General features: G+C 70.1%; 41 protein-coding genes and 2 tRNA genes. 25 read left to right on the plus strand and 18 right to left on the minus strand.

The window, feature by feature from the left end:
• Positions 1-235: 235 nt before the first annotated feature.
• The 4 genes from AB0C12_RS11700 (at position 236) to AB0C12_RS11715 (ending at position 6,993) form a co-directional block, all read left to right on the plus strand.
• A complete protein-coding gene (locus AB0C12_RS11700; RefSeq protein ID WP_360546742.1) occupies positions 236-1,507 on the plus strand; it encodes a chaplin family protein in 1,272 nt (423 codons plus the stop codon).
• Positions 1,508-1,723: 216 nt separating this feature from the next.
• Complete coding sequence (locus tag AB0C12_RS11705; protein ID WP_360546744.1) at positions 1,724-3,250, plus strand: acyl-CoA carboxylase subunit beta; 1,527 nt, start codon at positions 1,724-1,726, stop codon at positions 3,248-3,250.
• 12 nt (positions 3,251-3,262) lie between these two features.
• Positions 3,263-4,420 carry an acyl-CoA dehydrogenase family protein gene (locus AB0C12_RS11710; RefSeq protein WP_360546746.1) on the plus strand — a complete coding sequence of 386 codons (1,158 nt, stop codon included), beginning with the start codon at positions 3,263-3,265 and terminating at the stop codon, positions 4,418-4,420.
• A gap of 113 nt (positions 4,421-4,533) precedes the next feature.
• Positions 4,534-6,993 carry a helix-turn-helix domain-containing protein gene (locus AB0C12_RS11715; protein WP_360546748.1) on the plus strand — a complete coding sequence of 820 codons (2,460 nt, stop codon included), beginning with the start codon at positions 4,534-4,536 and terminating at the stop codon, positions 6,991-6,993.
• Positions 6,994-7,252: 259 nt separating this feature from the next.
• Here the strand turns inward: AB0C12_RS11715 and AB0C12_RS11720 are convergent, their stop codons facing one another.
• Positions 7,253-7,753 (minus strand): MarR family transcriptional regulator, encoded by a 501-nt coding sequence (locus AB0C12_RS11720; protein ID WP_360546750.1) that lies wholly within the window; start codon positions 7,751-7,753, stop codon positions 7,253-7,255.
• 101 nt (positions 7,754-7,854) lie between these two features.
• On the opposite strand from AB0C12_RS11720, the gene AB0C12_RS11725 reads away from it, so the two are divergent.
• Positions 7,855-8,430, plus strand: a complete 576-nt coding sequence (locus AB0C12_RS11725) for a YceI family protein (RefSeq protein ID WP_212992285.1) — start codon at positions 7,855-7,857, stop codon at positions 8,428-8,430.
• A gap of 210 nt (positions 8,431-8,640) precedes the next feature.
• Entirely contained in the window at positions 8,641-10,119 is a 1,479-nt protein-coding gene (locus tag AB0C12_RS11730) for a glutamate--cysteine ligase (protein WP_360546752.1), read from the plus strand.
• 1 nt (position 10,120) lies between these two features.
• On the opposite strand, the gene AB0C12_RS11735 is transcribed toward AB0C12_RS11730, so the two are convergent.
• Positions 10,121-12,193, minus strand: coding sequence for a Hansenula MRAKII killer toxin-resistant protein 1 (locus AB0C12_RS11735; protein ID WP_360546754.1), 2,073 nt, complete (start codon positions 12,191-12,193; stop codon positions 10,121-10,123).
• A gap of 106 nt (positions 12,194-12,299) precedes the next feature.
• Between AB0C12_RS11735 and AB0C12_RS11740 the strand changes: the two genes are divergently transcribed.
• Positions 12,300-13,199, plus strand: coding sequence for a PASTA domain-containing protein (locus AB0C12_RS11740; RefSeq protein WP_360546756.1), 900 nt, complete (start codon positions 12,300-12,302; stop codon positions 13,197-13,199).
• Between the two features lie 13 nt (positions 13,200-13,212).
• On the opposite strand, the gene AB0C12_RS11745 is transcribed toward AB0C12_RS11740, so the two are convergent.
• Entirely contained in the window at positions 13,213-13,512 is a 300-nt protein-coding gene (locus AB0C12_RS11745) for a hypothetical protein (RefSeq protein ID WP_360546758.1), read from the minus strand.
• Between the two features lie 474 nt (positions 13,513-13,986).
• Between AB0C12_RS11745 and AB0C12_RS11750 the strand changes: the two genes are divergently transcribed.
• The 3 genes from AB0C12_RS11750 (at position 13,987) to AB0C12_RS11760 (ending at position 15,723) form a co-directional block, all read left to right on the plus strand.
• Entirely contained in the window at positions 13,987-14,868 is an 882-nt protein-coding gene (locus AB0C12_RS11750; RefSeq protein ID WP_360547132.1) for a helix-turn-helix transcriptional regulator, read from the plus strand.
• A complete protein-coding gene (locus tag AB0C12_RS11755) occupies positions 14,832-15,056 on the plus strand; it encodes a DUF397 domain-containing protein (protein WP_360546760.1) in 225 nt (74 codons plus the stop codon). The genes AB0C12_RS11750 and AB0C12_RS11755 overlap by 37 nt, the downstream gene beginning before the upstream one ends.
• 217 nt (positions 15,057-15,273) lie before the next feature.
• On the plus strand, positions 15,274-15,723 hold the full coding sequence (locus AB0C12_RS11760; protein WP_360546762.1) for a hypothetical protein: 450 nt from the start codon (positions 15,274-15,276) through the stop codon (positions 15,721-15,723).
• A 59-nt stretch (positions 15,724-15,782) separates the two neighbouring features.
• Here AB0C12_RS11760 and AB0C12_RS11765 read toward each other — a convergent pair whose 3' ends face one another.
• The 4 genes from AB0C12_RS11765 to AB0C12_RS11780 all read right to left on the minus strand — a co-directional run bounded on the left by AB0C12_RS11765 (position 15,783) and on the right by AB0C12_RS11780 (position 19,018).
• Positions 15,783-16,460: a hypothetical protein gene (locus tag AB0C12_RS11765; protein ID WP_360546764.1), complete on the minus strand. Its 678-nt coding sequence runs from the start codon at positions 16,458-16,460 to the stop codon at positions 15,783-15,785.
• Positions 16,461-16,763: 303 nt separating this feature from the next.
• Positions 16,764-17,585 (minus strand): WecB/TagA/CpsF family glycosyltransferase, encoded by an 822-nt coding sequence (locus AB0C12_RS11770; RefSeq protein ID WP_360546766.1) that lies wholly within the window; start codon positions 17,583-17,585, stop codon positions 16,764-16,766.
• The gene (locus AB0C12_RS11775; protein ID WP_360546768.1) at positions 17,567-18,640 is read right to left on the minus strand and encodes an NAD-dependent epimerase/dehydratase family protein; all 1,074 of its coding nucleotides are present in this window, start codon (positions 18,638-18,640) and stop codon (positions 17,567-17,569) included. The genes AB0C12_RS11770 and AB0C12_RS11775 overlap by 19 nt, the downstream gene beginning before the upstream one ends.
• Positions 18,641-18,935: 295 nt before the next feature.
• Positions 18,936-19,018, minus strand: a tRNA-Leu gene (locus AB0C12_RS11780).
• Positions 19,019-19,186: 168 nt separating this feature from the next.
• Between AB0C12_RS11780 and AB0C12_RS11785 the strand changes: the two genes are divergently transcribed.
• The 7 genes from AB0C12_RS11785 (at position 19,187) to pknB (ending at position 28,104) form a co-directional block, all read left to right on the plus strand.
• Complete coding sequence (locus AB0C12_RS11785) at positions 19,187-19,972, plus strand: DUF3662 and FHA domain-containing protein (RefSeq protein WP_203769381.1); 786 nt, start codon at positions 19,187-19,189, stop codon at positions 19,970-19,972.
• Positions 19,973-19,977: 5 nt separating this feature from the next.
• On the plus strand, positions 19,978-20,460 hold the full coding sequence (locus tag AB0C12_RS11790) for an FHA domain-containing protein (protein WP_203769348.1): 483 nt from the start codon (positions 19,978-19,980) through the stop codon (positions 20,458-20,460).
• Positions 20,457-21,887 carry a PP2C family serine/threonine-protein phosphatase gene (locus tag AB0C12_RS11795; RefSeq protein ID WP_360546770.1) on the plus strand — a complete coding sequence of 477 codons (1,431 nt, stop codon included), beginning with the start codon at positions 20,457-20,459 and terminating at the stop codon, positions 21,885-21,887. Before AB0C12_RS11790 ends, AB0C12_RS11795 begins: the two co-directional genes overlap by 4 nt.
• Before the next feature lie 80 nt (positions 21,888-21,967).
• A complete protein-coding gene (locus AB0C12_RS11800; protein WP_360546772.1) occupies positions 21,968-23,422 on the plus strand; it encodes an FtsW/RodA/SpoVE family cell cycle protein in 1,455 nt (484 codons plus the stop codon).
• Complete coding sequence (locus tag AB0C12_RS11805; RefSeq protein WP_360546774.1) at positions 23,419-24,921, plus strand: penicillin-binding protein 2; 1,503 nt, start codon at positions 23,419-23,421, stop codon at positions 24,919-24,921. Before AB0C12_RS11800 ends, AB0C12_RS11805 begins: the two co-directional genes overlap by 4 nt.
• A 1-nt stretch (position 24,922) precedes the next feature.
• Positions 24,923-26,305, plus strand: a complete 1,383-nt coding sequence (locus AB0C12_RS11810) for a protein kinase (RefSeq protein WP_360546776.1) — start codon at positions 24,923-24,925, stop codon at positions 26,303-26,305.
• The gene (pknB, locus tag AB0C12_RS11815; RefSeq protein ID WP_360546778.1) at positions 26,302-28,104 is read left to right on the plus strand and encodes a Stk1 family PASTA domain-containing Ser/Thr kinase; all 1,803 of its coding nucleotides are present in this window, start codon (positions 26,302-26,304) and stop codon (positions 28,102-28,104) included. The genes AB0C12_RS11810 and pknB overlap by 4 nt, the downstream gene beginning before the upstream one ends.
• 60 nt (positions 28,105-28,164) lie before the next feature.
• Here the strand turns inward: pknB and AB0C12_RS11820 are convergent, their stop codons facing one another.
• The 4 genes from AB0C12_RS11820 to AB0C12_RS11835 all read right to left on the minus strand — a co-directional run bounded on the left by AB0C12_RS11820 (position 28,165) and on the right by AB0C12_RS11835 (position 32,602).
• Positions 28,165-28,815, minus strand: a complete 651-nt coding sequence (locus AB0C12_RS11820; protein ID WP_360546780.1) for an aminodeoxychorismate/anthranilate synthase component II — start codon at positions 28,813-28,815, stop codon at positions 28,165-28,167.
• Between the two features lie 8 nt (positions 28,816-28,823).
• Positions 28,824-29,105 carry a hypothetical protein gene (locus AB0C12_RS11825; protein WP_360546782.1) on the minus strand — a complete coding sequence of 94 codons (282 nt, stop codon included), beginning with the start codon at positions 29,103-29,105 and terminating at the stop codon, positions 28,824-28,826.
• A gap of 9 nt (positions 29,106-29,114) precedes the next feature.
• The gene (locus AB0C12_RS11830; RefSeq protein ID WP_360546784.1) at positions 29,115-30,503 is read right to left on the minus strand and encodes a class E sortase; all 1,389 of its coding nucleotides are present in this window, start codon (positions 30,501-30,503) and stop codon (positions 29,115-29,117) included.
• A gap of 1,289 nt (positions 30,504-31,792) precedes the next feature.
• Positions 31,793-32,602: a DUF881 domain-containing protein gene (locus AB0C12_RS11835; protein WP_360546786.1), complete on the minus strand. Its 810-nt coding sequence runs from the start codon at positions 32,600-32,602 to the stop codon at positions 31,793-31,795.
• Positions 32,603-32,770: 168 nt separating this feature from the next.
• On the opposite strand from AB0C12_RS11835, the gene AB0C12_RS11840 reads away from it, so the two are divergent.
• A complete protein-coding gene (locus tag AB0C12_RS11840) occupies positions 32,771-33,034 on the plus strand; it encodes a cell division protein CrgA (RefSeq protein WP_360546788.1) in 264 nt (87 codons plus the stop codon).
• Positions 33,035-33,245: 211 nt separating this feature from the next.
• Positions 33,246-35,384 carry a (Fe-S)-binding protein gene (locus tag AB0C12_RS11845; protein ID WP_360546790.1) on the plus strand — a complete coding sequence of 713 codons (2,139 nt, stop codon included), beginning with the start codon at positions 33,246-33,248 and terminating at the stop codon, positions 35,382-35,384.
• A 5-nt stretch (positions 35,385-35,389) separates the two neighbouring features.
• On the opposite strand, the gene AB0C12_RS11850 is transcribed toward AB0C12_RS11845, so the two are convergent.
• Positions 35,390-36,049 carry a GPP34 family phosphoprotein gene (locus AB0C12_RS11850; RefSeq protein ID WP_360546792.1) on the minus strand — a complete coding sequence of 220 codons (660 nt, stop codon included), beginning with the start codon at positions 36,047-36,049 and terminating at the stop codon, positions 35,390-35,392.
• 108 nt (positions 36,050-36,157) lie between these two features.
• On the opposite strand from AB0C12_RS11850, the gene AB0C12_RS11855 reads away from it, so the two are divergent.
• The 3 genes from AB0C12_RS11855 (at position 36,158) to AB0C12_RS11865 (ending at position 39,477) form a co-directional block, all read left to right on the plus strand.
• Complete coding sequence (locus AB0C12_RS11855) at positions 36,158-37,492, plus strand: hemolysin family protein (RefSeq protein WP_360546794.1); 1,335 nt, start codon at positions 36,158-36,160, stop codon at positions 37,490-37,492.
• Positions 37,485-38,510, plus strand: coding sequence for a hemolysin family protein (locus tag AB0C12_RS11860; RefSeq protein ID WP_360546796.1), 1,026 nt, complete (start codon positions 37,485-37,487; stop codon positions 38,508-38,510). Before AB0C12_RS11855 ends, AB0C12_RS11860 begins: the two co-directional genes overlap by 8 nt.
• Before the next feature lie 76 nt (positions 38,511-38,586).
• A complete protein-coding gene (locus tag AB0C12_RS11865) occupies positions 38,587-39,477 on the plus strand; it encodes a LamG domain-containing protein (RefSeq protein ID WP_360546798.1) in 891 nt (296 codons plus the stop codon).
• Positions 39,478-39,488: 11 nt separating this feature from the next.
• Here AB0C12_RS11865 and AB0C12_RS11870 read toward each other — a convergent pair whose 3' ends face one another.
• From AB0C12_RS11870 to AB0C12_RS11895, 6 genes are all read right to left on the minus strand, one after another.
• Positions 39,489-39,905 carry a hypothetical protein gene (locus AB0C12_RS11870; protein ID WP_360546800.1) on the minus strand — a complete coding sequence of 139 codons (417 nt, stop codon included), beginning with the start codon at positions 39,903-39,905 and terminating at the stop codon, positions 39,489-39,491.
• Between the two features lie 61 nt (positions 39,906-39,966).
• Entirely contained in the window at positions 39,967-40,353 is a 387-nt protein-coding gene (locus AB0C12_RS11875) for a hypothetical protein (RefSeq protein ID WP_360546802.1), read from the minus strand.
• A 141-nt stretch (positions 40,354-40,494) separates the two neighbouring features.
• Positions 40,495-41,049: an NUDIX hydrolase gene (locus AB0C12_RS11880; protein ID WP_360546804.1), complete on the minus strand. Its 555-nt coding sequence runs from the start codon at positions 41,047-41,049 to the stop codon at positions 40,495-40,497.
• A gap of 43 nt (positions 41,050-41,092) precedes the next feature.
• On the minus strand, positions 41,093-41,584 hold the full coding sequence (locus AB0C12_RS11885; RefSeq protein WP_360546806.1) for a hypothetical protein: 492 nt from the start codon (positions 41,582-41,584) through the stop codon (positions 41,093-41,095).
• 97 nt (positions 41,585-41,681) lie between these two features.
• A tRNA-Gly gene (locus AB0C12_RS11890) sits at positions 41,682-41,755 on the minus strand.
• A gap of 136 nt (positions 41,756-41,891) precedes the next feature.
• A complete protein-coding gene (locus AB0C12_RS11895) occupies positions 41,892-42,407 on the minus strand; it encodes a pyridoxamine 5'-phosphate oxidase family protein (protein WP_360546808.1) in 516 nt (171 codons plus the stop codon).
• A 75-nt stretch (positions 42,408-42,482) separates the two neighbouring features.
• On the opposite strand from AB0C12_RS11895, the gene dcd reads away from it, so the two are divergent.
• The 3 genes from dcd to AB0C12_RS11910 all read left to right on the plus strand — a co-directional run bounded on the left by dcd (position 42,483) and on the right by AB0C12_RS11910 (position 44,752).
• Positions 42,483-43,061, plus strand: coding sequence for a dCTP deaminase (dcd, locus tag AB0C12_RS11900; protein WP_360546810.1), 579 nt, complete (start codon positions 42,483-42,485; stop codon positions 43,059-43,061).
• A 550-nt stretch (positions 43,062-43,611) separates the two neighbouring features.
• Positions 43,612-44,355 (plus strand): hypothetical protein, encoded by a 744-nt coding sequence (locus AB0C12_RS11905; RefSeq protein ID WP_360546812.1) that lies wholly within the window; start codon positions 43,612-43,614, stop codon positions 44,353-44,355.
• Positions 44,356-44,470: 115 nt separating this feature from the next.
• Entirely contained in the window at positions 44,471-44,752 is a 282-nt protein-coding gene (locus AB0C12_RS11910; RefSeq protein WP_360546814.1) for a YciI family protein, read from the plus strand.
• Positions 44,753-44,884 lie beyond the last annotated feature (132 nt).

Below are 44,884 nucleotides of genomic sequence, written 5' to 3' on the forward strand. Positions count from 1 at the left end.
GCCCGCACCACGGGCCTGATTCCCCAACCGCTTGCGAACAGGCGGCGAATCACCTCGGGGCCCATCACCGGTACGCCACCGCTCTGCAATGCGTCACTCGTAACGGGCGCACGTCGACAGGCGGGGTCAGGGCGGTCCATGAAAAACGCTCGTGGCACCGCTGCGCCCGAAAGCACCGATCAATTGAATACGCGTCTCACCATTCTCTGACAATTCCGAAAGGCATCTTCTTTCCATGAAGACTTGGGTTCGTAAGACTCTCAGCGTCGGTGTTCTGGCGGCCGGCGCCCTGCTGTTCGCCCCCGGCGCCGCGCAGGCCGACGTCTCGCAGGACAGCTCCGGCAACGTCGGCATCCTCAACGGCACGCAGGTGTTCGCCCCGATCGCCGTGCCGCTGAACGTGGTCGGCAACTCGATCGGCGTGGCCGGCGAGGCCAACTCGGCCGGCTCGGGCATCAACTTCGTCGAGAGCGGCCAGCACCGCAAGCGCGGTGGCAAGGGCGGCGTCTCGCAGAACACCTCCGGCAACTTCGGCATCGCCAACGGGACCCAGGCGTACCTGCCGATCTCCGTGCCGGTGAACGTGGTCGGCAACTCCGCCGCGGTGCTGGGCCTGGCCAACGCTTCCGGCGCCGGTGTGAACCACGTCGAGAGCACCAAGGTCGAGCACGGCAAGGGCAACCGGGGTGGCCGCGGCGGCCGCGGCGCCGACCAGGACTCCTCCGGCAACTTCGGGGTTCTGAACGGCACGCAGGTCTACGCGCCGATCGACGTCCCGATCAACCTGTGCGGCAACGCGCTCAGCATCCTGGGCCTGGCCCAGTCGCAGGCGGCCTGCGTCAACGGTGACGGTGGCGGCCACCGCCGCGAGTCCACCTCGCAGGACACCTCGGGCAACTACGGGATCGCCAACGGCACCCAGGTCTACGCCCCGATCTCCGCGCCGCTGAACATCGCCGGCAACTCGATCGGTGTCGCCGGCGAGGCCAACTCGGCCGCCGTCGCGAAGAACGAGTCGGCCCGTGGCCACGACTTCTCGCAGGACTCGTCCCGCAACGTGGGCATCCTGAACGGCACGCAGCTCGCGGCGCCGATCAGCATCCCGATCAACGTCTGCGGCAACTCGCTCGCCGTTCTCGGCCTGGCCAACTCGGCGGCGGCGTGCGCCAACGACGTCGACGTCGACGGTGACCGCGGTCACGGCCACGGCCACAAGGGCAACGGCGGCGACAACGGCCACGGCCACAACGGCAACGGTGGCGACAACGGTGGCAAGGACGACGACGACTACGTGGCCGGCGACGACGGCGTCAAGGGCGACGGTTACGGCGACAAGGACGACGACGACATCGCCGGCGACGCTGGCAACCAGGACGACAAGTACGGCAAGCCGGCTCGCAAGAGCACCCAGGAGGCGGGCGCCGTGGACGGCCTCACCCAGAACCTGAGCAACGCGGGTGGCCTGAACGTCGGTGGCCTGAACGTCCTCGACACGCTCGGCAAGTAAGTAGTTGCGATGAGGCCCGGGTCACGCCGGTCCCGGGCGTGACCCGAGCGACGCCCCTGGGCGTCGAGCAGTAAACCGGCGCTCCTCCACAGCGCCGGTCGTACGAAACGGACGGGAGTCCCCGCTACCTGCGGGGGCTCCCGTTCGGCGTGTCTGGTCTCCGTCCCCGGAATGGGTTAGCCTAACGATCGTTCAGGGACGGACGAAGGGAACCAGGTGGCACTCGACCAAGACGCGCTCGCACAGGCGCGCAAGCGGGCGATGGCCGGCGGCGCCGAGCGCTATCACGCCGCCAACGCCGCGAAGGGCAAGCTCTTCGCCCGCGAGCGGATCGCGCTGCTCGTGGACGACGGCTCCTTCGTCGAGGACGGGCTCTACGCCAACAGCCTGGCCGACGGACTGCCCGCGGACGGCGTGATCACCGGAAACGCCCGGATCGACGGGCGCGAGGTGTGCGTGATGGCCAACGACTCGACCGTCAAGGCGGGCTCCTGGGGCGCCCGTACGGTCGAGAAGATCATCCGGATCATCGAGCGGGCGTACGAGTACGGCGTACCCATGGTCTATCTGGTGGATTCCGCGGGCGCGCGGATCACCGACCAGGTCGACCTGTTCCCCGGCCCCCGCGGGGCCGGCAAGATCTTCCACACCCAGGTCCGGGCGTCCGGCTCGATCCCGCAGATCTGCGCGCTGTTCGGGCCCTCGGCCGCGGGCGGCGCCTACATCCCCGCCTTCTGCGACGTGGTCGCCATGGTCGAGGGCAACGCGAGCATGTACCTCGGCTCCGACCGGATGGTCGAGATGGTCACCGGGGAGAAGACGACGCTCGAGGCGATGGGCGGCGCGCGGGTGCACTGCGCCGAGTCCGGGGTCGGGCACTTCCTCTGCAAGACCGAGCAGGACGCGCTCGACGTGGTCCGCTCGTATCTCTCCTACCTGCCGGCTAACTGGACGCAGCAGCCGCCGGCGGCCGAGGCCCAGGAGCCTGCCGCTGTCGATCTCGCCGCGCTGGTCCCGGTCAGTGAGCGCCAGGCCTTCGACATGCGCCGGTACGTGAAGGGCATCGTCGACAAAGGCTCCTTCTTCGAGATCCACGCGCTGTGGGCCCGCGAGCTGACGGTCGGCTTCGCCCGGCTCGACGGCCAGGTCGTCGGCGTGGTCGGCAACAACTCGATGTTCAAGGGCGGCGTGCTGTTCGTCGACTCGGCCGACAAGGCCAGCCGTTTCGTCCAGCTCTGCGACGCCTTCAACGTGCCGCTGCTGTTCCTGTCGGACGTTCCCGGCTTCATGGTCGGCAGCGCGGTCGAGAAGCAGGGCATCATCCGGCACGGCGCCAAGATGATCAGTGCGATCTCCGAGGCCACCGTGCCCAAGATCTGCGTCGTGGTGCGCAAAGCCTACGGCGCCGGCCTGTACGCGATGGCCGGTCCCGGCTTCGACCCCGAGGCGACCATCGCCCTGCCCACCGCCAAGATCGCGGTGATGGGCGCGGAAGCGGCCGTGAACGCCGTCTACGCCAACAAGATCGCGGCCTTGCCCGAGGACGAGCGGGCGGCTTTCGTGGCCGAGCGCCGGGCCGAGTACGAGCGCGACATCGACATCCTGCGGCTGGCCAGCGAGCTGGTCATCGACACCATCGTGGAGCCCGCCGACCTGCGCGGCGAGCTCGTCCGCCGGTTCGCCGCCGCGCGCGGCAAGGACCGCGGATTCTCCCGGCGCCGGCACGGCGTCACCCCGGTCTAGAAAGGACCCGTCATGGTTGACTTCCGGCTCAGCGACGAGCAGGAGGCACTGGTCATCAGCGTGCGGGAGTTCGCCCGCGAGCAGGTGGCGCCGGTCATCGCCGAGCACTACGAGAAGAAGACGTTCCCCTACGAAGTGATCCGGCAGATGGGCAAGATGGGCCTCTTCGGCCTGCCCTTCGCCGAGGAGCACGGCGGCATGGGCGGCGACTACTTCGCGCTCTGCCTGGCCCTGGAGGAACTGGCCCGGGTCGACAGCAGCGTGGCGATCACCCTGGAGGCGGGCGTCTCGCTGGGTGCGATGCCGATCTACCGCTTCGGTACGGACGCGCAGAAGGCCGAGTGGCTGCCCCGGCTGACCAGCGGTGAGGCGCTCGCCGCGTTCGGGCTGACCGAGCCGGGTACGGGCTCCGACGCCGGCGCCACCACCACCCGCGCGGTGCTGGACGAGCGGACCGGCGAGTGGGTGATCAACGGTTCCAAGGCGTTCATCACCAACTCCGGCACCGACATCACCTGCCTGGTCACGGTGATGGCCGCGACCGGCACGAAGGCGGACGGCAGCAAGGAACTGTCCACCATCATGGTGCCGTCGGGCACTCCCGGCTTCACCGTCGCGCCCGGCTACTCCAAGGTCGGCTGGTGCGCCTCCGACACCCACGAGCTGGCCTTCGACGACGTGCGCGTGCCGGCGGCCAACCTGCTCGGCGAGCGGGGCCGCGGCTTCGCCCAGTTCCTGCGCATCCTGGACGAGGGCCGGATCGCCATCGCGGCGCTCTCGGTCGGCCTGGCCCAGGGCTGCGTCGACGAGTCGGTCAAGTACGCCAAGGAACGCCAGGCGTTCGGCCGGCCGATCGGCAACTACCAGGCCGTCCAGTTCATGATCGCGGACATGGAGATGCGCGCGCACACGGCGCGGATCGCGTACTACGAGGCCGCGGCCCGGATGCTGGCCGGCGAGGACTTCAAGCACCAGGCGGCGCTGGCCAAGCTGTACGCGAGCGAGGCCGCGATGGACAACGCCCGGTACGCGACCCAGGTGCACGGCGGCTACGGCTTCATGAACGAGTCCGCGGTGGGCCGCTTCTACCGCGACGCGAAGATCCTGGAGATCGGTGAGGGTACGTCCGAAGTGCAACGCATGATCATCGCGCGCGGCCTCGGATTGTAGATCTTGGACTCCCGGTCGGTTTCTGCGGCAAATCCGACGGCAGGAGCGTCGGTTACTCGACAAATTGCATGCTGAAGTCGGCATCCATCGATCCGGGTGCCTAGGTTCGAGACATGACGTCCGATCACGGGGCGGACCAGGATGGTCCGGGATTCGACGCCGTGCTGCGCAGTTACCGGCTGCGAGCGAAGCTGACCCAGGAAGAGCTGGCCGCTCGGGCCGGGGTCGGTGTGCGGACGGTGCGTGACCTCGAACGGGGTCGCGCCTCCCGACCGCAGCGGACCACGGTGGAACTGCTCGCGGCCGCACTCGGCCTGGCCGGCGCGGACAGGATCGCGTTCCTGGCCGCCGCACGCGGTCAACCGGCCGGTGCGTCGGCGCCGCCGCGCTACGTACGCCTCCCGCCGGCCGGTGATCTGATCGGCCGCGACGGTGATGTCGCCGAGCTGGTCACCCGCCTCGCCCCGGCGCGGGACGACGGACCGCGCGGCGTCACGCTGGTCGGCCTGGCCGGGGTGGGCAAGACCAGCCTCGCACTCACCGTGGCGCACCGGGTCGCCCCCGCGCATCCGGGAGGGGTCGCCGGCATCGTCGTCACCGACGGATCCACCACCGGTGAGGTGCTCGGTGGCGTCGCCGCGGTCTTCGGGGTGGGCCGGCCCGACGATCTCGCGCCCCGGTTCGCCGGCCGGTCCGCGCTGCTGCTCGTCGACGCGGTCGACCGCGCGTCCGAGGCCGTCGCCGAGGCTCTCAGCCGGCTGCTGCGCCAGCACCCGACGCTGCGTTTCCTGGCCACCGGCCGGCACCCGGTCGGCCTGCCCACCGAGCGGGTCTGGCCGGTCGCGCCGCTGGTCGCGCCGCCGGAGGAAGCCGGCCCCGAGCTCGCCGACGTGGCCGGCTATCCGGCGGTCGCACTCTTTCTGGACCGGCTGGCCCGGGTCCGCGGCGGCCCGGTCGAGCCGGACGACGTGGCGCCACTGTCCGCGCTGGTCCGCCGGCTGGGCGGGCTGCCGATCGCGCTGGAGCTGGCCGCCGCCCGCGGCCGGGTGCTCACCGTCGCGGAGATCCTCGACCGGTACGGCGACCGCGTCCTGGACCTGTCCGGCCGGCCCGCACCCGGTGCCGTGGTCTCCGTCCGCGAGGCCGTCGCGGCCAGCTACCGCCTGCTCGCGCCGGACGAGCAGCGGGCCCTGCACCGCCTCGCGACGTTCCGTAACCGCTGGTCACTGGACCTGGCCGAGGCCGTGATCGCGGACGGCTCGGCCACCGACGCGGTGCACCTGCTGGACCGGCTGCTGGAGCTGGGCCTGCTCAGCGCCCGCGGCGCCCGCGCCTTCCGGTTCCGCCTGCTGGACGTCGTCGGCGACTTCGCCCTGGAACGTGCCGCCGCCGACGGTGACCTGCCCGCGGCGCGGCACCGGCACGCCGAGGTGATGGCCGACCTGGCTCAGGGCATCGCGCCCGACCTCAAGGGTGGCCGGCTCGCCGAGGCCGCCGCCCGGCTGGATGACGTGGCCGGCGACCTGGGCGCCGCGCTGACCTTCGCGGCCCGCGAGCATCCGCACATCGCGCTGCGGCTCGCGGCCGCGCTGCCCCGGTGGTGGCGCTTCCGCGGGCGTGATGTCACCGGCCGGCAGTGGCTGCGCCGGCTGCTGGCCGACCCCCGTACGGCGGACGCCGATCCACTGGTCCGGGCCTGGGCCAAGGTCGGACTGGCTCAGCTGGCGCTCGAGCACGGCTCGGGCACCGAGGAGATCGGCTCCGCGGAGGCCGCCCTGGCCGACTTCGCGGCCCTGGGTGACGTGCCGGGGCAGCTCACCGCGCACACCCAGCTGGCGGCCCTGTGGATGACGGCCGGCGGATACGAGCGGGCCCGCGGGCACGGCGCCGCCGCTCTGGAGCTCGCGCGCAGCAGCGGCCACATCCGCGACATGGCGGTGGCGGAGAACAACCTCACCTGGCATGAGATCCGCGAAGGCGACCTCGGTGCGGCCCGGGACCGGCTCGCGGAGGTGGACAGGCTGGCCGGCCGGTGCGGCGAGCACCGGCTGCGGGCGGTGGCGGCGGCCAACCTCGCCGAGGTCGAACGGCTGGACGGCCGGTTCGAACAGGCCGCCCGGCTGGGCCGGGACGCCATGGCCGAGCTGGAGGACGTCGGTGATCCGGGGCACCGGCGCCGGGTGCTCGCGACGGTCGGCTTGGCGCTGGCCGAGAGCGGCCGGGTCGCCGAGGCGCTCGACGTGCTGGCCGAGCTGCGCGGGCCCGAACCGCAAGCGCCGGCCGACGGGCCGGCGGCGATCGTGGAGGCGGCGATTGCCCTGCGGCAGGGCGAGGAGAAGCGGGCGGCGGAGAGCTTCGCGGCTGCCGCCGAGGCGTACGCCGGTGGCCACGATCCCCGTGACACGGTGGAGGCGCTGGTCGGCGTGGTGCGGAGCAGTCCGGACGCGGAACGGCGGCAGGAGGCGGTGGCCCGGCTGGCCGAGCTCTGCCGTACGGGTGGGATCACGCTGCTGCCCCGGGAGCGGGAACTGCTCGGACCGGAAGCGTTGCGCGAGCTGGAGCAGCAGCCCTGAGCGGGCCGGGACGGGATGTGCCAGGGCGTGGACGACCGGCGCTTGTGTGCCCCCCACACGCCGGCCGTCCCAACGCCCCGGTCACGCGGCGTGAACGAAGGCACCCCCGTTTGCCCAGCCTTCGGCCTCGGCCGCGCCGCGTCCCCCTGCGGAGATCACCTTAACCGGCACCCTCAGGGGATTTGCGGATTTAAGCGGCTTTTGCCCAGGCGCTGCGGCGCTTCTGCCGGTACTTCTGCCGGTTACTGCCCCGTTCGGCTCAATGGCCCGGCACGGCCGGTAAGGCGTCCTCTTCCGAGCTGCCCGCCGTCGCGCACGGGTTGACGGCGTCGCGGATGGTCCGCAGCGACTCCAGCATCTGCGCCAGCTGGTCGGGCGTGAGCTGGTCGATGAACCACCGCTGCACCAGCTCCAGGTGTCCCGGCAGGATCTCGTCGAGCCGGGCCAGGCCGGCGTCGGTGATCACCGCGAAAGAGCTGCGGCGGTCGCTCGGGCAGGCCTCGCGGCGGATCAGGCCGCCGCGGTCCATCCGGTCGACGACCCGGGTCACCCCGCTGGTGGACAGGGAGGTCTGGCCGGCGAGGTCGGTCATCCGCAAGCGGTTCTGCGGCGAGCGGGCAAGGCGCATCAGCACCTCGAACTCGACCGGGGACACCCGGTGCTGCTCGAACTGCGCGGCGAAACGGCTGCTCAACCCGGTGAACGCCTCGGCGAAGAGGCCGACGGCGGTGAACCGGGGGTCATCAAAATCGGTACCCACGTGAGCCAGCTTACCAGCGGTCTCTTGACACGGGGAATATTGCTTGGCATATAGTTGCTCCGTCAGACAACAACCTGGCTCTGCCTTCGAGAGGAAATGTCATGACCGACGTCGCCAGCACCCGCGAGTTCGAGGGTCTGCAGATCCCGGCCGCCGGCACCTACCAGCTGGACGCCGCGCACAAGCGGGTCGGCTTCGTGGTGCGTCACCTGATGGTCAGCAAGGTCCGCGGCAACTTCGCCGAGGCGGACGCGACCATCACCATCGCCGAGGACCCGCTGCAGTCCTCCGTCACCGCTTCGATCGTCACCGCGAGCGTGCAGACCGGCAATGTCGACCGGGACAACCACCTGCGCACCGGCGACTTCTTCGAGGCCGAGAAGTACCCGGCGATCACTTTCCGCAGCACCGGCATCAAGTCGCACGCCGGCGCCGAGTTCGTCCTCGATGGTGAGCTCACCATCAAGGACGTCACCAAGCCCGTCGAGCTCGTCGTCGAGTTCGAGGGTGCGACCACCAGCCCGTACGGTCAGCAGGTCTTCGGCTTCAGCGCGACGACCGAGATCGACCGCGAGGACTGGGGCCTGACCTACAACATGGCGCTCGAGTCCGGCGGCGTCATGATCGGCAAGAAGGTCAAGATCGAGATCGAGGGCGAGGCCATCCGCCAGGCCTGATCTCCACCGATCCGCAGCGAAGCGCCGTCCGTTCGGGCGGCGCTTCGCCGTGTCCGGCCATCCGACTGGCGGCATCACCGGCCGAGTGCGAGGGTAAACGTTGCGCTGCCGCGTGCTTACCCAGAGCTGATGTGTGTCCGATTCGTCCCTGGCCTTGGTTAGCGGGTGCACATACCGTGAGAGCGTCACGCGAACGTGCCAGGAGGAACGATGGGTAAGGACCTCTCAGGGGTCGTCGTCTCGCAGGACGACCGGGTCCACTATCGGCAGAAGGTCCGGCGCTGCCTCGACGTGCTGGCTCTGATGCTGGACGACTTCGCCTTCGACGCGGAGAGCCCGATGACGGGCCTCGAGATCGAGCTCAACCTCATGGACGCGGACGCCGAACCGGCCATGCGCAACGCCGAGATCCTGGCCAACCTGGCCGACCCGACCTTCCAGACCGAACTCGGCCAGTTCAACCTCGAGCTCAACGCCCGCCCCCGGCTGATCACCGGCAACGGCTTCGCCGACTACGAGGAAGACCTCGTCGAAAGCCTGAGCCGCGCCGAGGACCGGGCGAAGAAGGCGGACAGCACCATCGTGCTCATCGGCAGCCTGCCGACCCTGCAACCCCGGCACCTGGTGCTGGCGAACCTTTCGGCCAACGAACGGTACCGCGCCCTCAACGACCAGATCGTCGGCGCCCGCGGCGAGCACTTCAGCGTCGACATCCGCGGCGTCGAACGCCTCCAGACGGCGAACGACTCCATCGCGCCCGAGGCGGCGTGCACCAGTGTGCAGTTCCACCTGCAGGTGCCCCCGGACCAGTTCGCGGCGTACTGGAACGCGGCCCAGGCGGTGGCCGGGATCCAGGTGGCGGTGGGGGCGAACTCGCCGTACCTGCACGGCCGGCAGCTCTGGGCCGAGACCCGGATCGCGCTGTTCGAGCAGGCCACCGATACCCGGCCGGACGAGCTCAAAGCCCAAGGGGTACGCCCCAGAGTGTGGTTCGGCGAACGCTGGATCACCTCGGTGTTCGACCTGTTCGAGGAGAACGTCCGGTACTTCCCGCCGCTGCTGCCGATCATGGACGAGGAGGACCCGGTAGCGGTCCTGGAAGCCGGCGGAGTTCCGTGCCTCGGCGAGTTACGCCTGCACAACGGCACTGTCTACCGCTGGAACCGCCCGGTCTACGACGTGATGAACGGCCGGCCCCACCTGCGGGTGGAGAACCGGGTGCTGCCGGCCGGTCCGACGGTGGTCGACATGCTGGCGAACGCGGCCTTCTACTTCGGCCTGGCCCGGCAACTGGCCGAGGAGGACCGGCCGATCTGGTCACAACTCTCCTTCGGCGCGGCGGAGGACAACTTCCACGCCGCGGCCAGGCGCGGCATCGAAGCGACGATGTACTGGCCGGGCGCCGGTGAGACCCAGGTGACGGAGCTGGTGCTGGACACTCTGCTGGCCAAGGCCCACGCCGGCCTCGACCTGTTCGGTGTGCACCGGGTGCACCGCGACCGGCTGCTCGGCATCATCGAGGCCCGCTGCCGCACCGGCCGCAACGGCGCGACGTGGCAGACGGAAGCGGTGTGGTCCGCGGAACACCGTCGCGGGCTGGACCGACAGGGGGCTTTGCACGACATGTTGCTTCGATACAGCTCACTGCAGCAGACGAACGAGCCGGTGCACACCTGGCCGGTCGACTAGCTCAGCGAGCCTCGTCCTCGCCGGCGCGACGGCCCGGCCGCCGCCGGGAATCCTGCACGGGCAGCTCCGCGGTGTCGTCCTCGTCGATCAGCCCGGCGCCTCCCGAGGGCGCGCCTTTCGCGTCAGCGTCCTTCGAGCCGGTGTTCTTCGGGACAGCGTCCTTCGGCGGGACCGGCCTGGTGGCCGCTGCCGGCTTGGTGGGCGTTGCGGCTCGGCTGCCGGTTGCTCGTGCTTGCCGAGGAGCCGACGGTTGCGAGGTGGCGCGCGCGGGAGTCGCCTTTGTGGACTTCGCGGGGTTCTTCTGCGCAGGGGGCGTTTTATCGGAACTCGCGGCATCCGCTGGTCCAGCCTGCAAATCCGGTGCGGATGAGGCGGCGGTCTTGGGGGCTGCGGGGCGGTTTTCACCCGATCGAGCGTCGTTGATCTTCGCGATCGGGGGAGAGGCGGGCGGTGGGGCGACCGTCGAGCGAGTGTCGGACCGGCCCGAGGCGGACGAGGAGGCCGGCCGTGCGTTGCCATCGACCGAGGGGACTCCGGACCTGGCGGGCCGCGATCGTCCGCTGACGGGGGCACTTGCCAACGACGAGCCGGCCTGAGCCGGTGCCGCGGCCGAACGTGGCGCCTCTCCCGAACGCGGTGCCTCTGCCGAACGAGGCACCGCGGCCGGACGAGGCGCCGTAGGGGCCGCGGCGGTCGCAGCCCGGGGGGCCGCGGCGGTCGCAGAAGTGGGAGCTGAAGCGGTCGCGGAAGCGGGGGCTTTGGCGCGGCCGGTAGCGATCGCCGAGGGGTCGACGGCCGACCCGGTGTCACGCTGCGTTGCCTTGCCGCGCCGGAACCGATCCATGAGGGACCGCCGTTGGCGGGGCTCCGCATCGGCCGGCGGAGGGGTGGCTTCGGCCACCGGAGTGTCTGTCGCGTCCGATTTGGCCGGTTCCTTCGAGCGCCCCTTCGGCGCGGGCCTGGGCGACGGCACGACTGCGGCTCCGGCCGCGGCGGATTCGGAACGGGCGGCGCGGGCTCGCGGGACTCCAGCCTCAGGGTCGGACGTTGTTCCGGCGCCCGCTGCTCCCGCGGCGGGTTCGGCACTTGTGGGCGCGGAATCGGCCGCCTTGGCGCTGACCGCGCCGGCTTTGCGGGATCTTGAGCCGCGAGCTTCTGAGCTGCGAGAACTCACCGATGCCGGCAAGACTGCATCTCCCGACGTGGATCCGGCCCTGCGGCGCGCAGCACCGCGCTGGCCCAGGGCCACCGTCAGCGCCGACCCCGCCAACCCGGCCAGCACCGCGTAGGGCGCGATCAGATAAGCCGACTGCAACGGACCAGGAGTGCCGGTCAGCTGCGGAGCCAGCACGAAGAAAGCCGCCGCCACCAGCAGCGGCCCGACCGCCCCGGACGACGCGGCGCCCACCCCCAGGTCACCGCGCCGAACCGCCGGCAGCGCGCCGATGATCCCGATCACCAGCGCCGCGAGCAAGGTCAGCAGCGCGCTCGGCCAGTAGATCGTCCCGTACTGGTCGTCGGGGGAGTCCGGGGAGAAGAACTGCCAGCTCGACAGGTACGTCGCCGAGGGGCGGTGCCAGAAGATGGTGGCCACGACCGCCGCCACGGCCAGGGACCAGAGCCAGGCCGCCGTCGCGATCAGGTTGGCCGCCACCGGTCTGGACACCACGGCCCAGTACGCGATGGCCAGGCCCAGGAGGACGCCGATCACCGCGTACCCGCCGGCGATGGTCTGGGGTGAGAAAGTGTCTGTCCGTACCGCTGCTCGGGCCGGGAGCGCGATCAGCGCGACCGTCAGCAGGGCGCCGACCGCCGCGGACGCCGCCAGGGCGAAGCGCCAGGGCCCGCCGGTGCCGCGGCCGAGCCGGCCCGCGATGACCGCGCCGAACACGGTCGCGCTCGCCGCGATCCAGGTCGCCCAGCCGAGGCTGCCCAGCCAGACGCTGTCGTCGGCCGGCACCGCCGGCCACACCACCACGCCCAGGCCGTAGCCGAGGCCGAGCTGGGCGGCGCCCGTCCCCGCGGCCACTCCGGCCGCGGCTGCCACTCGCGCTGTCCAGCCCTTGTCGGCCATGCCGGGCACTGTAGCCGTCGGTGACGATGCCTGCGAATCAATGAGTTGATGCGCCAAGATTGGTTAGGTTGGCGGCAGAGGACGCCCGAACGGAGAGGAACCGGCGATGTCCGACGACGACGAGCGCCGCCGCCTTGACGAGACAGGTGAGTACTTTCCGTTCGCCGAGGATGAGAAAGTTCCCCCGATCGGTGGTCCCCTGAAGGATGACCGGACGGCGCAGTTGCCCCCCGCCGCCGGGGACGCGGACCGCACGCAGCTCTTCCCGCCGGCGGCGGAAGACGCGACGCAAGTGACTCCGCAGGCGCCGCGGAGCGACGCGACGTCGGTGATTCCGGCCGCCGCGACCGACGGTACGCGCACAGAGCGTGACCCCCGCAGCACCGACAACTGGGCCGACGACGGCGATGCGGTGTGGTCCGCCCGGGCCGGGGTACGGTCCCCACGCCCCGGCTACGGCGACGAATACGCCCCCGCAGACTGGGCGGCAGCGCCGGCCGACGAGCCGCGCGGCCGCTGGTGGACGCCGATCGCGGTGGGCATCGTGGCGTTGCTGCTGCTGGCTCTGCTGGGCTGGGGCATCTACCTGATCGTGCAGTCCACCAGCGACGATGCCACCCCGGGCGGGACTGCCTCTCCCGCGCCGCCGGCCACCACGGCGGTGACGACCGCGCCCACCTCCACGCCGCCGTCCACGGAGCCGGCGACGACGCAGCCGACCACCTCGGCGCCCGCCACCCCGAGCGACATCACCGTGCCCGCGTTGAAGGGACTGTCCTCGGACGAGGCGCGGGGGGCTCTCGATCGCAAGGGCCTGAACTACCGCCTGCGCTATGTGACCAGCGATTCTCCGGCCGGGACCGTGATCGACAGCGATCCGGCCGAGGGCCAGCAGGTGCCGGCGGACACGGTGATCACCCTGATCATCGCGGCGGGGCCGACGACGTCGCCGACCCCCACGCAGACGCAGACCACCGGGCCGACGAGCCAGCCGGGGGAGGATTGACCCAGGTTGGAGATCAGCGGTTGGCGCGCAGGGCGCGGGCCTGGATGGCGCCCGTGGTCATGCCCGGCTGGCGGCCGTTGCGGGTGCGCGGGTCCGGAGCCTTGCCGACCTGTCGCAGGCCGCCGACCTGCACAAAGATCGACCGGCGCTCGACCGCGTCACCGGACGCGTTGAGCTCGTAGCCGTCCAGCCAGATCCAGCCTTCGTACGTCGGCCAGTCGTGCACCCGGATGACCCGGAAAAGCATGGGCGCCGCGAATTGGACGCTGGCCGCCTTCGTCACGTGTATGACATCGCCGGACCGAGGAAGCACGTCATCTCCTGTCCTGAACCCAGTAGGGGCAAATTGCACTTTGCCGCACGGTGAACACGGATGGTCCAGTGTGCCCGGCTGATGCATCTTTGCACCATAACGATTGTGCCAATCATCGCAACGGTGCGGTTTAGCCGCTCCCGGCGCGGTCGCTGCTCGCGGACTTCTTCGAGTCCAGCGAGGACAGTCGGCTACGGTCGGTCCCCCAGTGCACGGCGTCGCTTTTTGGTGCATTGCTGCGTACCCGGCGCGTGTATCTCAGGCTCCCACAAGAACACTAAGTGACGTGCGCCATACGGAAAGATTGCACCACGAGGCGAATCGATGCAAGTTGCAGGTCAGCCGAAAGTGACTAAACGATCACTGTGGACGCTTGAGGGATCAAGAGACCACCAGACAGACTGAGGGCGACAACGCCGTACGGTGGAGCTCGCGCCGTCCGGTCGCATGATGCCACGCAGCCCGGAGGTGAGCGTGAATCCGCGCCGCAGCCCCACCATCCGCCGCCGCCGACTCGGTGCTGAGCTACGCAGATACCGCGATGCGGCCGGCGTGACCATCGACGTGGTGGCCGAGCGTCTCGGCTGTTCACCCTCCAAGGTGTCCAGAATCGAGACCGGCCACACGAGCGCCACTCCTCGCGACGTAAAGGACATGCTGGACATTTATGGCGTCAATGGCGCCGAATCGGACGAATTAGTACAGATATCCCGGGAAGCCCGGCAAAAGGGATGGTGGCATCCGTTCAGCCCGGTGCTGACCGGTGCCTATGTCGGGCTCGAAGCGGCGGCCCGGTCGATCAGGGCGTACGAGCAGCAGGTGGTTCCCGGTCTGCTTCAGACCGATAAGTACGCAATAGCGATGATCAGGGCCGCCCGATCGGATGACAGCGATCGAGAAATAGAGCAACGGGTACGCGTCCGGATGGCTCGCCAAGCGTTATTGATTCAGGACGATCCGATCGATCTTCAGGTGGTGCTCGATGAAGCGGTGGTGAGTCGCCCCGTCGGCGGCGACCAGGTCATGCGGGACCAATTGCTCCGATTGGTCGAGGCGAGCCGGCTGCCGAACGTCACTCTGCAGATCCTGCCGTTCGCGGCAGGGGCCCACGCCGGCATGGACGGCACATTCGCGATCCTCGACTTCCCCGATGCCGAGGACCCCAATGTGGTGTTCGCCGAGAACGCGACCGGCGGGCTGTTTCTGGAGAAGAGCGACGAACTGCGCAAGTACAACTCCATCTTCGACACCGTCCGATCGTCGGCCCTCTCTCCCGAGGAGTCCAGAGACATGATCGTTAGGCTGGCAGAGGAGCCATTGTGGAAAGTGAGACCAAGGGTTTGCGGATCGACCTGAGCCGCGCGCAGTGGTTCAAGAGCACACGCAGTGGCCCGAACTGTGACAACTGCGTGGAGGTGGCCTTCGTCGAGCAGGCCATCGCCGTCCGCGACTCCAAGAACCCGATGGGACCCGCGTTGATCTTCACCGCCGCCGAGTGGGACGCCTTCGTGGGCGGGGCCAAGGGCGGCGAGTTCGACCTGTAGAGCAGGTGACCCTCGACCGCCCCCGCCGCGAGCGTGGGGGCGGTCGCTGCATTTTGCCCCATTTGCGCCGTCGCCCGTTCGGGTCGGCCTCGTTGAACGCTCTAAGCGCGGACCGGACCGCGCGCCCGGAGAACCGCCGTCGGCCCGTACGGCTGACCGTCCCCCTCGCGTGACGGTGCGGGCAGGCGATCCATACGAGCGAGGCAAGGCGAAACAGATGACGATGGGTTCCGACAACCTCAGCAACGGATCCGTGACCGCGCAGGACCGCTTCAGCGGAGGCGTGAGCGCGTACCGGCAGACCCGCCGCGACGCGGCCCTGGCCGCTGACAACGGCGACGAACTGGTCTCGCGCGGCAGCGGCGGAACCGGTCTGTCCGGCCTGCCGACCCGTACCCCGATCGAACCGACCAGCGCGCTGGACCGGGCGGCCAAGCTGCCCTCGCTGGACCTGCAGGGTCTGACCGAGCCGGTCTTCCCGACCAGCGGCGGCTGGGTCGACGCGGGCAGCTCCCAGTCGATGGCCGACCACCCGCTGCTGCGCGGGCTGCTGCTGGAGCTGCCGGTGCGCGGCACGATGCCGGACTCGGGCTGGCTGGACCGCTGGTTCGAGGCGGCCCGCTCGATCCTCGAGCTGCTCTACGTCCAGGAAGCCAAGCGCAAGTAACTCCCCGCGACGCCGTTCAAGGGCAGGCCCGGCGCCCACGGCCGGGCGGCGTGGAGGCGCTATGCCGCCCGGTGCGCCGAGGATGCGTAGTTCTCGGCCGGGCCGGTTTCCAGGGGCAGCGCGGTGTAGGTCTCCGCCGAGGTCTGACGCGTCGGCACAGCCCGTAGCCGGACCTTGCCGATCGGTGCGAAGACCTTCACGTTGAGTCGGCTGTGCCGGATCGCGTGCCGGATGCCCAGCGCGAGCACCGCGACTCCCACCACGGTCAGCACGATCCCGGCGACCTGCGCGCCGGGCACCTCGATCACGCCGGCGGCGATCGGCACGCCGGCCAGCGCGGCCAGTCCGGTGATCTGCAGCGGCGTCGCCACCAGCGGATGAGCGGCAGCGGCCAGCAGTGCCGGCGGCGCCGGCGTCAGCGGCGCGGTGGCGAACGCGCCCGCGCCGCGCCGGACCTGAGCGAGGCGCCGCGCGGTCACCAGCACCACGACCAGCGCGGGTACGGCGGGCAGCACAGCAGCCGCCGGAGCCGCGGAGTCACCCGACAGCACACCGGTGACCAGCGGTACGGCGATGAACACCGCGACCCCGCCACCGACCAGCATGGACAGTGTGCGAGCGCGCCGACGCAGCTCGCGAGCCGTGCGAGCGCTCGGCAGGGCGTCCGCGAGCAGTCCGGCGGTGAGCCAGACCCCGGCGAGTACGCCGATCAGGATGAGGTCCGTCGTGGTGTTCACATCGACAGCCTTCACCCGTCACGCAAGCGGCAAAACCGGGATATGCCCGGACGGTCAACCCGTAGGGGTGTGATCGTGACTTTGCGTGAGCGCTGTTTTACGAAGCGAACTCATCCCAATGGGCGAAGGGGACAATGCCCCCTGTTGCGGCCGTGATCGGTGTCCTAGTGTCGGGTGCCAGACGGCACCGATGCATCGGTGCCGGCCACGGGTTCGACCTGGGGAGGTCGGCCGGGGTTTCCGGCGGCGACGCCGTGAGACCCCGGTACCGCCCGGCCGACCGCTTCGGAGCCTCCGGACAGCTCAGACCGCGAAGGTCTGGACCGGTTCGGTGGCCGGTGCGGGCGGCGTCGCCTTCCACAGGCCGAGCTTCTGTACGGCGAGCCGGGACAGGTAGGCCGGGTTCAGCAGGATGTAGCGCTTCCACAGCCGCTTGGGCTCCAGCCCGAGGCGCCACAGCCACTCGAGGGCGTACTTCTGCATCCACGCGGGCGGGTTCTTCAACAGCCCGGCGTGGTAGTCGAAGGCCGCCCCGACGGCGAGCAGCGGCATGTCGAGCAGCGGGCGCATCGCGTACGTGAAGATCTCCTGGCGGGGGCAGCCGAGCCCGACCAGCACGATCCGCGCGCCCGACGCCTTGATCCGGTCCGCGATCTCCACGTCCTCGCCGGGCTGAACGGTGCGGAACTTCGACGCCTCGACCCCGGCGATCTTCAGCGCCGGGAACATCCGCTCCAGCGCCGGTACGAGCTTGCTGAGGGTCGGTTCCGTGGAGCCGTACAGGTAGACCGGCAGGCCCTCGGCCGCGGCCTGGCGCAGCACGCGCAGGGTGAGCTCGGGGCCGTAGACCCGGTCGGTCAGGCCGGCGTGGTGCAGCAGGTTGAGCGCGCCGCGGACCGGCTGCCCGTCCGGCGTGACCAGGTCGAACGAGTTGAGCCGGGCGTTGTGCGCCTTGTCCTGCACGCCGGTCATCACCCCGTGCACGGCGAGCGCGGTGACGGCGTAGTGACGGCGTTCGCGGGCGGCGTCGAGGATCTGGGCGACGGCGGCGTCGTAGTCCACCGCGTCGACCAGCACGCCGAGGACATTCTTCTTGCCCTGGGCGATCACGGCTGGGGCACCCACTTGCCGACGTTGGCCTCGTAGATCTCCTGGAGGATCATCGGGACGTCGTAGACCTGCTTCCACTGCGGGTAGTCCGCCTGGAAGGCCGCCATCGAGCCGATCCACCACTGGTGGTCGCCGATCCGGTTGTCGTCGACGTACTCGGTGACCATCTCGGTGCCGCTGATCTTCTCGGCCATGGCGAAGGCCTCGAGGTTGGAGCAGTTGGAGTGCCGGCCGCCGCCGAGGTTGTAGACCGCCGCCGAGCGCGGGTTGCGGAAGAAGGCCTCGAAGGCGCTGAGCACGTCGTGGCTGTGGATGGCGTCGCGGACCTGCTTGCCCTTGTAGCCGAAGATCCGGTAGAGCCGGCGTTCCATGTTGGCCCGCATCACGTAGCCGAGGAAGCCGTGCAGCTCGGTCGCCGAGTGGGCCGGCCCGGTCAGGGTGCCGCCGCGGAAGATCGCCGTCTTCATGCCGAAGTAGCGGCCGTACTCCTGGGCCATCACGTCGGCGGCGACCTTCGAGGCGCCGAAGACCGAGTGCAGGCACTGGTCGATCGACATGTCCTCGGTGATGCCGTCGGCGTACGGGTGGGCCGGGTCGATCTCCCAGCGGGTCTCCTGCTCGATCAGCGGAAGCCGGTTCGGGGTGTCGCCGTACACCTTGTTGGTGGAGCAGTGGATGAAGGCGGCGTCGATGCAGTGCTCGCGGGTGTTCTGCAGCAGGTTGAGGGTGCCGCCGGCGTTCACGTCGAAGTCGGTGAACGGGTCCCGCACGGCCCAGTCGTGCGACGGTTGCGCCGCGGTGTGGATGACGACCGCGATGTCCTTGCCGTACCGCTGGAAGATTCGCGACAGTGCGTCGCGGTCCCGGATGTCGACCCCGTGGTGCGAGTACGCCGTCCCGAGGTCCGCGGTGAGCTGCTGCACGTTCCAGGCCGTCGACGCCTCCGCGCCGAAGAACTCCTGCCGCATGTCGTTGTCGATCCCGACGACATCAAGGCCCAGCCCGGCAAAGTGCCGAACCGCCTCAGAGCCGATGAGACCACCTGATCCAGTTACCAGGGCGACGGCCACGAGCAAACTCTCCCAGAGGTCTCGGGGGCAAAACCAGTCGAGAGCATAACGCCACCCCTCTCACGCTCCGCTGTCACCCAACAGAGCAGGGCACGAACCCAGGAGAAGAAGCAAACCCGGGAGGAGGGGGAGAAGGAGGCCCCCGATGCCGAAGGCGAGCCACCCACAAGCGCGACAAGATCACCCACCGCGCCCACCGCAACGCGGGGCTTCCGGGGGCTCGGCCCCCGGAGCAGATATGCCGATCGCCCCCGGTCCGCGCTTTCCGCGGACAGAGGGCGACCAGGTGATCGGGTGGGGATGGGGGGAGTTGAACCCCCACGTCCTTTCGGACACACGGACCTGAACCGTGCGCGTCTGCCATTCCGCCACATCCCCGTGGCATTCAGTTAGCCGGAACAGACTACGCTGTCCCTCGTTACACCGCGAGCAGATACTGCCCTTGGCGCCAGGGAAGACTAGCACGGCGTCAGGGGCCGCAATACGAGGGTCAGGAGCGACCGGTTGCTCTTCGCAGAGATGCGGAAGCGGCGGCCGGATACCATCATGTCCTCGGAACCCGAGGAGGAGCCGGTGAGCGTGCTGCAGCGCTTTGAGAAGCGGTTGGAAGGCCTGGTCGAGGGTGCCTTCGCGAAGGTGTTCAAGGGTGTCGTGCACCCGGTGGAGATTCTTAATGCCATGCAGCGGGAGGCCGAGGCGCACAAGGCTATCCTCGCTGGTGGTCGCACCTTGGTGCCCAACCGCTACGTGATCGATCTCTCGCCGTACGACCACAGCAGGCTGGCACCGTATGCCGCCGCACTGGCCCAGGAGCTGGCCCAGTCGCAGGCGGAGTTCATCGGTGAGCAGGCCTGGACGGTCTACGGCGACGTCATCGTCGAGATCGAGCGCGGGGACGGGCTCGATACCGGCATGTTCCGTGTCACAGCGGAGGTGTACACCGGCGGCGAGGTCGCGCCGGTGCAACAGCCCGCCTACGACGCTGCGCCGGCGTATTCGCCGTACGACCAGCAGCAGGGTGGGTATCCGCCGCACGGGGGGCACAACGGCCGCAACGTCGGCCTGGTCTCCGGTGACGGCCGCACTTATCCGTTGCAGATGGGCTCGACGGTCATCGGCCGTGGGGACCAGGCGAATCTGCGTCTGCCGGATGTCGGGATCTCCCGGCGCCACGCCCGGCTGGACTACGACGGCAGCCAGGTCGTGCTGACCGACCTGGGCTCGACGAACGGCACGATGGTCAACGGCCAGCGCGTGTCGGCCGTGGCGCTCAACCCGGGCGACATGATCCAGTTGGGGACGACCACCCTCACGTTCCGAGTGGACGGCTAGGCACCTTGCCAGAATTTGTCCTCACCGTCGCCCGCTTCGGCTTCCTGATACTGCTGTGGATCTTCGTATTCACGGTGGTGGGAGTCATCCGTAAGGATCTCTTCGCCGGGGTCCGGTCCAAGAGTCTCGTCGCCTCACCCCGAGGGGTGGGTGGCGTGGTGCCGCAGGGCCGGCCGGCGAAGGCGAAGCGGGGCAAGGCTGCCCGGCAGCTCGTGGTGACAGCCGGTCAGCTGGCCGGCACCAGGATCACTCTGGGTGAGGCTCAGATCACTATCGGACGTGCGGAGGACTCGACGCTGGTCATCACGGACGACTTCGCGTCGGCCCGGCACGCCCGGCTCGTGCCGCGGGACGGTCAGTGGTTCGTCGAGGACCTCGGCTCGACGAACGGCACCTATCTCGATCGCGGTAAGGTCTCCGGACCTACTCCCGTCCCCCTTGGCGTGCCGATCCGGATCGGCCGCACTTCACTCGAGTTACGGCCATGACCCTGACCCTGCGCTACGCCGCCCAGAGCGACCGCGGTCTGATCCGAGACGGAAATCAAGACTCCGTCTACGCCGGACCGCGGCTCCTTGCCGTCGCCGACGGCATGGGCGGCATGGCCGCCGGTGACGTCGCCAGCAACATCGTCATCGCGGCCATGGCTCCGCTGGACGAGGACGTACCCGGCGATGCGCTGGTCGACGCCCTCCGGCATGCCGTGGGCACGGCCAACCAGACCCTGCGCGACACCGTCGACGCCAATCCGCATCTGGAGGGGATGGGCACCACGCTGACCGCGGTGCTCTTCTCCGGCAGCAAGATCGGCATGGTGCACATCGGCGACTCGCGCGCCTACATGCTGCGCCAGGGTGAGTTCGCCCAGATCACCAAGGACGACACCTACGTCCAGATGCTGGTGGACGAGGGCCGGATCAGCCCCGAGGAGGCGAGCAGCCACCCGCAGCGGTCGCTGCTGACCCGGGCGCTCGACGGCCGGGACATCGATCCGGAATATTCGGTCCGCCAGGTCCTCAAGGGCGACCGCTATCTCATCTGCAGTGACGGGCTCTCCGGCGTGGTCAGTGCCGAGACCATCGGCGAGAGCATGCGTGACATCCAGGATCCGCAGGCGTGCGTCGAGCGGCTCGTGCAGCTCGCGTTGCGCGGCGGCGGTCCGGACAACATCACCGTGGTGGTCGCCGACGCGACCGACGCGGACATCGTCGAGCAGGCACCCATCGTCGGCGGCGCGGCCGCCCGCGACCGCGGCAACTCCACCGTCGCGGACGCTTCCAGTGCTGCTGCCCGCGCGGCGGCTCTGCAGGCGCCCCCGCGGCCCGCGCAGCCTTCCGGCCCGCCGTACGACCGGGACGAGCCGGAGCCGCAGCCGAAGAGGCACCCGGTCCGTACGAGCCTGTTGCTGCTCGTGCTGCTCGGCATCCTCGGCGGCGGCCTCTATCTGGGCTGGCAGTACACCCAGAAGCAGTATTACGTCGGCGCCACCGAGCAGGGCCAGCTCGCGATCTTCCGCGGCGTGCCCGGCCAGATCGCCGGCCTCGACCTCTCCAGTGTCAACGAGACCAGTCCGGCTCGCCTGGACGACCTCACCTCGGTCGCCCAGGACCGGGTCAAGCAGGGCATCCACGCGGACAATCAGCCTGACGCCCGGCGGATGCTGCAGGAGCTGACCAGCGACGAGCCGTCCAACCCCAACCTGAAGCCGATCTGCGTGGCCGGCAGCGCCGCGCCGACGGTGTCGGAGCCGGTGACCCCGTCCGGCACGCCGTCCGCGGCCGGGAAGACGTCGTCTCCCGGCCGGCCCACCTCCTCGTCGGCGCCGGCCCTCGCGCCCACCATCACGCCGGACGCCCTGCCTTCGGAGTCTGCCCCGCCGGTCGTCGACCCGGTCGGGTGCCGGCCCGTCGACTGAGCGTCCGCTCACCGAAGTCTGGGGACTCTTTCTTGACCGCGCCCGCCCTTCCGGCTCCCACACCCGCGACCACGGGTGAGATGCCCCGTGTCCCGGGCACGAAGACCGGGCGCAACGCGGAGCTGGGACTGCTCGCGCTGGCGATGAGCATCGTGGCCGCGTACGGCGCCATCGTCGAGTCCAACCAGTTCGACAAGATCACGCCGACGTTCTGGGTGCCGGCCGCGTTGCTGAGTGTCCTGTTCGTCGCCCTGCACCTGGTGGTCCGCTTCACCGCGCTGTACGCCGACCCGGTGCTGATCCCCACGGTGGCGCTGATCAACGGCCTCGGTGTCGGCTTCCTGCGCCGGCTCGACCTGGCCCGGTCGATCGCGCAGAAGCAGCCCGAGCCGGGCATCTTCGCCGGGGTCGGTGGCCGTCAGCTCGCCTGGACGCTGGCCGCCCTGGTGCTGGCCGCGGTGCTGCTGATCGTGATCCGCGACCACAAGACGGTCTCCCGGTACGCGTACACGCTGGGCCTGGTCGGCATCGTGCTGGTGATGATCCCGGCGGTGCTGCCGGCCAGCATCTCGGAGATCAACGGGGCCCGGCTGTGGATCCGGATCGGGTCGTTCTCGATCCAGCCCGGTGAGTTCGCCAAGCTGGCCCTGGTCTCCTTCTTCGCGTACTACCTGGTCCGCAAGCGTGAGGTGCTCTCGCTGGCCAGCCGGCGGGTGCTCGGCATCGACTTCCCCCGCGGCCGCGACCTCGGTCCGGTCATCACGGTGTGGATGCTTTCCCTGCTCGTGCTCGTGTTCGAGAAGGACCTCGGCACGGCGCTGCTCTACTTCGGCCTGTTCGTGGTCACGCTCTACGTCGCCACCGAACGGGTCAGCTGGCTGATCATCGGCCTGGTGATGTTCTTCGGCGGCGTCTACGTGGCGTACCTGCTCGGCGCGTCGGTCGGCGGTCCGTTCGCCAACTTCTACGACCGCGCCACGGTCTGGCTCGACCCGTTCGCCGCCGAGAACTACAACCGCCTCGGCGGCAGCTACCAGCTCGTGCAGAGTCTGCTCGGCCTGGGCACCGGCGGCCTGTTCGGCACCGGCCCGGGAGCCGGCTCGCCGAGCAAGGTGCCCGAGGTCCGCACCGACTTCATCTTCGCCGGCATGGGCGAGGAGATCGGCCTGTTCGGCCTCTCCGCGCTGCTGATCTGCTACCTGCTGATCGTCGAGCGCGGCCTGCGCGCGGCCCTGGGCGTACGCGACTCGTTCGGCAAGCTGGTCGCCGGTGGTCTGGCGTTCACCCTGGGTTTGCAGGTCTTCGTCATCCTTGGTGGCATCACCGGGTTGATCCCGCTGACCGGTCAGACGACGCCCTTCCTGTCCGCCGGTGGTTCGTCGCTCATGGCGAACTGGCTGCTCATCGCGATGTTGCTGCGGATCTCCGACGCCGGCCGCAGACCCGCGAGCGGTGGCCCGGCGCCCGCGTCCGGTGGACCGAAGCAACCGCCCGCCCAGCTGCACGGCGCCATGACGGAGGTGATCAAGCCGTGAACGCACCCCTGCGCAAGGCCGGCGTGGTCATCCTCGTCCTGTTCGGCCTGCTTTTCGCCAATCTGAACTGGGTTCAGGGTTACAAGGCCGACGCGTACCGCACCAGCGACTACAACGGCCGGGTCCAGGTCGCGGAGTACGAGGTGCCGCGCGGGGTCATCGAGGCGGACGGCCAGGCGCTCGCCCAGAACAAACTGACCGACGACGAGCTGAAGTATCTCCGGCAGTATCCGGAGAAGCAGGTCTACGCCCCGATCGTCGGCTACAAGCCGGTGAACATCGCCGAGGTCGGCATCGAGCGCACCGAGGACGAGTTCCTCTCCGGTGCCAGCGACAAGCTCTTCGCCGACCGGGTCAGCGCCATGTTCACCGGGGACAAGAGCGGCGGCGGCAACGTGGTGCTGTCGATCAAGACCAAGGCTCAGGAAACGGCCTGGAAGCAGCTCACCAACAACCAGGGTGGTGCCAAGAAGGGGTCGGCGGTCGCGATCGACCCGCGCACCGGTGCCATCCAGGCGCTCGCCTCGTTCCCCAGCTTTGATCCGAATCCGCTGGCCAGCCACGATATCGAGGCGGCCGCCGCGGCGTACAAGAAGCTGAACGGGGACAAGGACAAGCCGCTGCTCAATCGCGCGCTGTCCGAGACCTACCCGCCCGGGTCCACCTTCAAGGTGATCATCTCGGCCGCCGCCCTGCAGAACGGCTACGACCAGAGCACCGAGATCCCGGCCGGGCAGAGCTACACCGCGCCCGGCTCCGGCGCTCCGATCCGCAACTCCGAGGACCAGACCTGCCCCGGCGCGCAGGTCACCCTCAAGGAGGCGCTGACCGACAGCTGCAACACCGGCTATGCCCAGCTGGGCGTCAAGCTCGGCGGTGACAAGGTCAAGAAGGCGGCCCGGGACTGGGGCTTCGAGCAGGACGACCTGACGGTCGGCAACCTCAAGGGCTCGGGGCTGCCGGTCGCGGCCAGCCGCACCGGTGAGATCAAGAACCCGGACGGCAGCATCGACCAGGCCGGGCTGGCCCAGTCGTCGATCGGGCAGAAGGATGTCCGGATGACCACCCTGCAGGGCGCGATGATCGCCGCCGCGGTGGCCAACGACGGCCGGCAGATGCGGCCGTACCTGGTCCAGCAGCTGCTCAGCCCCGACCGGCGGCCGATCTACAACGCCGCCCCGGAGACGCTGCGCACACCGGTCAGCGGGGACGTCGCCAAGGACCTACGCGAGATGATGGTCAGTGTCGTCGAGAACGGCACCGGCCGGCGGGCCAAGATCAGCGGCTTCGAGGTCGGCGGCAAGACCGGTACCGCGCAGAACGCGACCGGCGCCGACAACCACGGCTGGTTCATCGGATTCGCCTTCAACGACAAGGGTGAGGCAGTCTCAGCTGTCTGCGTCATGCTGGAGAACGTGCCTGGCGATCACCCGAGCGCCGAGGCGGCCCGGATCGCCGGGCTCATCATGAAGGCCGCGGCGGGCCGGGGAGGGGACTGACATGATCAGCCCTGGGGTCACCCTCGGCGGCCGGTACCGCTTGGACGAGCGGATCGCCGGCGGTGGCATGGGTGATGTGTGGCGTGGCACCGACGAGGTGCTGGGCCGGACCGTCGCCGTCAAGATCCTGCTTCCGGCCCTGCTGGACGAGCCCGGCTTCGCCGAGCGGTTCCGCGGCGAGGCCCGGACCATGGCCACGATCAACCACCCCGGCGTGGTCGACGTCTACGACTACGGCAGCGACCAGCAGCTCGCGTTCCTGGTCATGGAATACGTGGAGGGCGACGCTCTGTCGCGCACCCTGAGCCGGGTCGGCCGGCTGACGCCGGCGCGGACCATGGCGCTGGTCGCGCAGGCCGCCGACGCCCTGCAGGCCGCGCACGCGAACGGCATCGTGCACCGCGACGTCAAGCCCGGCAACCTTCTGGTACGCCCGAACGGCACGCTGGTGCTCACCGACTTCGGCATCGCCCGGTCCGCCCTGGTCGGGCAGCTCACCGTGGCCGGCTCGGTGCTCGGCACGGCGTCCTACATCTCTCCGGAGCAGGCCTCGGGCGCGGTCGCCACGGCCGCCTCCGACGTGTACGCCCTCGGCGTGGTCGCCTACCAGTGCCTCTCCGGCCACCGGCCGTTCGACGGCGCCACCCCGATCGAGATCGCCATGAAGCACGTCCGGGACACCCCGCGACCGCTGCCGGCCGACATCCCGCCGGCCGTACGCGCCATCGTGGACCGCGCCCTGGCCAAGGATCCGGGGGCGCGCTGGCCCACCGCCTCGGCGATGGCCGCGGTGGCCCGGCAGGCCGCCTCGTCGCTCACCACCCAGGTGCAGCAGCCGGCGGTGAACGGCTCCGCGCCCGCCGGCCGCCCGCAGTCGGGTGGCCCGGCGATGAACAGGCCGCAGTCCGGTGGCCCGGTGGTGGCCAACCGGCCGCACTCCGGCGCACCCGCTTCCGGCCCGCCCGGACATCCGGTCTCCGGGCAGGGCCGCCCGCCTTATCCGCCGGTCCCGCGGCCGGTCTCCGGGGCTCAGGCGCGTGGTGCGGCCTCGGTGCCGTCCGGGCAGCCCCCGTACAGGCATCCCTCGGCCCCGCCGATGCAGCAGCCGATGCAGGGCGGCAAGCAGCCGGAGGGTTCCGGCGGACGGCAGGTACTGATCGTCCTCGCCGTCGTTCTCGCCCTGCTTGTCCTGCTCTGTGCCGGTGTGATCTCGTTCCTGCTCAAGCAGGGAAACACCGCGATGGGTGGGAGCGGTCCGCGGGCCACGGTCGTGCAGGCGGGCTCGGCTGACCCACGGGCGCCGGCGGCGTCGTACCGTCTTACGAAGCAGGCTGCGGCTCCCCTCAGCCTGAACCATGCGACCGAAGGACGACAGACGCTATGACGGCGCAGGCCCGCCTGCTCGGTGGCAGGTATCAGGTCGGCGAGCTGCTCGGCTACGGCGGCATGGCCGAGGTGCACAAGGGCCGTGACCTCCGCCTCGGCCGGGACGTCGCGATCAAGATGCTGCGCACCGACCTGGCCCGCGATGCCACTTTCCAGGAGCGGTTCCGCCGGGAGGCGCAGAATTCCGCCGCCCTCAACCACCCGGCGATCGTGGCCGTCTACGACACCGGTGAAGAGGTGTCGTCGGCCGGTGAGAAGCAGCCGTTCATCGTCATGGAGTTCGTCAACGGCCGGACCCTCAAGGAGGTCCTGGCGGCCGAGCAGCGGCTCCAGCCGCGCCGGGCCCTGGAGACCATCGCCGACATCTGCGCCGCGCTGGAGTTCAGCCACCGGCACGGGATCATCCACCGGGACATCAAGCCCGGCAATGTGATGATCACCCAGGGCGGCCAGGTCAAGGTCATGGACTTCGGCATCGCCCGGGCCCTGGCCAGCGGGGCCACCACGATGACCCAGACCAGCGCGGTCATCGGTACGGCGCAGTACCTCTCCCCCGAGCAGGCGCGCGGCGAGTCCGTCGACGCCCGCTCCGATGTGTACGCCGCCGGTTGTGTGCTGTTCGAGCTCCTGGTCGGGCACCCGCCGTTCGTCGGGGACAGCCCGGTCAGCGTGGCGTACCAGCACGTCCGCGAGGACCCGAAGGCACCCAGCGACATCAACCGCGAGGTCCCGCCGGACGTCGACGCGATCGTGCTCAAGGCGCTGGCCAAGAACCCGCTGAACCGCTACCAGAGCGCGCAGGAGATGCGGGCCGACGCGCTGCGCGCGGTCGCCGGGCGCCCGGTCATGGCCACCCCGGTGATGTCCGAGGCCGAGACGATGGCGATGTCCGGGCCGCCGATGCGCCAGCAGACGGCGATGACCCGGGCGATCCCGGCCGGCGTGGGCCCGCGTGGCCCGCAGCCACCGGAACGCAAGACGTCGTCCTGGGTGATGGCGGTCCTCGCCGCCCTGGGGGTGCTCGCGGTGGTGGCGTTGGGCATCGGCCTGGTCCTGTCGCAGAACAAGGACGACGAGCCTGACCCGATCGCGAGCGCGGCAGTGCCGAAGGTCGAGGGCCTTTCGGAGAGCGACGCCAAGGCGAAGCTCACCGCGGCGGGCTTCCAGGACGTCGCGGTCGGCGATCCCGTCACGACGGACGACTGCAAGAAGAAGGTTGAGAAGCAGTCGCCGAGTCCGTCCCAGACGGTTCCGGTCAACACGCGGATCACTCTGACCATGTGCGTCAGCCCGGAGGACACCCGGGTGCCGAGCAACCTGCGCGGCAGCAGCCGGGAGGTGGCCGCCGAGGCGCTGCGGGAGGCCAACCTCAAGGCCGACTTCGAGGAGGTCGACAGCGACGCGGAAGCCGGCCGGGTCATCTCGGTCGAGAAAGAGGGTGAGAAGGTCAAGCCCGGCACGACCATCACCGTCAAGATCTCCCGGGGCAACCTGGTCGAGGTGCCGTCGGTGGTCGGCAAGACCGAGGAAGTGGCCAAGGCGCTGCTCCAGCAGAAGGGCTTCACCAATATCGAGGTCGAGCCCTCGAACCAGCAGGGCACGCCGGGTCAGGTCGTCGACCAGACCCCGAACGGCAAGCAGAAGAAGCCCAAGGACACCCAGATCACTCTGACCGTGATCGCCGAGCAGGAACCGAACCCGGACGACTCGGGTTCCCCGGACCCGGACATTCCGAACCCGCCGGGCGGCGACGGCGGCGGCACGGGCACCGGCACGGTCGGCGGCCTGCTCAACTGAGCGACACGGGAAAGCCCGGACGCGACCCGCGTCCGGGCTTTCCTGGTTGTGCGGGACGGCTCAGGCGGTCGCGAAGGCCGAACGCCGGCGGCTCTCCACCTCGGCGGCGAGCTCGGGGGCCCGGTCCAGCGCCTCCGGCAGGCCGCAGGAAGCCAGCCAGTTGGCCAGCATGGTGTGGCCGCCCTCGGTCAGCACCGACTCGGGGTGGAACTGCACGCCCTCGATCGGCAGGGTGCGGTGCCGCATCGCCATGACCACGCCGGACCCGGTCCAGCCGGTCACCTCGATCTCCTCCGGCAGGGTCTCCGGGAGGACGGCCAGCGAGTGGTAGCGGGTCGCGGTGAACGGATCGGGCAGACCGGCCAGGACGCCGGTGCCCTTGTGCTGCACTGTGGAGGTCTTGCCGTGCAGCAACTCGGGGGCGCGGGTGACGGTGCCACCGAACGCGGCACCGATCGCCTGGTGGCCGAGGCAGACACCGAACATGGGCAGCTTGCCCGCGTACTCCTGAATGACGTCCATCATGATGCCGGCGCGCTCCGGCGTGCCCGGCCCGGGCGAGAGCAGCACCCCGGCGGCGCCGAAGCCGGCGACGTCGGCCACGGTGATCTCGTCGTTGCGCCGGACCTCGCACTCGGCACCCAGCTGACCCAGGTACTGCACCAGGTTGAAGACGAACGAGTCGTAGTTGTCGATCACGAGGATGCGCACGGGACCACCTAGCTGGCCGACGGGTGGGGATTGTTGGTGTGCTCGTTGTACGGGATCTCGTCGGGTCCCAGCAGCGAGTCGTCGCCCGGCACCGCGTTCGGGTCCTGCTCGGCCGAGCCGCCCTGCTCGGTGCCCGTGCCCACCTGCACGTCGTCGAACGGCAGCAGCGGCGTGGCCCACGGGAACACGACGTACCAGAGCAGCGCGCCGACCATCGTGACCAGCGCGAGGGAACCGGTCAGCTTGCCCCACAGGCCGAAGGGCAGCTTGCCCCAGATCCAGGCATACATCGCTACCTCCTATGCCTTCGTCTTGCCGATGTCGGCGGGCCGGCCGGCGCTGGGCAGTGACGCGTCCCGCTTGACCGTGTCGACCAGCTCGGCGTGCACGATGAGCCGCTCGTAGTTGTTGAACTTCGGGTTGCAGGTGGTCAGCGTGAGCATCGCCTTGGTCGCCTTGGCCTTGGGCTTGCCGGGGACCGGGGCCACCACCTCGACGGCGCTGGGCTTGACGACCACGCTCTCGCTGACCTTGTAGACGTACCAGTTGGTGCGGGTCTCGACGCCGATCACGTCACCCGGCTTGAGCTCGTCCAGCCGCCAGAAGATCTTGCGGATCCGGTGGCCGGCCACCGAGAAGTTGCCGATCTCGCCGGGCTCCGCGGTGTCCGGGTAGTGCCCGGGGGCGTACCGGATGTCCTGCGGGCGCACCCCGTTGACAACGACCCACTGCTTGCCCAGCTTGGGAATGTAGAGCCGCCCGACCAGGTCCTTCCCGGGCGCGGCCGGCGCGGCCTTGACCGGCGTGCTCGGCGCGACGGTCGGGTCGTTCCACTGGTCGTCGAGCTCGGTGGCCAGGGTGTCCTGCTCGTTGTCGACCTTGGCCGAGTTGCCGAACACCTCGTACCCGGCGAACAGCAGCACGATCAACCCGAAGGTGATCATCAGCTCGCCGGAGACCCGCACCGCGGACCGGATCCGCGAACCCAGCGTCGGACGGGTCAGCTCGGAATACACGCTCTTGTAACCCTCGTCGGTCTGCTCGGGCCGCAACTTGACGACCTTCTCACCCCGCCGCGGCCTGGCGTCCTCCGCCGCGCCGTCATCGAGATCAGGATCGGCAGCGGCAGCGGCCGCGGCAGCAGCGACGGAAGCGGCACCGACGGTGCCGGACCCGCCGGGCAGAGGGGTACGCACAGAGCTGCTCACATCCGGGGCCGACTTGGAACTGACCTTGGGCCGAACCGAGGGAAGCAGCCCGGTCGGCGCATCCGCGGTCCGAATGATGGCGGTGGCTGACGGGTCCTGCGTCTCGCGGGGCGGCAGTCCGCCACTGCCGGCGGCGAGCAGCTCACGGCCGTCCTGCTCGGGGGCGCTGCGCCTGCTGTCGGGGACGGCTCGGCGCTCGCTGCGAGAACGGAAGGCATCCGCCACCGAGGGGGTGCCGAGCCGATCCCGCCCGGCGGTGTTCGGGAGCTGCTGGTCCGGGCCGGAAGGTGTCTGGCCGGCTCGGCGGCCGAAGCCGTTCGCCGCCTCGGCGTGGCCGGCGTCCTGGGGATAGGCGTCGGCCGGCCTCGGCTCCAGGCCGTTGACCCGGCTGAAGCTGTCGGGGTACGTCCGGCGCGGCATGGCCTCGTCAGCGGCTGACCGGCGCGGGGCGGCTTCCTCGGTGGCGGCGCGGCGCGGCATGGCTTCGTCGGCTGCTGCGCGACGGGGGGAGGCGTATCCGTTCGCCGGCTGGGCTTCGGGGCGGCCGGGTCGTCCGTCCTCGGTGAGTGGGCCGCGGTAGCTGCTGGTCGGGGTCGGGTAGACGTCGTTCTCTTGGCTGTGAGCTGAGCGGCGGCCCGGGCTGCGGAGCTGGTCGAAGGCATCGGGCGCTTCGCCGGCGGGCCGGGCGGCAGCCGCGGCGGACGCCGAGCCGCTGAGAGGGCGGAAGTCCTCGGCAGCGTCACCCGGGGGCCGCCCGAAGCCGTTCGCGCTGCTCGGCCGCGCGAAGTCGCTGGCGGGGGACGCGCTGGTCGGCCGCGCGAAGTCGCTGGCGGGGGACGCGCTGGTCGGCCGCGCGAAGTCACTCGCGGCGGGTGCGCTGCCGTTCGGCCGTGCGAAGTCGCTGGCGGGGGACGCACTGGTCGGCCGTGCGAAGTCGCTCGCGGCGGGTGCACTGCCCTCGGGCCGGGCGAAGTTTTGTCCGCCGGTGGCGCCGCTGACGGGCCGGGCATAGTCACTGGGCGCGGCAAACCCGGTGGAACGCTGACCGTCCACCTCGCGCGGCCGCGCAAACTCACTTATCGCCGGGCCGGCCGCCGGAGCGAAGCCGTTCGGAGCATTCGGCGCAGCCGCGATCTCCGGCCCGGCGAAGCCACCCCCCGCAGCCTGCGCCGATTCCCGGGCGACCCGAGCCTCCTCAGCCGCAGCCGCGAAGAAATCAAAGCCGGCAGGAGCAGTCGGCGGAGATACAGCAGCCGCCGCGCTGGCAATCACCGGCGAACTATCGGGCCGGCCCGGAGCATCAGCAGCACGGGCCACCACCGGCGAGCTGTCTGTCCGGCCAGCAGCAAGCCCCACCACCGGCACGCCATCGGTCCGGGCCGCAGCCCGAGCAGCCGCCGCAGCCCGGGCAACCACCGGATCAACCGCCCCCGAAACCGCCTCACCCCGCAACACAGCAGTGTCAGCGGCCGAAACGGCCCCAGCAGCCACACCAGCGACCTCCGGACCCGCAGGCGCCGGGAAGGACGACCCGGGCGACACCGGAGCCTGAGCGGGCACTGAGGGCCCCTGCCCGGGCGAAACCGGACCGGTCGGCGCGGCCCAAGGCGCCGCCGGCCCCAAGCTGGGCGGTGGGTCCAGCGGCCCACCGGGTACGCCGTCCGGCGAAGCGTCCGTGATCCGGGGAATGAAGGCCGTCTGCGCGTCGCCGTCGGGTGCGCGGTGCCGACCGGAGTTCGCCGCTGCCTGCTGGGCGTCCGACGCTTCCATCACTCCGTGGCCTCGGCGGATCGGAGGTCACTCGACCCGTCGTACGCCCGCACAGTCACGTTCCTCTCGACGGTTTCCTGATAGCCGAGTCCGAAGTCCGCCACTGCCGTACGGAATTGCTGGACTCCCTCTGCGGACTCCAACGCGCGATGCATCGCCGTGGGTTCGCCGATCGCCGTGATCTTGAATGGCGGCGAGAAGACCTGGCCGTGGAGCAGCAGCGTGTTGCCGACACAGCGTACCGCGCTCGTGGAGATGACGCGGACATCCATGATCGCCATTGCCTCGGCCCCACCTGCCCACAATGCGTTCACCACCGCCTGGACGTCACCCTGGTGGACGACGAGGTCGTCGTTCTCGGGGGCGTCCGTGCCGGTGCCGGTGGTCCGCTGCGGGGAGTCGTTGAGGACGACCGTGACGCCGGGGCCGTGCAGGGCGGTGAAGCCCGCGCCTCCGCGCATCGCGTCCGCGCGCTGCCGGGCCCGCTTGACCGGTTCGTCGACGTCCGCCAGCCGGGCCGCGTCCTGGTCGACGGCCGCGCGCAGGTCAGCGGCCTTTCTCTCGCGGTCCTCGAGACGGGTGCGCTTGTCCGCGATGAGCTGGGCGAGCTGCGGCCGGCGGTCGTCGCGCAGGGAGGTGCCGTCCGCCGTTGTCGCCGATGTGGTGAACAACAGACCGGCCGCGAGTCCGATCAGTGGGACCGCGACCGACCATCCGCGCTGCCGTTGAGCTCTGCGGCGGGGACGTAATCCACCAAGGGCTCGTCGCAGGACAAGTCGCCACGAGGGCGCCCCCGTGGTGTACTCCACGTCGGTTGTCCTCCCTGGCTCGGCCGAAAAACGCACCGGCGGGTGCCTGTGCGCGCGCCGCCTTGACTACGCTAGCTATCGAACAGTATTCGCCACGGGCAGCTTTCGGGGTCCCCGGAGCCGCTCAGGGGTGGGTTGTTCACCACTTGTTGCCCTCAGGAGAGCACCGTGCCGAAGTCACAGGTTCGAAAGAAGAAGGTCTACACCCCGCCGACGGACATTCGTCCGTCCGGGACGGCGGCGTCGAAGAAGCCGAGTCCGGTGTGGCTGCCGATCACGGCGGTCGCGCTGATCGTCTTCGGCATCTCCTGGCTGGTGGTGTACTACCTCTCGGAGCAGCAGTACCCGGTCGAGGCGTGGCGGTATTGGAACCTCCTCGTCGGCTTCGGTTGCATGGTCGCCTCCCTGGGCATCCTCTCCCGCTGGCGCTAGTGCCGCTCCTGCCGCGCGGCCCCCGGCCGAGCGGTAGCGTGATCTGCGTCTGATTTGTCCGACAGCGCACCCCGGCGTCCGAGCCGCGGGGTGCGCTGTCGACTGCGTTCCGCCAGACGACGGCAACACCTGCCTGGACTGCCGCTCGCATTCTGATTACTCGTGGGTAACATAGGTCGGCGGGCCAGCTGACTCCAGGAGGCACAACCACATGGGCACAGTGCAGATCGTCGCCACCGTCCTGGCGGGCATCGTCACCCTCGTCGCCGTGGTCCTGGCGGTCCGGGCGGTCATGCAGATGACCGCGGTGATCCGGCTGGGCCGGCCCGACCCCACCCGCTCCGGGGACAAGGGCGCCCGCGCTCGCACGATGCTGGTCGAGACCCTCGGTCACACCCGGATGCTGAAGTGGACCGCGGTCGGTGCGGCGCACTGGTTCGTGATGGTCTCCTTCATGATCCTGTTCCTGCTGGTGGTCGAGGCCTACTTCGAGGTGGTCGACCCCGAGGGCGGGCTGCCGATCATCGGCCACTGGACGATCTACGGCCTGGTCACCGAGTGGATCGGCGTCCTCGGCCTGCTGGGCATCCTCTACCTGATCTACCGGCGCCAGCGCGACAAGCGCAAGAAGGTCTCCCGGTTCACCGGCTCCACGATGTGGCAGGGCTACTTCGTCGAGGCGATCATCGTCGGTGTCCTGATCTGCGGCTTCCTGATCCGCGGTTTCAAGGTCGCCAACGACACCTTCGAGTACGCCACCTGGGCCACCCCGGTCAGCCACGGCGTCGGCGCCCTGCTGCCCGCCGCGGCCGACGGACCCACCTGGGTCGCCCTGGTCAAGATCTTCATCTCCATGGGCTGGCTGATCACCATCGCGCTGAACGTGACGATGGGCGTCGCCTGGCACCGCTTCCTGGCCTTCTTCAACATCTTCTTCAAGCGCAGCCCGGAGAAGCCCGCGGGCTCCGGCCTGGGCGCGCTCAAGCCGATGATGAGCGACGGCAAGCCGCTCGACTTCGAGGAGGCCGACCCGGAGAAGGACCAGTTCGGCGTGGCCCAGGTCGAGCAGTTCACCTGGAAGGGCCTGCTCGACTTCTCCACCTGCACCGAGTGCGGCCGCTGCCAGTCGCAGTGCCCGGCGTGGAACACGGCCAAGCCGCTCTCGCCCAAGCTGCTCGTCCTGTCGCTGCGGGATCACGCCTATGCCAAGGCGCCCTACCTGCTCGGGGGCGGCGGCAAGGATCTGACCGGCGAGGAGAAGGCCACCGAGGCCCAGCTCGCGCACATGGACGTGCTGGCGCTCGCCGAGGGCAACCGGCCGCTGATCGGCACCGAGGCCGAGGGCGGCGTGATCGACCCGGACGTGCTCTGGTCGTGCACCACCTGCGGGGCCTGCGTCGAGCAGTGCCCGGTGGACATCGAGCACGTCGACCACATCGTCGACATGCGCCGCTACCAGGTGCTGATCGAGTCCAGCTTCCCGGCCGAGGCCGGCGTCATGCTGCGCAACCTGGAGAACAAGGGCAACCCCTGGGGCGCGCCGCAGAACACCCGCGAGGACTGGACCAAGGGCCTCGACTTCGAGGTGCCGCGGGTCGGCGAGACCGAGGACTTCGACTACCTGTTCTGGGTCGGCTGCGCCGGCGCCTTCGAGGACCGGGCCAAGAAGACCACCCGGGCGGTCGCCACGCTGCTGCACGAGGCCGGCGTCAATTACGCCATCCTCGGCGAGGGCGAGACCTGTACGGGCGACCCGGCCCGCCGGATCGGCAACGAGTTCGTCTTCCAGATGCTGGCCCAGCAGAACGTCGAGACCCTGCAAGAGGCGAAGGTCAAGCGGATCGTCGCGACCTGCCCGCACTGCTTCAACACGCTGGGCAACGAGTATTCGCAACTGGGCCTCGAGGTCGAGGTCGTGCACCACACCCAGCTGCTCGCGCACCTGGTCAAGGAGGGCAAGCTCACGCCCGTCCAGCCGATCGAGGGCGACGTGACCTACCACGACCCCTGCTACCTGGGCCGGCACAACCGGGTCTTCGACGCGCCCCGCGAGGTGCTGGGCGAGGCGGCCAACCTCGTGGAGATGCCACGCAACTCCGAGCGGTCCTTCTGCTGCGGCGCCGGCGGTGCCCGCATGTGGATGGAGGAGAAGATCGGCAAGCGGATCAACGTGGAGCGCACCGAGGAGGCCCTGGCGACCGGCGCGAAGACGATCGCCGTGGGCTGCCCGTTCTGCTACACGATGATCGGTGACGGGGTCACCGGCAAGGGCGAGCAGGACAACGTCGAGGTCGTGGACGTGGCGAGCGTGCTGCTCCGTTCGATCAAGGGCGACAAGGCACCCGCCTAGAGCGGCTAGGAGGTCGCCGCGCTCACCGCGGAGGCGGCGACCACCGCGACGATGACCGCGGTCTGGATCTCCTCGACGGTCTGCCGGACCGCCGCGGCGGTCAGGTCGCCCGCGGAGATCTCGCGGAGCCGCTCGTCGACCCGCTTGCGGTCCAGCGTGCGGAAGACCTTGCGGTCGAGGTTGGTCGCGCCCACCAGGGCACAGAGCGCAGCGGTACGCGGCTCGACCGGCCCGGCTCCGGAAACGGCGGCGGTCAACCGTCGCCGCGCCTCCGTCTCGGGCACCGGCTCCACGCCGTTCGGGGCCGGATAGCGCGTCCGCGGGAAGACGAACAGCACCTTGTCCTGCTCCCGGGTCAGCACGCCCTGGTCGACGATCCGGTCCAGGGCCGGCTTGCGGGTGTCGGTGAACTTCTTGACCCAGTGGGCGGGCTTGCGGGGCTTGTCGTCGGCCACGATCCGGTCCAGGGCCTGATCCACCAGCGGGTCACCGGTCGCGGTCGGGTCCAGGACCACGACCTTCTTGTCCTCGACGCCGATCCGGCCGCTGATGGCCAGCTCCAGCAGCAGGGCGCCGCCCAGGCCGTGGTCGAGACGGACGCTGTCGGTGTCGGGCACGCCGTCGTCGCCGTAGGCGAGCAGCACGAACTCTTCGGCGAGGTTCATGATGCGACCGTATCCGGGCGGCCGGCGGCGGAGGTGACCCGCGGCACCGGACACGAGCGCCCGCGGGATGCCGCGTTCCGGCACAATGAGGGCCGAGGTGAACCGATCATGGACGGCCCGCTCCTGACGACGGTGCTCCCGTTGGCGGCTTTCGCGTTGCTCACGGCGGGCAACGCGTTCTTCGTGGCAGCCGAGTTCGGCCTGGTCACCGTCGACCGGGCGGAGATCGACAAGCGCGCCGACGAGGGTGACCGGCGCGCCCGTACGGTCCGGCACGCCCTGCACGAGCTCTCCTTCCAGCTCTCCGGCACCCAGCTCGGCATCACCCTCACCGCCCTGCTGACCGGCTATCTGGCCGAGCCCGCACTGTCCCGGATCTTCCGGCCGGGCATCGAGCCGATCGCCGGGGGCGCCACCGAGACCGTCACCCACGTGCTCTCGCTGGTGCTGGCCACGATCGTCTCGATGCTCTTCGGCGAGCTGGTGCCGAAGAACGCGGCCCTGGCCCGGCCGATGCGGGTCGCGCTGGCCACCGCGGCCCCGCTGCGCACGTTCTCCAAGCTCTTCAAGTGGCTGATCGGCGCGCTCAACGGCTCGGCGAACTGGCTGGTCCGCCGGCTGGGCATCGAGCCGCAGGAGGAGCTGGCCAGTGCCCGCTCGCCGGAGGAGCTGGGTCTGCTGGCCGCGATCAGCGCCCGGGCCGGCGCGCTGCCCACGGAGACGGCGACGCTGCTGCGCCGCACGATCCGCTTCGGCGAGAAACGCGCGGCGAAGGCGATGACCCCGCGCGTCGACGTGGTCGGGCTCAAGACCACCGCGAGCGTCGCGGACCTCATCGTCGCGGCCCGGGAGACCGGCCACACCCGCTTCCCCGTGTACGAGTCGACGCTCGACCTGGTCGTCGGCGTGGTCGGGGTGTCCGACGCCCTCGGTGTCCCGCCCGAACGCCGCGCCTCGACCGCGGTGTCCACCGTCGCCCGCGAGCCCGTCTTCGTGCCGGAGAGCCTCGACCTGGACAAGGTGCTGGCCGCCCTGCGCGCCGCGGACGCGGACATGGCGATCGTCGTGGACGAGTACGGCGGCACCGACGGCGTGGTCACGGTGGAGGACTTGGTCGAGGAGCTGGTCGGCGAGATCGCTGACGAGTACGACGTGGACTTCACCGACGCCGGCAGTGCGGAGCTGACCGCGCCCGGCGACGACCGGAAGTTCCTGGTCGACGGGCTGCTACGGGAGGACGAGGTGGCCGAGCAGACCGGTTTCCGGCTGCCCGAGGGCCCGTACGAGACGCTCGCCGGCTTCCTGCTCTCCCGGCTGGGGCACATCCCGGTCGTCGGCGAGTCGCTCGAGGACGACGGCTGGGAGTTCACCGTCATCGAGGTCGACCGGCACCGCATCGAGCAGGTCCGGGTCGTCGCGCCGCCGGCGAGTTCCGATGACTGAGCTGCTGGTCACGGTCGTGCTGCTGCTCGGCAACGCGCTGTTCGTCGGTGGTGAGTTCGCGCTCATCGCGTCCCGGCGTACGGCTCTCGAACCGCTCGCCGCCACCTCCCGGCCGGCCCGCTGGGCGCTGTCGGCGATGAATCAGATTCCTCTGATGATCGCCGGCGCCCAGCTGGGGATCACCATCTGCTCACTCGGCCTGGGTGCGATCGCCGAGCCCGCCCTCGCGCACCTGCTGGAGGGCCCGTTCGGCGCGATCGGGATGCCCGAGAACGCGGTCCACCCGGTGGCCTTCGTGCTGGCGCTGGGCGTGGTCGTCTTCCTGCACACCGTGGTCGGCGAGATGGTCCCGAAGAACATCACCCTGGCCGGCCCGGAACGCTCGGCGCTCGTGCTGGGCCCGTTCATGTTGGCCTTCTGCACCGGGACCAAGCCGCTGCTGGTCGCGATGCGCTGGGCCTCGCGGATGGTGTTGTCGCTGTGGAAGATCGAGGCCACCGACGCGGTCAAGACGGTGTTCACCGCCGAGGAGCTGGCCGGCATGGTGACCCAGGCGCGGGCCGAGGGCCTGCTCGGCACCGAGCAGTACGCCCGGATCCACGCCGCGCTGGGCCTCAACGACCGGACCGCGGCCGACACCCTGCAGCCCTGGGCGGGCGTGACGACGGTCGCCGACGACGCGTCGCCGGCCACCATCGAGGCGGTGGCGACCCGCAGCGGCCGGTCGCGGCTGCCGGTCGTGCAGCGCGAGACCCGGCGGGTGCTGGGCTTCGTGCACGTCAAGGACCTCCTCGGGTACGAGGGAGCGCAGCGCAGCCTCCCGATGCCCGCCGAGATGATCCGTCCCTTGGCCGTGGTGGCCCCGGACCGCACGCTGGCCGACCTGTTGCTGACCATGCGACGCGACCGCCGGCACATCGTCCTGGTCAGTGACGGGCGCCGGCCGCTCGGCGTGATCGCCCTGGACGACGTGCTGCATGCCGTGATCGGGGAGCCCTCCGTTCGGCCGACCACGTAAGGGTGCTTTAGCCCACATTTACGCGCAAACGGAGTTTGAACACGCTAGTTAAAGCGGCGATCCGGACAATAACCGCATGTTCGACTCTCGACGGTCCCCGCGAGGCGCACGCCGGCGCGTCACCCCCCTCGGCGCGCTGGTAGCGACCGCCGCCCTCGGCTCCGGCCTGTTCGCAGCGCAACTGGTCCACCCCGGCCCCACCGAGCCGCCCCGGATCAGCCCGCAGTACGTCGCTCTCCAGCCGCGCCCATCCGGTGGCGTACTCACCCCCATCAACCCCGGCTTTGCCGCCGTACCCCAGACCGGTGGACGGATCGCAGTGGCCAAGTCCCCGGTCACGGTCCGCTACACCTTCGACGGAGGAGTGAACCAGCCCCTGACCGACACGCACGGCGCGTACGCATTGCGGGCACTCGCCCAGAACGGCGGCACCCTGAGCCTGGTCCCGCAGGGCAACGGCCTGGCCGTGCAGTACCCGACCCGCTGCACCCTGGCCCGCGAACGGCAGTGCCCGAGGGCGATCCTCGAAGGCTTCCGCGAGGACGCCCTGAACCCCGGCACCCGCCCGATGCGCTACGGAGCGTCGATCATGATGACCCACCGGGATCTGGCCGACGGCGCGAACGTTTTCCAGAAGGGCTACTCGGTCGGTGGGGTGAGCCAGTTCAAGCTGCAGGTGGACCACCGGCAGGGCCACCCGAGCTGCGTGATCGCGGGCCGCGCCCAGATCTATCGCGCGGAACCGTTGATGGACGTGGCGGACGGTCGCTGGCACAACCTGATGTGTGCCCGGACCAGGGACCGCCTGACCCTGACGGTCGACGGCCTGGAACGCGCCTGGGTCCGCCTCCCGGCGAACCTGTCGATCGCGAACGCGGAACCGCTGCGGGTGGGCGGCAAGGGCGCGGGCAAAGGCAACGACCAGTTCTCCGGCCAGATCGACAACGTCTTCCTGACCATCGCCTGACGGACCAGGTCCTACTCCAGCAACGAGTCGTCGATCTCGCGCTGATCCGCGGCCCGGTCCCGTTCGTCCTGCTGGAGCCGGCGCTCGTCGATGTTCGACAACGCCTGGACCATCTGGACTTCCTGGTCGTGCAGCTTCGCTTCGCGCGCGGCGAGCTGCCGCTCCCGGGCACCGAGCCGGGAATGATGTCGCCGCAAGAGCCGCTCCTGGTCATCGAGCTTGCGGCTGCGACTCTCGAGGTCCGCGTCACGCACGTCGGCTTCATGCTGTCGATCGGCGAGCCGCGTCTCGCGCTTCTCCAGGGAGCGTTGCCGGTCGTGGAGTCCGTCCAGCAACTGTCGCGCCTCGGTGTCCCGCACCTCCGCGTCGACCTCTTGCTGATCTTCGCGCGACCTCCGGGAGGATGAGCTGACGTCGTCGCCTGCCACCCCGAGATCGTAAGGCCGCCGCGTCGCCCGGCGCCACGAGTCGGTCAGCAAGACCATGTGGTCACGACGGAAGCCGGCCGATCGTCGCGACCTCGACGCGGTCGGCGGGACAATGCCACACCGCCCGCCCGCGGATCTCGATCGCCGCGAGCGGATGGCTGCGCGGATGGCGCGGGCAGAACGGCCAGTTGGTGGGCCGGCCCAACGTCCACAGCGCCTCGACCGCCCACTCCTGCACCTGGTCAGCCAGCTCGGCGACCTGCAAAGCCGGCAGCCGTCCGAGCGTGATCGAGATCCCCTGCCCGGACCCGTCCTGGGCGTAGAGGAAGGCGCTGGCGGTGCCGGGGAGGTCGTTCCAGGCCTGGTCGCGAAGCTCGGGAAGAACGCCTCCGGGCCGGGCGAGGTCAGCCAGGATCGGGACCAGGGCGGCGGCCAGCTCAGGGTCCATGGTCCCAGTCTCCTACCCCGTGCGCTGAGAACAGGCGAAGGCTCGGGCCATCACCACTGGCCCGAGCCGCCGTCTCGACCACGAGCTGGAGCTGTCCCCGGCCACGCTGTCATCCCGATCTTAAGACGCAGGCCTCCAGGTCTATCGACGCACATCCGCGTGCGTCCCTGACACTTCAGACGGAGGAAATCCGGCCAGCCACTCCGCGTGCAGGCGCATGCGAACCAGGTCGTCCGGAAAACAGCTCTCCCAGGGGCCATCCAGGCTCAGCCATGCGGCCGGCTGACCGGGCTCGGCCTGCAGCGGAAATGCAGGATCGGCGATCGCGGCATAGGACAGGCCCAAGCTCGCCGGCTTGTCGGGATGGTAAGAGCGGACGCAGACAGCGGCCGGCCGATCGAAAAGACCGACATCCACTCCGGTCTCTTCACGCAACTCACGACGCGCTGCCTCACGGGGCGTCTCCCCCGGCTCAACCTGCCCGCCCGGCGGAACCCAACCGCGCCACGGATGCCGCACCAGCAGAACCCGGGACAGGTCCGCATCGAACACCCAGACCTCGGCCCCCAACGGATGCCCGGGACTGCCACCAGAGGCAGCCACCCAGCCCGCGACATCGTCATATTCGACCCGTGCAGCACCAACATCGCCCAACGCGGCCGCCAGCGACCGCCGCTGCAACTCGTCACGACTCATGCCCGCAACCTAGCGAGGGGGTATGACACCGCCGCCCTCGATCTCAGTGCCACGAGTCGGCCAGGAAAGCCACTCGGTCGTTGGCCGACTCGTACGCCATCATCGGCGGGTGACTGTCGAAAGTTCCTTCGGCGTACACGAGCACGGACTTGCTGAGCGCTGCACCAAGGGTCCGCAGGAAACGGCAGAAGGCGTCCAGCCTCTCCTGACCCTGGATCTCATGCAGGCTGACATCGCTCACGATCTCGCCGGAAGTCCACGGTCGGATGATCCACTCCAAGCCGGGGTCGGGCCAGACCCACACACTCCGCAGCGAGCCCTTCAGGTTTGAATCGAACAGCTCAGCGGCTGCTGCCGGCAGCGGACGCCGCTCGTCGCCAACCTGGTACTCACACCGCCAACCCTCGGACCGGATGAGCTCCAACAGCGCTTCCCAGTCCGCCCTCGCGGTATCAGGCACCACGACGTCAGGAGCGCTCCCGTTCTGCGACGGATCGAACCACTCTGCGACGTCGACCCATCGGATGATCTCCACCCGAGCGATTCTCCTGCCACGCCTCCCGCTGAGCAGAGGCGCGCCAAGACGACGAACGCCTGGCCTCGGCATCAGCCGCGACCAGGCGCTTCGTATGTGGAGCGGGTGACGGGAATCGAACCCGCACTGTCAGCTTGGGAAGCTGATGTTCTGCCATTGAACTACACCCGCGAGCGGCCCCACTGTACCCGATTACCGGGCTTGATGGCGGAGCCGCCCCGAGTAGGCACCGGCCGGACCTGGTGCGGCCCAGCTCCCTCCCGAACCTGGCAGCGCCCCGCGACGCAGAGCGGTGGCCGGCCGGTGCCTACGACCTTGCGGCGGCGACCAGGGGGCGGCCTAAGTTGGCGGCCGGGTCGCGCCACGATCGGGTGATCGGGGGGTATCGCAGGGTCATTGCCAGGGGCAGGGCGCCGGCGGGGCCGTGGCGGCGGAGCATGGCTGTGGTGATGTCGAACTCGAAGAGGCGCCAGTCGACCAGGGCGGAGGCGCGGAGGGCTTCCGCCAGGCGGTTGATCACCGCCGGGTCGGTCACCGGGTGGGCGTGGCCGGTCACGTACGCCTCGTCGTCGCTTTCCTCCGGTGGGTACGAGTGCAGGGCGTAGCGGCCGTCGCGTTCCAGGTCGCGGCGTTTTGCCGAGTTGACCACGAAGCAGTAGAGGCCTTCGTCGGTGATGACCGGGGACACGGGGTGCACGCGGGGCCCGCCGTCGGCGCGGACTGTCGCGAGGTAGCCCATGCCGGGGCCGTACTGCTGGAGCAGTGCGCGGACAGCCGCGGCGAGCTCGGGCTCAGCCGCGGCGAATTCGGACCAGGAAGCCATGCGAACATCATATCGAACATATGTTCTAGTCGACCACTGAACACGCACTCCAATGCCGGTCGGTATGGTGTGCCGATGCTGCTCTCCGACCGTGACCTGGTCTCCGAGATCAAGTCGGAAAACCTCGCTCTCGAGCCGTTCGCGCCGGAGCTGATGCAGCCGTCCAGCATCGACGTCCGGCTGGACCGCTTCTTCCGCGTGTTCAACAACCACCTGTACACGCACATCGACCCGGCCGAGCAGCAGGACGATCTGACCGCCGAGGTCGAGACGGCCGACGGCGAGCCGTTCGTGCTGCATCCGGGCGAGTTCGTGCTGGCCTCGACGCTCGAGGTGATCACGCTGGGCGACCAGCTGGCCGGGCGGCTGGAGGGCAAGAGCAGCCTGGGCCGGCTCGGCCTGCTGACCCACTCGACCGCCGGCTTCATCGACCCGGGCTTCTCCGGGCACGTGACGCTGGAGCTGTCCAACGTGGCCAACTTGCCGATCAAGCTGTGGCCGGGCATGAAGATCGGCCAGCTGTGCATCTTCCGCCTGTCGTCCCCGGCGGAGCACCCCTACGGCTCGGCGGTCTACGGCTCGCGCTACCAGGGCCAGCGCGGTCCGACCCCGAGCCGCAGCCACCACAATTTCCGCACCTGGCCGACGACCTGACAGACCCCAAGCAAGATCAAGCCCAAAGGCAGGATCAAGGGCATGTCGTGCCTGGTTGCATGGCACCGACCGTCGCTCCCGCCGAGACCGGGCGAGGGCGGCCAATCGCCTGGCGGCTCATGAACGGCCACCCTCACCCTGCCGGCTGCGTGCTCACAAGACCGGCCAGGCGCCGGAAGGTCGCGTCAGCACCGACGAGCCGGCCATGACCCACCGGTAGTCGGGCAACGGCTCGACAACGGCCCCGCAGCCCCGCAGCCCCGCGACGTCAGTGCCGTTGATCCGCACCTCGGGATCGTCGACGAACTCGGTCAGGTCCGCGAGCCGGCGATCGTCGCAGCAGGCCGGCTAGCGCCGGTGGAAGTCCCGCCCAGCGTCGCCGGCCATGACCCCAGATCCTCGCGCGGCGGACGCGCCCGGGGTCGCAGCCAAACGCAGCGATCAGAGGCGCCAGAGGAAGCGCAGGCCAGGGCACACTCGTCGCACCGTCGGGCAGACGCGGAAGCAACCGCGGCGCATCATAACCCCCCAAAGTCAATACAATGCCCGAATGGACCAAAACGGTACGATCTTCCGCCTCACCACGCGTCGCGTGCTCGCCGCCGCTCTGGTGATGGCCGCCTCGGGCGCGCTTGCCGTGAACGCGCAGCCGGCCAGCGCCTCGTCGCACCAGCCTTGCAAGATCGAGAAGCACAGCACCACCGCCGGCATCACCAAGGTCGGTACGGCCACCGCCACCGTCGTCACCGACGGCGTCAAGCTGACCACCGCCCGGTCCAGCAACGCCGACAAGGTGTCGTGGCGCAGCTCCTTCAAGCCGGTGGCGGCCAGCACGGTCACCGAGATGAGCTACGAGACGGTCAAGCTCGACACGACCGCAGGCGACAACAACACCGTCAACGACGCTGCGCTGCCCTCGTACCACGTCTTCGTCAGGACGGCCGCCGGCGAGGGCGTGCTCATCTTCGAGCCGTACTACTACCTGGGCTCGATCGGCGCCGGCAACCCGCAGCGCAAGGTCCGCACCGAGTGGAACGTGCTCGACGGTCCGCTGTGGACGTCCTCGACCACGATCACCGGCCTGCCCAAGACCGCTGGTGGCCCGGCCACCAAGACCTTCGCGCAGGTCGTCGCCGAGAACCCCCGGATGACCGTCACGGGCATCGGCTTCGGACTCGGCACCTACAACGCCGGAGTGACCGCCGTCCTCGACGAGCAGCGCTTCGCCACCGCCCGGCAGTGCACCGAGCACCAGTGGTCGACCGGCTTCAGGTCCGGCGGCTGGTGGCACTAGGCACCGGCAACTGACGCACCGGCCGGGTCCACCAGGACCCGGCCGCGCGCACCTCCCCGTCCTCGTACGATTGCCGCGAGCTATCCGCGGCTGAGAGGACACCACCGTGTACCTGATGATCTCGACCTATCGCGCCCCGCTCGAGCAGGTCGACGAGGTCCGGACCGCACACCTCGCCTTCGTCGACGAGCTGCAGCGGGCCGGCGTGCTGGTCTCCGCCGGCCGCCAGGACCCGCCGGTCGGTGGCATCCTGCTGCTGGACGTCGAGTCCGAGGCCCGGGCGCACGAGCTGCTCGCCGACGACCCCTACGTCCGCCAGGGCCTGGCCGACTACGCCGCGACGGGCTGGCAGCCCACCCGCGGCGTCCTCGCCGACTGGAAAAACCCCACCGCCTGAGTCAGCCCGGCGGCAAGCCCGGCCGTCCAGGCGCAAGCCGGCGGCAAGCCCGGCCGTCCAGGCGCAAGCCGGCGGCAAGCCCGGCCGTCCAGGCGCAAGCCGGCGGCAAGCCCGGCCGTCCAGGCGCAAGCC

This window comes from Actinoplanes sp. NPDC048967 (assembly GCF_040649415.1).
In the GTDB taxonomy this organism is placed as follows: Bacteria; Actinomycetota; Actinomycetes; order Mycobacteriales; family Micromonosporaceae; genus Actinoplanes.

Bases quoted from the DNA above. Each gene is read 5' to 3' on its own strand.
- AB0C12_RS11700 (WP_360546742.1), top strand. From the start codon at position 236: ATGAAGACTTGGGTTCGTAAGACTCTCAGCGTCGGTGTTCTGGCGGCC.
- AB0C12_RS11710 (WP_360546746.1), top strand. From the start codon at position 3,263: ATGGTTGACTTCCGGCTCAGCGACGAGCAGGAGGCACTGGTCATCAGC.
- AB0C12_RS11715 (WP_360546748.1), top strand. From the start codon at position 4,534: ATGACGTCCGATCACGGGGCGGACCAGGATGGTCCGGGATTCGACGCC.
- AB0C12_RS11725 (WP_212992285.1), top strand. From the start codon at position 7,855: ATGACCGACGTCGCCAGCACCCGCGAGTTCGAGGGTCTGCAGATCCCG.
- AB0C12_RS11730 (WP_360546752.1), top strand. From the start codon at position 8,641: ATGGGTAAGGACCTCTCAGGGGTCGTCGTCTCGCAGGACGACCGGGTC.
- AB0C12_RS11735 (WP_360546754.1), bottom strand. From the start codon at position 12,193: ATGGCCGACAAGGGCTGGACAGCGCGAGTGGCAGCCGCGGCCGGAGTG.
- AB0C12_RS11740 (WP_360546756.1), top strand. From the start codon at position 12,300: ATGTCCGACGACGACGAGCGCCGCCGCCTTGACGAGACAGGTGAGTAC.
- AB0C12_RS11760 (WP_360546762.1), top strand. From the start codon at position 15,274: ATGACGATGGGTTCCGACAACCTCAGCAACGGATCCGTGACCGCGCAG.
- AB0C12_RS11785 (WP_203769381.1), top strand. From the start codon at position 19,187: ATGTCCTCGGAACCCGAGGAGGAGCCGGTGAGCGTGCTGCAGCGCTTT.
- AB0C12_RS11795 (WP_360546770.1), top strand. From the start codon at position 20,457: ATGACCCTGACCCTGCGCTACGCCGCCCAGAGCGACCGCGGTCTGATC.
- AB0C12_RS11800 (WP_360546772.1), top strand. From the start codon at position 21,968: ATGCCCCGTGTCCCGGGCACGAAGACCGGGCGCAACGCGGAGCTGGGA.
- AB0C12_RS11810 (WP_360546776.1), top strand. From the start codon at position 24,923: ATGATCAGCCCTGGGGTCACCCTCGGCGGCCGGTACCGCTTGGACGAG.
- pknB (WP_360546778.1), top strand. From the start codon at position 26,302: ATGACGGCGCAGGCCCGCCTGCTCGGTGGCAGGTATCAGGTCGGCGAG.
- AB0C12_RS11825 (WP_360546782.1), bottom strand. From the start codon at position 29,105: ATGTATGCCTGGATCTGGGGCAAGCTGCCCTTCGGCCTGTGGGGCAAG.
- AB0C12_RS11830 (WP_360546784.1), bottom strand. From the start codon at position 30,503: ATGCCGCGCCGCGCCGCCACCGAGGAAGCCGCCCCGCGCCGGTCAGCC.
- AB0C12_RS11845 (WP_360546790.1), top strand. From the start codon at position 33,246: ATGGGCACAGTGCAGATCGTCGCCACCGTCCTGGCGGGCATCGTCACC.
- AB0C12_RS11850 (WP_360546792.1), bottom strand. From the start codon at position 36,049: ATGAACCTCGCCGAAGAGTTCGTGCTGCTCGCCTACGGCGACGACGGC.
- AB0C12_RS11855 (WP_360546794.1), top strand. From the start codon at position 36,158: ATGGACGGCCCGCTCCTGACGACGGTGCTCCCGTTGGCGGCTTTCGCG.
- AB0C12_RS11860 (WP_360546796.1), top strand. From the start codon at position 37,485: ATGACTGAGCTGCTGGTCACGGTCGTGCTGCTGCTCGGCAACGCGCTG.
- AB0C12_RS11865 (WP_360546798.1), top strand. From the start codon at position 38,587: ATGTTCGACTCTCGACGGTCCCCGCGAGGCGCACGCCGGCGCGTCACC.
- AB0C12_RS11875 (WP_360546802.1), bottom strand. From the start codon at position 40,353: ATGGACCCTGAGCTGGCCGCCGCCCTGGTCCCGATCCTGGCTGACCTC.
- AB0C12_RS11880 (WP_360546804.1), bottom strand. From the start codon at position 41,049: ATGAGTCGTGACGAGTTGCAGCGGCGGTCGCTGGCGGCCGCGTTGGGC.
- AB0C12_RS11895 (WP_360546808.1), bottom strand. From the start codon at position 42,407: ATGGCTTCCTGGTCCGAATTCGCCGCGGCTGAGCCCGAGCTCGCCGCG.
- dcd (WP_360546810.1), top strand. From the start codon at position 42,483: ATGCTGCTCTCCGACCGTGACCTGGTCTCCGAGATCAAGTCGGAAAAC.
- AB0C12_RS11905 (WP_360546812.1), top strand. From the start codon at position 43,612: ATGGACCAAAACGGTACGATCTTCCGCCTCACCACGCGTCGCGTGCTC.
- AB0C12_RS11910 (WP_360546814.1), top strand. From the start codon at position 44,471: ATGATCTCGACCTATCGCGCCCCGCTCGAGCAGGTCGACGAGGTCCGG.